This is a genomic window from Aestuariibaculum sediminum (assembly GCF_014596945.1).
In the GTDB taxonomy this organism is placed as follows: domain Bacteria; phylum Bacteroidota; class Bacteroidia; order Flavobacteriales; family Flavobacteriaceae; genus Aestuariibaculum; species Aestuariibaculum sediminum.
This window is the reverse complement of the sequence record NZ_JACVXB010000002.1, coordinates 173,015-230,685: the sequence shown is the minus strand read 5'-3', so window position 1 is coordinate 230,685 and position 57,671 is coordinate 173,015. Positions and strand designations below refer to the sequence as shown.

Below are 57,671 nucleotides of genomic sequence, written 5' to 3'. Positions count from 1 at the left end.
AAGATGCTTTTTTAGGCGCGAGACCATGATTTATATATGCGCTGGCATAATCACCTTGGGTTTCTTTTACTCCTTTTCCTTTAGGATGCATATTTCCAGTATTAACAGAATATTTATTATGATAAGATTGTTGTCTTTCCTTTTTTATGTGTACTAATGCATTTGAAAGAATATGATACCCATTTCCATAAGGATCTATCAACCAATTTTTCGATACATCATCAGGGTTCAAATTTCCACTATAAGGAAATTTTTTAATGCTTTCCACAGCTGTTATAACGGGACTTTTGGTGTCTTTTAAATATGTTTGAAATAAATTAGTTTGGGTTGGGTTTTTTGTATCAATACTAGATATATCGGTCCCTATGCAAATTAATTTATCACCAAACGAAAACACAGACTTTTTGGCTTTTAATTTACCTGGGTATCCTACTTTAGATTCAAGGCCATCAGCGTTAGACCCTTTACCTTCATTTAGAATCATTCCGAATACACCATTATCATTTAAGCGGTTCGCACCTGCAAAGGTTTCATTAGAGCGAAACATGAGTAAAGGCATTTTAGCCTCCAATTCTTCCAAAGGCAAATAAATTATAGTGGCACCTGGAAATCTGTTCCAATCCCAGCCTTCCTGTCGAAAACCACTTCCTGATTCACCATTACTATTTAATAATTGAATTGTTCCATTGGCAGGATACCTTCCATATCTGTTTTCGCTAACATAAATTTCTGAAGCCCATACATACTTACTATACCCTTTAACGATAGCAGCCCAGTCCTGATTTCTATGAATTGCCGTAGCTGCATAAGGTAATGTGTAATACCCATGCAATCGCTCAGGATAAATACCATTAACATCTGTAAAAATGGTTTTATTCATGATATCATCCTTACCCCAAAGTCTTAAATACGCAGCAGCCACTTCTTTATCTATTTTGCTTGTACCTTCGGGGTTACCAGCATTAGCCATTAATAAAAACTGCTCTTGAAGTGATTCTATACCATTATTCTCTAAGGGATGACGCCCTGCATTACCAAAACCCCAGTTATATAACTGACTATAAATTCTTGTCGCTAAAAAGGCTTTTCTAAAGTTTTCATGACCTTCCTTCCCTATACGAAATCGCGTTCCTGCCAAAGTATTGATTATCTTTGGAACTGACTTAAAAGCACCTATACCATAAGCGGGATAATGCCCGTTATGATGCCAGGAAGTACCATCCACTTTAAAGCCCCACTCCTCTTTTTGCTGTGCTAAAATAATTGATATATACTTTGAATATGCTCTTAATAATGCCGCTTGTTTTTCCTGACTATCGAATAAAAATATTAGCATTAAATGATAATAAGACTGCGTATTTAAATAATCGATATTTACATGAAATTCATTTTCATCACCCAAAATCATCCCTAAATTAAACAACCAGTGCAGACTTGCCCCTACATCGTTTAAAAGATTATTGTCATATAAAAACTGCCGCATAATATAAAATGCCTGTGTCAATTCGATAACATTATACCCAATATGATGTCTAGTGCCTCCATTGGAACCTGCCTGCCATCCTTGATCAAGAAAATACTTCGTTCCTGCCAAAAACATAGACTCAATTTCATCTCGTTCTTCAGTAGATGCTCTATCATGAAAATTAGCTAACTTTTTTAAAACTGTTCCTAATTTTTTTATGTCGTTAAAAACCTTATCTCCTTGTTGATTTTCATTAAAATATTCCTGCTGTTCCTTAAAAGTTAAAGGTGGACCTAAAACTGTTTTACCATCATCTTCAAGTTGAAGACTGTTAAAAAGGTCGCGAAGTGTATTTATGTAAACCTTGTATTTCTTGTCTATGGTCAGATCTTGATCTATAGCTAACTCAAACCGTTTTAAATCCATTCGCATAGCCATAGAAACTGGCGCGGGCGCAATAGTCTCTATACGTTTATAGTTTCTTATTAAAGGCATCCAATGATCTTTTGCTAAATCCTGATCAGATTTTATGAATGGAACTAGCATATCCGGATATTGGTGTCTGTCATCCTGATATTGTGAAAAGATGATATCATCAAAAAATAATTTTCCGGATTTAGCCTGAGTTTTCACTTTAAAATAATCATAGTTCACAGATGTTTCCTTTTCTGGTGCCTTACCTTGCATCTCGTAAAAAGGAACCCAAATGCGTCGCCACCCCTTAAAAGATAATTTTATATCGAACCAGACCTGATTCACGCCTTCCTTTTCAAAAAATACAGTAATTTTCTCATTTGTTGGTGTCTCATTGTAAATAGACATAGCTAATGTCGGACTAGCAGGAAAATGATCGCCATACTCTAATGGACTCTCTTCATGAGAAAGAATTTTAAAGTTTGATGTTCCGAAAGTGCTTTCACCATTCCACTCCCATTGAAGTGAAGTTTTACCAAACCGTCTATGCACTTTACTAATAGTAAGGTTTCCATTAGAAATTTCGTAAAACTCGAGGCTTTTTTCAGATTCAAAAGATTCAACAGCTGGCTTCTTTTGAGAGAAGCCCAGTGCTGACCATAATAAAAATATTTTTAATGCTATTAATCTCATCCTAGTAACTATCTTCTTTTTTATCTTTTTATTTTTCTGTATCTGTTAGTTTTAAATATCGCTTAAGCCATGGATCGTTTTTACTTTTTAATTGCGCTAATAATTTTTGATGTAATTCACTTTCTATTTCTAGGTTATTCCCTGCAATATTATTCTTTTGAAACGGGTCCTCAACATTATCAAAAAGTACCTTACGCTCTAAATCTTGATTATCGAAAGTTATAACATAGGTATATCGTTTTGTTCTAATACCACGATGCCCCGACTCTGGCTTTCCTTCTTCTATATAGTAATACAACGCAGAAGTTGGTTCTTCTTCATTCTTCCCCAAAAATAAAGCTGATAAATCCTCTCCGTCTAGATCCTTCGGAAAACCGTCGGTTGCTCTTAATAAATTAAGTAACGTAGGCATAACATCAGTTGCGCTAACAATTAAATCGCTGGTTTGATGCGATTTTATCCTTTCTGGCCATCTAATAATGAATGGTATGTTTATAGATTCTTCATACCAAATATTTTTGGACATCAATCCGTGACTTCCCATCATTTCTCCATGGTCTGAGGTTATAACAACTATAGTATTTTTTTCTAAACCTTCCTCCTTCAAAGTTTGTAACACTCGACCAATTTGTTCGTCAACTCCAGTAATCATGGCAAAATAATCTTTAACATGATCTTTTGCGAGATGTGTTCTATTTCTAGTTGCTCCCTTATGAAATGCTAAATCATCTGCCTGAGTTTGTAAATTCACATTTTCTCGAACCAAAAGTTCTTCCAAAGATCGTTCCTCATAAATTTTAGCATATTCTTCAGGAACATATTGATAAGGAGGATGTGGTGGATTCACAGACCAAAATAATGCGAAGGGCTTATCTTTATTTCTTGTCTTTTCTGATGGATTTTTTAAATAGTTTATTATTACATCTGCTTCATGCTTCGGCGACCACTCATCTACATGAGTAAGTTCATCTTCTTTAGCATCATTTAGCCAATAATGCGGTGTATTATGAACATCGAAAGTTCCATAAGAGTACCAAAAATTAAATCCATGTCGGAATTCTTTAGGTGTATAGGCATCCCAGATAACACTATCCTTACCAGCAATAGGTGCGGGTGAGGTTAAATGCAGTTTGCCGACATAACCTGCATCATAACCGTTTTGCACTAACACATCCGAAAAGCTAACATCTTCCTTTTGCCAAGAATTATTATATTTATAACGCCTTGAATTACTATTACTTAAAACAGAATTATTGTAAGGTAACTTTCCAGTCATTAACATACCCCTATATGGACTACATAATGGATAATTACTTATTGCGTTTGTTATGACCATCCCCTCTTTAGCCAATTTATCAATATTTGGGGTATAAACAGGGTCCTGCTTATTAATTCCAATTGCTGCGTTTCTTAACTGATCAGGAAAAATAAACAATAAGTTGGGTTTTTGTTTACTTATCTTTTTAGAATCTGATTGACAGGCGCATATTCCCCCAAATAAAATAAATACTAACGATAATTTTAAAAAGACTGAGCTTTTCATAATTTATAATTTTCCTTTTTCTCTAATTTTCTTTAATCTATCCAATGCTTCAATATAATAATAATCGGCATAAATCAGGGCTACATTAATTTCATGCCCCAAAGATTTAGCTCCTGTTGAATGCAGTAAAAATGAATCCGTTTTACCAACGCCTGAATATTTATCAGAACCAAGTGATTCTAACATCTTTAAAGCTGCATCGTAATATCGCTCTTGATCCTTTTTATTATCAACAAACTCACTTAAATCTAATAATGCTGAAGCTACAACAGCAGCAGCTGAAGCATCTTTCTCCTCTTTTGGATTGTTAGCAACATCGAAATCCCAACATGGTACATAATCATCAGGTAATAATGATAAATATTTATCGGTTATTTTTTGAGCAAATTCCAGAAACTTTTTGTCCCGAGTTTCTTTATAAACCATGGTATACCCATAAACACCCCAAGCTTGTCCCCGAGACCAGCGGCTATTATCAGCATAACCTTGCTTTGTATGTCTGTTTAAAACAGCCCCAGTTATTGAATCATATTCCAAAACATGCCATGATGTGTAATCTTCTCGGAAATGATTTTTCATTGTTGTTTCAGCATGCTTTACAGCTATGTCATAAAACTTTGTATCTCCTCCATGTTTTGCTGCCCAAAATAGTAACTCAAGGTTAAGCATGTTATCGATAATGGTAATATGTTGTTTCCATCTTGGATGCATTTTGTTAGACCACGACCTAATAGTGCCCACTTGCGGATTAAATCGACTTGCCAGAGACCCGGCTGAGGTTAATAAAATGTCCTTATATTCTTTTTTCCCTCCTAATTCATAACCCTTGCCAAAAGCAGGAAACATCATAAAACCTATATCGTGATGTTCCGTTATAGTTTTAAAACTATCAAATACTTCTGTTCGTTTTATAGCTTCGAGTTTCCACTTTTCATTCTGACTAATATCATACATATACCAAAGTACACCCGGATAAAACCCAGATGTCCAGACCAATCTGTTGTTTGGAACTTCTTTCCATTCCTTTTTTCCCGTTTCTATTAATCTGGGATGTTTAGATAAATCAGTTAGTTTCGGAACTGAAATTTCTAATTGTGTTTCGCAGTCTGCAATTAGTGATTCTAAATTAAAAGTATCCAACTCCTTGGCTGATGCCAATCCAATTTCATTATTCGCTTTTAATTCTTTACAACTAAAGCAAAACAATATTACACCAATCACATATGCACCTAAGAGCTTGCGTTTGTTTTCTTTAATCTTTTTGACTGCTAATTTGGTTTGATTGAATTTCATTTTATTTTGATTTAATCTATACCCAGAAATACTCTTTTATAGATGTTGTGAAACAAAGGTTATTTTAACCAGTAAATAAATAGAGGGGAATCTGGTTCATTTAAGTGGTGTTCTCTGTTCACTCCCATTAAAAACCTCATTTTTAAGGCAAAATTGGAGTTTCTTAAAAATAAAAAAGGCTCAACTCCTTATAGCTTGGATTTAGTTGAACCTTTATGGATTAAATTTAGTTCAGAATAATTTTTTTAGTTAACAAATTGCCTTTTATGTCTTCTAATTTTAAAATATAAATACCTTTTGAAAATCGACTTACATTTATAACTTCATTAAACCCACTTTTGTAAATAGTTTTTCCTGTAATATCGATTAAATGAACATTTTTAATTATAATATTTGGGTTTAAACTTCTAATATTCAATTGATTTTTAACTGGATTTGGATACAGGCTAATACCATCAACCAAAAATGGTTTGTTTACGGATAGTAAAGGTGTTGTAGAACCAGTATAAGTTAAATCTGAAATATTAAAAGTTCCATTTCTATTAGTTCCTGAATCGAAGGCACCTCCCACAGGTCCATTTGCACTAGATTGCCTTCTAATAGCAATAGCGAACTGAGTGCCACAAGTAATTTCCGACAAGTCTACCGTCTGAGTTGTCCATACCCCGTCTGCACCCATTTCGGCTGAATCTGCTACTGGAGTTGTTGTAATTGGGGTCCAAGTAACTGTCGTTGGATCAGTACCTGTAACAAAATCTGTTGCATATAATACCGAAGTATCTGTGTCTAAATTAGCTCCTCCATCCTCACGAAACGTTGTTCTTGTTGAGAATGTGAAAAATTTAGACCCCGAATCATAGGAACTTAAATCTATAGAATTAACTACCACCCAAACGTCGGTATCATAATTCGCACTTCCGTCATTGGCTTGAATTCTTAAGGACCTATTGTCTCTCACATCTCCAGCCGGATAATTATTATCTGGTCTTATATACCCTATTTCTCCTGCAGTCAATCCATCTGCAGGAATTGATGAGTTTCCGCTAGGAGTTAAAGTTGCTTCAGATATTGTCACTTCAAACCCTGAGACTCCTGTAGTATATCTCATATCCTCGTAAAAAATAAGGTCATCTCCAGGTAAACCGGTTCCATTGGTTGTTTGTGCAAATTGTTTAATACTAACTGTAAACAGTATTAAAACTAATAGTTGTTTGGTAATTTTTCTCATGATTAAAGTTTTTAGTTATTCTTCCGAGATAAAATTACTTCACTTCAACACGAATTTAACGTGCCTAGCTATTCTAACAAGAGGGGTTTCCTATTCAATTATAGTTTACAATGCCCATTTCAAACAAATTCATCACAAACTACATTAAAAAAAAACCGGCATTATTATAAACAATACCGGTCTTACCAAATTACAAATAAATGAGTGTTTACTCTATTACTTTAATTGTAAATTGTTCTACTTTTTCCTTATTTCCATAAATTGTAGTATTGTTACCGACCATAGTAACAGTATATACTCCTGGGGTTGCATATGTATACTCGAAATTATTTAACAATGTTGAATATGATTTTAAATTAATCCCCATATCTGGATTTACAGCAGTTAAATTAATTGCATTAGTAATTAACCAATCTTCATTAACTATTCTGTCGCTGTTACCACGCATTCTCCAATGTCCTTTACCTGAATCCCAGTACCACTTCGCAGCATTCCAGGCATCAACAACACCCTGCACATCCACTGGAGTGAATCCAGGTGTAGTCTCATCTGCAACGGTCAAGGGAGCTGGAGCTTCTTCTACATCCATCTGAATACTTAAATCATTGAAATACCATTCAGCTCCACGATCTACTACATTATCAGAAAAATATCTGAAACCAAAATAAATAGTATTGCCATCAGCTAAATCTGTAATATCAACAATACCTGAACTTTGAAAGGTAAAATCGTACCGTGTAGAAATATCAAATCGATCTGTTATTTCTATCCAAGTAGCACTATTCACAGCCTCCGGAGTTCCAGAACCATCATAATCTTTAGAGTACCAAACGGTGAACGTATCTTTAGCATTAGAACCTAATCCCCATTTTTGAGAATTTTCAAACGACATAGTTACAGTACCTTCTGCATTGGTTCTGTCCTTGTATTTATATTGATGTCCAAATTCGCCTGAATAAAACTTCAAAAAATCCGGAGCATTACTTACCGTAAACATTACTGGTTCGCCTGCCTTAACCTCAAGCGAATTAAGTATTACTTTGAATTCAGGGGTAGATACCTCTTCTAAATTATCACAACTTTGAATCAAGGATGTAGCTACTATTAAAAATACTACTATTATATTAAAACTCTTCATTGTCTATTTGTTTAAAATTATCATTTTACTACCAATTTGGATTCTGAATTACCAAATCGTTCGCTCCTAACTCTTGTTCTGGAATAGGTAAAAGTTTATGCTTACTATCATCATAATTCATATAACTATCCAAATAATATCCTTGTAGGGTATTTGTTCTGGTGGCAGGCACACCCGTTCCATATAGTGGCCAATCAGTATTTTCTGTTCCATCGGCCGCCTGTAAAGCCTGTATAGTTTCCTGCACTTTTTCTTGCATAACTCCCCATCGAATTAAATCATACTTACGTAAGCCTTCAAAACATAACTCCAATCGACGTTCTTCCTGAATCAATTCGGTTGTAATTGTGCCTGTTATGGGTGTTGCATGAGCTCTGTTTCTAACTTTATTTACAGCATTTAAAGCTTCAGTCGATCCTGGATTTAATTGATTTTCAGCTTCTGCATACATTAACAAAACATCGGCATATCTTAACACTGGCCAGTGATGCGGTCCATAACTACCTGTTCCTCCAGACTCTAGTAAACGACGATATTTTGATGCCGCATAAGCCAATTGATTAAACGAAGTTGCGAATTCACAATTATTGTTTCTTGGAATGTAATAAGGAGAAACATTCCATAGCCCACGTTCATCATTTGCATCATTTCTATAGGCATCTGTTAATGATATCGTTGCTGAAATTAATCCAAAGCCTCTGTTATTACATGAACCATCATCCACTCTAAACCCAATTGTGGAGCCTAACTTCCCTGATTGTTGCTGATCCTGATTTCCAAAGAAAAAACCTATTTGAAACAACACTTCCTTAGTATCATACTGTTCTTGTGCTAATTTATTGAAGACATCCTCATAACTAGAGTTTAACTCATGGTAACCGTTATCCATAACTTTTTTAGCCCAATCTCTTGCTTTTGTATAGTAGTCCCCATCGTTAGCAAACGGTTCTCCTGCTCGATAAAGACAAACTCTTGCTAATAACCCCTGAGCTGCAGATTTACTTGCCCGACCAGGTGCCACTTCTTGAATGTCTTTTAAGTTAGCTTCGGCATATTCCAAATCTGAAATGATTTGTTTATACACATCTACTCCTTTGGTTCTTGGTAATAATTGTTTTATTGTTGTTTCTGTGGGCAAGGGAATACCCTCTAAACCACCAAAGTTTCTTTGTAAATCGAAATATAAATAAGCCCTAATAAAACGAGCTTCAGCTGTAAATGCTACTTTCTGTGCATCAGTTAAACCTTCAGAGTTATTAACCTCTACAAGCATAACATTCGCTGCATTTACGCCTTCATAAAGCAAAGTCCAAGCATCAAGAACATCTGAATTATTGCTGGAAAAACTATTTTCTAAATAAAAACGATTAACACTTCTATTTTCAAAACCTTCATCGGTTCCAGCTGATGGATACATTGCATTAATAACAGATTCTCTATAAGCTCTCACCACCCTACTATATACCCCCATTAATCCTGCCGTGGCTCCTGCTTCATTTTGATATAGGGTTGCTGACCCTAACCCATCCTGTGGTAAAATATCGAGTTTATCATCACAACTAAAAATGACGAAAAAACAACATATTGTAAATATTATATTCTTTATTTTCATGATTGCGCGTTTAAAAAGTTAAATTAAGACCAAGACTAACTGTTCTTGTAACAGGATAAGACGAATAGTCAACACCTGGCATAATTGGAGACCTATTAACCGATACATCGGGATCAAAGCCGCTATAATTTGTCCAGGTAATTAAATTCTGTGCAGACAAATAAATAGAAGCCGCATTTAAGCTTAGCTTTTCGGCCAGGTCCTTAGAAAAATTATAAGACAGGTTAATTGTTTTTAAACGAATATAACTACCATCTTCAATTACTCGTGATGAAACATCTTCAAAGCCTCTTCCACCAGCTCTAAACAAATCTGTATTTTGATTTGTTGGCGTCCATCTATTAATTACGGTCGCATATTGATTTTGCGCATAATAAGCCATTTCTTCAAAAATAAGTCGGTTGGCATTTAATATATCATTTCCATAGGACCATTGAAAGAACACGCTTAAGTCAAAACCTTTATAAGAAAATGTATTTCCTAAACCGCCAAAATGTTCTGGTAAACCATTGCCTATTACTGTTTTGTCATCTGCTGTTATTTTTCCGTCACCATTTAAATCTTTATATTTTTCGTCTCCTGGCTGGCGAATAGCCGAACCTCCATCATAATCTGGTTGTCCTGCTTTTAAAACATGTGTAGCATCATCTGGATTATAGTTTACGAAGTCTTCAGGTTGATATACGCCATCTGAAATATAACCAAACATATTACCTAAAGGCTGTCCTTCCTGAACAATAAACTGGTTAGAATTATATCTTTGATAATACCTTGGGTTTCCGAATATAGGTTTACCATCTGGCAAAGACATTACTCTATTCTCATTAAAAGAAATATTGAAATCTGTTACCCATTTAAAATTCTTTTTATCAATGTTTATGGTACTTAGAGCTATTTCCAAACCTCTATTTCTAACCGTTCCACTGTTTTTCCATATAGTACTAATTCCCAAAGTTGGAGGCGTATCCGCATTAATTAGCAAATCTTCCGTATTTTTCTCATATACCTCAACGGTTGTTGATATTCTTCCGTCAAAAAAACCTAGATCAACGCCGGCATTATACATTTCTGTTATTTCCCACTGCACATTAGGATTAGCTCCAGAAGAGGTTGGTCTTTGGCCTAACACCTCGGATCCATCAATATAGTAGGATGCTAAATCTGAAGTAAATAAATCGAATCTGGCTTCCCCTGGTATTCTGTCATTACCCGTTTTACCATATCCAGCCTTAAATTTCATCTGAGATATGAATCCTAAACTTTTAATAAACGACTCCTCTTCAGCTTTCCAAGCTAATGCCAAAGAAGGGAAATATCCAATATTGTGACCTGGTGCAAATCTTGAAGAGCCATCACGCCTGATGGATGCCGTTAATAAATATTTATTTGCAAATGAATAATTTGCTCTTGCCATAAGTGACTCTATTCTTGATTTCTCACTTCCATTAATATCATCGGTAGTTGATAGTGTTCCCTCATCCAGTGAATTGATTCCCTGACTTTCGGCATATTGTGGAATTTGAATCGCTCGGGTAAAACTTCTTGTAATCGTTCTTACGTTAAGTGAATGCCCTACCAATACGTTTACATCATGTTTCCCAAAAGTCTTATTAAAAGTTAAAGTATTAATAGCCGACAGCGTTTTATAATTCTGATAATCCATGGTTCCGTTAATTCCATTTATAGGGTTAATTAACCTACCATATACCGTATTACTGTTATTAAAAATACCTGTTCTTCTAAAATCTCCATTATAACTACCTTTTGATTCGAATGTAAGACTTGGTATCACTTTATAGCGCAAAGCAAGATTAGATATAAATTGATTGGTTTCCCTTTTTCTGTATTCATTATTTAATGAGACTATAGGGTGCCAGCTGAAAATATTATTAATATCAAATTCATCTGTATTTATTCCATAAAGCGGATTAGCATCTCCGTAATCTTTAAATTTATTGACTACATTAGGATATGTAATTAGGTTTCTCATGAACGAATAGGCAGTATTACCCTTTGTGTCTAATCCCTGAAGCTGCGTATTGGCATAAATCACATTTAACGTTGCATCTAATTTTTTATTTATTTTATGTCTTAAGTTTAACCTACCATTTATTTTCTTGTATTCAGATTTTAGTAAGGTCCCTTCATCGTTTAACATATTTAATGAAGCATTTAACTTTGTTACATCGGTACCACTTCCTAATTTAAGTGTGTGTGATTTTGAAAATCCTGTTCTAAATGCTTCATCCTGCCAGTTAACCGAAGGTGAATTTCTGTAATCCTCAAGACTTCCAACAACATTATCATTGTCATCTACATAAAAACGAGACGCCGCACCAATCGGGTTAATTTCTTCAGCTAATTTTACTGCTTCATATGCTGGTAACACATTTAATTTATTAGCTACATTCTTTACATCTAATCGCGATTCGTAAGTAACTTTTGTCTTTCCTAATTTAGATTGCTTAGTAGTTATTAAAACCACTCCATTTGCTCCACGTGCTCCATAAATAGCTGTGGCCGAAGCATCTTTTAAAATATCAATACTTTGAATATCCGTTGGGTTTAAAATACCAGGATTAAAATCCTCAATAATAAACCCATCTAGAACATAAAGCGGTGAATTATCCCCATTAACCGTATTTTTTCCTCGGATAGTAATTTCTAATCCTGCACCAGGCTCTCCTGTATCGGCTCCTACTTGTACGCCTGTTACACGACCAGCCAAAGCCTGATCAAAGTTTGCAACAGGAGCTTCCTTTAATTTATCCATATTTACTGATGCCACTGAGCCTGTTAAATCCTTTCTTTTTACCGATCCATACCCAACAACAACAGTGGCTTCTAACTGCTGTAAATCGGGAGCCATGCTTACGCTTATTTTAGACTGTTGCCCTACAGTAATCTCAATGGTTTTGTATCCCATAAAAGTAAAGACCAAAACAGATTCCGGAGTTACTTGTATCGAAAAGTTTCCATCAAAATCTGTACTCACTCCATTTTTTGTCCCCTTCTCAACCAAATTTACTCCAGGAAGTGGCAATCCAATCTCATCTACAACGGTACCAGTAACTGTCTTTACCTGGGCATAAGCAGAAAGGCTACTAATTACCATTATTAACAGAAAAACAATATGCATTGTATTCCTGCTGCTAAATTTTGCTGAAAACAGCTTTAACTGATTTTTCATTTTAGTCATTAAATTAAGTTTTGTTTGTGTTTGATTTATTCATACCCAAACTTATAAATCAATTACGGAGAATAAAGGGGGGTATATGCTTATTTAACCGAGGTTTCCTGTTCAAATTAGTAAAAAAGCTCAATAAAGACGGGCTCTCATGGTAAAATTCCTATTATTTCTGGTTTCGGAATTCAGAAGGTAGCTTATCAAATAATTTCTGAAAAGAAGATCTAAAATTCTTCAAATCATTAAAACCCAAATCAAAAGCAATCTCGGAAATAGTCATTTGGGTTTGCTCAATAAGTTGTGCGGCCCTTTTCAATTTTATGGTTCTAATAAATTCCGAAGTTGACTGATCTGTTAACGCTTTTAGTTTTCTGTAAAGTACAGATCGACTCATACCCATTCCTTCTATAAAATCCTGAATTGTAAACTCAGTATTTGTCATATTTTCCTCAACTAAATCTATTGCCTTTTTTAGAAACAACTCATCGGCAGAGGTTACAGTTATTTCTTTAGGTTGAAGTATGACGTCTTTTTTAAATTTATCAATAAGATTTTTTCTTGAGGCCAATATATTCTCTACTCTCAATTTTAAAATTTCAGCATCAAAAGGTTTAGTTACATAGGCATCTGCACCTGTAGAAAATCCAGCCTTTTGAAATTCTTGTGATGTTTTGGCTGTAAGTAATATTATAGGGATATGGCTAGTATTAATGTTAGTTTTAATAGTTTCACAAAGTTCCATACCATCCATTTCTGGCATCATAATATCACTTATAATCAAATCTATTTCCTGTCTTTTAGCTATGCTAATAGCTTCCTTTCCATTAGGCGCCTCAAAAATATTATAAGATTTTTCAAAAATGGATTTAATAAAACTGCGGACATCATAATTATCTTCAACAATTAATAAAGTTGCCAAAGATTCATCAATTGCCGTGGTCTCTTCCTGATCTAGTTTAAAAGGGACTAGTTCTTTTTCCACATAGACAGATTTTTCGATATTATAAAGCTCCTCGGACTGATCAGTTTGCGATTGCTTTTTGATTTGATCTTTACTTAAATGCTCTTTTCCAAATGGTAATAAAACTTTGAAAGTAGTCCCCTTTCCCTTTTTACTTTTTACTTTAATAACTCCCTTATGCAACTCAACCAAGTTTTTTGATAAAGCCAAACCTATTCCTGTACCAGTGCGTTCCCCTAATTGATAATAACGATCAAAAATAAATTTTACATTCTTTTTAGGTATACCTTTGCCATTATCAATCACCTCTATCTTAAGGTATTGCTTTTCTGAGTCATTTCGATACTTGCTGACAGTGGATAATTTTAATGAAATAGTCCCTTGTTCAGGCGTAAACTTAAAGGCATTCGATAACAAATTAAATACCACTTTTTTAAGTTGTGTCTTATCAAACCAAACATTTATTTCTTCTTCTGTACTGGAAAAACTAAAATTAATATGTTTTACTTCTGCCAATTCATTAAATGCCTGTTTAATATCTTGTAAAAAAGGAACAATATTATCTTTTGAGGCTTTTAAACTTAGCTTACCAGATTCATTTTTTCTAAAATCCAGCAACTGATTTATCAATTCCATAAGAATGCTCGCATTTCTATACATAATTTCATGCTGTTTTCTAATAAAATTATTTCTATCATCAATTTTTAACAATCGTTCCAGTGGACCGATAATTAGAGTAAGCGGTGTTCTAAAATCATGAGAAATATTGGTAAACAGCTGAAGCTTCAATTTATTGACTTCTTCTATCCTTTCCTTTTCTAAACGCTCCTGTTTTAATTCGTTACGTTCTTTTATTCTTATTAAACTATATTTCCTTATTTGCCAAAATATTGCAAATGCCAAGAGTAAATAAAGTAAATAAGCCCACCATGTAAACCAAGGGGCAGGTAACACTTTAATAATTAAAGAATCTCCTTCATCATTCCATAAGCCATCATTGTTAGAGGCTTTTACTTTAAAATTATAGATTCCGGCGTCTATATTTGTGTAAGTCGCCGATGTTTTGTTACCAATGTAATTCCAATTTTCATCAAACCCATCTAACTTATAAGCATACTTATTTTTCAAAGGCTGGGAATAGCTCAATGCTATAAAATCTAGATTAAAAATATTTTGATTGTACTTTAAAGTAACTTCCTTCGTCTCATTAGTAATATTTAGAAAAGGTTTATTGTTAACCTGCATGGAAGTAATTGAAACTGGCGGTAAGTAAATGTTTTGCTTTATATCTTTAGGGTTAAATACATTAAAACCATTCGCTCCACCAAAAAATAATTCTCCCTGTTTATTTTTTAAATAAGCGCCAAAATTAAATTCATTACTCTGCAATCCATCTTGACTATTAAAATTTTTAATTTCTAAGGTTTCTGGATTAATTCGGCTTAACCCGTTATTCGTACTCAGCCAAATATTATTTTGCTCGTCTGGGATAATACCATATATAATGTCGTTAGGTAACCCTTGCTGTGTTCCATATTTTTTTGAAGACTTTGTTTTTCTGTTGTAATGGTAAAGACCATCTCCTTCTGTTCCTATTAAAAGATTCCCCTGTTCATCTTCATAAACACCCAAAACAGCTCTGGTGGCATGGGCTTCAGGATTTCTGCCCATATAATTAATTTTTGTAAGTTTCTTACTCTGAATATCAACCTCACATAAACCTATATTTCCACCAATAAGTAATTTATTCTTGTCAGAAGTTTCGTGTATGGTATAAATAATTTTACCCACCCAACCTTGTGCGTCCTTAATTCTATATATAGAATCAGATTCCCTGTTTAAAACATTAATTCCGCCACCCGAAGTTCCTATCCAAATATTACCGTATGTATCTTCCAGTAAAGATATTACCCTATTATCACTAATACTATTGGTATCCTTTGGACTAGTTTTATAAACCTTAAATTTTAATGGTTTTTTGGTTGATTCTAAATAATTTAATCCGCCCTCATGAGTACCAATCCAAAATCCACCTTCTTGGTCTTGAATGATGGTTTTTACATTATTAGCACTTAAACTATTAGGGGTATTAGGTTCATTCATATAATATCTAAATATACCTTCGGAAGCGTCAAAAAAATTAATACCTCCTCCTTCTGTTCCAACCCATAAATTGCCTTGAGAATCTTGGACTATTGAACTTACTACCCCATAATTTAATTTAGTATTATTAGCCCCCGAAGCGAAATGTTTGAAAACATCAAAGCTCCGATCAAAATAACTAATACCTCCTGCATAAGTACCTAACCAAATATCTCCCTTTTCATCTTTAAAAATATCATAAATAGAATTTTGACTAAGACTGTTGGGGTTATTTTCGTCATGGACATAGTGCGAAACTGAAGATTTAGCTAGATTAATTATATAAAGACCATTATAAGTACCCACCCATAAATTTCCTTTGTTATCTTCTTGAATACTTCTTACATCAGTAAGGTTTGATTGATTGAATTTATCAAGATTCTTAAAAAACCTAAAAGTATCATCTTCTTTATCTAATTGAGCCAATCCATTTTTAAACCCTAGCCAAATATTTTTATTTTTATCTTGGTATAATGTCGAAATATTATTTTTATTCAGCTCTTTTGGAGAGTGTTCAGGGTAATTATAATATTTTACTACTCCTGTTAAAACATCAAAAACACCAATTTGTTCGGTTGTTTTAATCCATAATTTATTGTCAATCCTTAGTAAAGCCCTCACTGGACTTCTAAAAAAGAAATTGTCCTTTTCATCATATTTAAAAGAAATAAACTCTTTGGTTATAAGATCTAACTTTTTTAATCCTCCACTTGTACCTACCCATAAGGAAGACTCATCTGCTTGAGTTATGCTCCAAATTTCATTGTTTTCATAACTATCTATAGTTTCAAAATAAAATCTATCAAAGGAATTGCTATTTTGGTTGTATTTATTTAAACCATCAATCGTACCTATCCACAAGTTTTGATTTGCATCCTCGTATATACATTTAATTAGACTATGACTTAAACTAAGCGAATCTTGAGAGCTATGTCTATAAGTATGAAATTCTCTACCATCATACCGATTTAAACCATCTCGAGTGCCAAACCATAAAAAACCAACTTTATCCTGTTCGATAGCTAAAACAGAATTTTGTGACAGCCCATCATTCAATGAATACTGCCTAAATTTCAATGATTTAAATCCATTTATATCATTCTGCGCTAAACTTATTGATTGAAACGCAAAAAAAATAATGAACAAGCTATGTAGTTTAATTCTCATAATTCGTCAACTCTAATTAAATCATGTAAAATATTATGACAAATATAGGTATTATAATTAATAACCATTTTCAATAATACATTCCAAATATAAGATTATATCAATAAAATGTGCTCGAACACAATAAAATAATGTGTTCGAGCACATTTTGTCAAAAAATCCTTTTTTAAAATAAAAGAATTATCTACATTCGCACTAATTCCAACAAAAGCAAGTTAATTTACTCCCCTAAAACTTGCTGGTTATAATTATTGTACAAACTATTCAAACTATATAATTTTAAAATTATTTATTATGTCAATTAATTTATTTGATTTAACAGGAAAAACAGCGTTAATAACAGGTGGAGTTCATGGTTTAGGTATGGCTATGGCAAAAGGTTTAGGACATGCTGGAGCAACTTTAGTTATTAATAATAACTTACAAGAGCCTTTGGATAAGGCCATCGAGGAATACAAAGCAGAAGGCTTTAATGTTCATGGTTATGTTTTTGATGTAACCAACGATTCTAAAACGGCACAAGCTATAAAACAAATTGAAAAAGAGGTAGGCCCTATAGATATTTTAATTAATAATGCAGGAATCATTAAAAGAACACCTATTATCGAAATGGAAGTGCCAGATTTTGAACTTGTTGTAAAAGTTGATTTGGTTGGCCCCTTTATTGTATCAAAATATGTCGCAAAAAACATGATTACAAGAGGTAGTGGTAAAATTATAAACATTTGTTCTATGATGAGTGAACTTGGAAGAGATTCTGTAAGTGCTTACGCTGCTGCAAAAGGAGGTTTAAAAATGCTTACGAAAAGTATGGCGACAGAATGGGCTAAACATAACATTCAAACCAACGGAATAGGTCCCGGATATTTCGCAACTAGTCAAACAGCTCCTATTAGAATTGATGGTCACCCTTTTAACGATTTTATTATTAGTCGTACTCCAGCAGGCCGCTGGGGAACTCCAGAAGATCTACAAGGTGCTGCTGTTTTCTTAAGTTCAAATGCAAGTAACTTTGTAAACGGACAAATAATATATGTAGATGGCGGTATTTTGGCTACTATTGGAAAACCATCTAACGAAATTTAATATTATGAATCTATATAAAACCATAATATCGTACTTACTTGTTGGATTTGTAATACTCACGTCTTGTACAAAAAAAACAAAAACTTTATCTATTAAAATTCAAAACACTTTAAATGTAGACAGATCGTTTGAGACAATTGAATTAACTAAGGCTTTTTTAGACCTTGAAAGCCTGGATAAAATTAGAATTCGAAATACCAAAACATGTGATTTTGAAACTACGCAAACCATTGATGCTAATGACGATGGAATAAGTGATATTATTCTTTTTCAACCAAAAATATCAGCCAATTCAGAAACTATTTATGAAATTGTATATGATTCTAGTATCATTATTCCTGAAACTGAAGCAATCTGTTATTCCAGATTTGTTCCTGAACGAACTGATGATTATACGTGGGAAAATGATAAAGTAGCCTTTAGAGTTTATGGTCCGGCAGCTCAAAAACTAGCTGTAGAAGGAAATCCAAAAGGAACGCTTTCAAGTGGTATTGATGCCTGGCTAAAACGTGTAAATTATCCCGTGATTAATAAATGGTACAAAAAAACCATTGAAGGCACTGGATCATACCATGAAGATACAGGTGAAGGCCTTGATAATTTTCATGTCGGCGTTAGCCGAGGTGTTGGCGGTTTAGCAGCAAAAGTTGATACGACATTTTACTTTTCAAAAAACTACACTGAATGTAAAACCATTGCAAATGGCCCTATACGCACTAGTTTTTATTTAAAATATGATACTTGGGATGCTGATGGCAAATCTATCTCGGAATCGAAAATTATTAATCTTGATAAAGGTAACAACCTATCAAAGTTTATTATAACAATAAATGGTATTCAGGACGTTTATGCGGGTTTAACGCTTCATGAAAAAGATGGTGAAGTCACAGGGAATAATGATATGGGATGGGTTAGTTATTGGCAACCCCACGATGATTCAGAACTAGGAACAGCAATTATTGCCTCCAAAAACACCTTTTTAGAGTTTGAAAAGTATGATACGGAAATAAAAGATTTAAGTAATGCTTATGTACATTTAGAGGTTAAAAACAATCAGGTAGTCTATTATGCAGGTTTTGGATGGAAAAAGAGCAAGCAGTTTATGGATAAAAAACAATGGGAAAATTATTTAAACTCGTTTTCAAAATGTATTAATACCCCTTTAAAGGTTTACATAGTGAAGTAAACACAACCCTCCTTGTTGAAAAATTTTTCAACAAGGAGGGTTGTGTTTATATTAAGCCATTGTGAAAACCAATGATTACATTTTCACCAACTTAAACGTTCTAACTACTCCTTCTCCTATTAATTTTAAAATGTAAATACCTACGGGGTTGGTTTCATTAACTACAGTTACATCAACCTCATTCATATCTTTTATCTTTTTACTAACAACCTCCCTTCCAATTACATCCGTTATCTTCAGAGTTTTAAAATTTGCGTTCAAATGTCTTAATTTAATTTGTGAAGTGAATGGGTTGGGGTAAATTATAACGTTATCTAAACTCCTATCAGTAGTACTTAAAGATGACCGATCAAAAACTCGAAATTCCAAAATACTTGCCCAAGTACCACTGTATGAATCAGCTCCTGTCACTGTAATTTTTATATATCGGGCTTTAACAGGGACAAATTCATCAGTAATTGGATTGTTTTGAAATCCTCCCTCCGTATTACTGCTTTTATCGACAATTTTGTTATAGGAAGTTTCTAAATCAGACTTAGCTTCAATAGTATAATGATAAGCTCTGTCTTCAAAACACACTAGTTCAGTTTTGTAAATAGTTTTAAGTGCTCCTAAATCGACTTCAAGCCATTGTGGAAAGTCTTCGGCAGACCACCTTGTATCAAAATCACCATCTACAGCTGCAGTACCAGGGTTTTCTATTTGAGGTTCACTGGATACTACTACATTTTTATTTAGAGCCACATTATTGACATTTACATTTGAGGTAGCTACAAAACTACCATCATTGGTAGTTACAGTAATAATAGCAACTCCCGGAGACCATGCGGTAATCCTACCTTCTGAATCTATGGTAGCTACCGTTTCATTATTTGAAACCCAACTTACAGTTTTATCATCAGCTGTTTCTGGCTGCACCGTAGCCTCTAAAATAGCTTGTTCGCCAATAGTTAAATCTAACACTTGCTGAGACATTTCTACTCCACTAACTGAATTAATTCTCGTTACCCAATTAGGTAAATTACCATTTAACCTATAGGCTAATTGTGCCTCATATAAAGACTCTTCATCGACATGAATTCCTGGTGACTCATTTTCTTGAAACTGATTAGGTTCTTCAGACATAGTAAATCCTTTTAAACCTGAAATAATAGGCATTAAAAATTTAGCATACTTAGTTTCTGAATTTGGCCTCCAGGATTTTACCTCAGTACTTTGGTAAGATACACCTTCAAAATTCCATAAAACCAAATTTTTTAAATGGTTTGGTAAAGCTCCTGTAGAGCCCCCCATATTAAAGAAGAACCCGCCTTTACAGACATCAAATAAATTGGCGCGCGGCTGACTGGCGTGAACCTCCATTCCGGAATTACCATTAACCGGATTTTCATTTCTCCAAATTACATTTCCTATTGATACTGCATTTAAACCGCAACCATGCCAAATACCTATTGTACTATCTAAATTTCTACCAATTAAACACCCAGTAGCTGAATTTGTACTAATATAATTGTGTCCAGGGTTTCCAGTATATTCATTATCTAATGCAGAACAATATCCTGAAAACTTAAACTGTGCTACCTGTGACATATTCGAAAATTCAACATTAGTAATCCACCCATTTACAACATGATTGAATTGAATACCACTCCAACCAGACGAACTCAAATAAGCATGAGGTCCGCCTACTGGTTCGCCAGGGTATAATTCCTGAGGAGCTCTATGATGGATATGTTTCCAAACAAACCCTCCGGTATATTTTAAATCCTGAATTCCAACTTCTTCTAAAACAGCAAAATTATTTATTTTCCAATTATAGGCAGCATTAATGGCTCGGTGTATAGGTTCTTTAAAAGTAATAGTATTAGTTGTTTTTCCAACTACTTTATGAATTTCCCGTACCTCTACTCCATTATTTACTAGTTTTAAATTCTGGGGTTCAAAAAGATCTGCGCTGGTATAAGGAGCTAATTCTTCGGCTATAAATGATGACGATGAATTTTTCACATACAATTCTATCCACTGCCCTACTGAAATATTAGAAGTATTAGCGACATTAATGGTATAAGTTTCCCTTTCAGCATTTTCTGTAACATCAGTTATATAATTATTTACCGAATCCTCATTATTAGTAAACTGAATTAAGTAGGGACATACCCAATCTTTGGTTTCCATATCAGGATGCGTGGTATTATCTTTTTGGTACAATTCTGTACCGCCATCACCAGAGCCACTACCTTTAATTACAACGTTACTTTTAGTTACTTTTATTATTTCAGATAGATTATCCACATTTGCATCATTAACTATAAATCGCCCCGGTGGAAAAAATACTACCCCTCCATTTGGATTTTGTTCGGCTTCAGAAATCGCTGCCATAATCGCATCTTTGTCTGAAACATTGTCATTAGCTATAGCTCCGAAATCAGTTACATTAAAATAGGTTTGTGTAAAAACCGATGGTAATCCTCTCTCTCCATTATGATATCCAGCATAACTAAAGTCGGGTAATATAGGTATATAATCATTATTAGGGTCGGTATCCTTTCGATTATCCATCGAAGCTTTCCAATTTTGATATAATGTACTTGGGTTTTGTGCTATACCGATAGCGGGAAATAGAAAAATGATAATTAAGAATTTAAAATAATTTAAAGCCATAATAACGAATAGTTTTGAATCTACATGCAAGTTATTTACTTAAAAGCTTCTACAAAGGGGGGACATGGCTCTATTATAGGGGGAAACTGATCAAAATTTAATTTGTAATTTAAACCAACTTATTCTTTTCTTAATTAATAATGTCTTTAATCAATAACACATAGACTTTTCTGAATAAGTTGTGAATTAATATTTTAGATAATTTTTTTTTATCTATAATAAAAACTAATTTGCATTCAAATAATAAAATTTAACACAAACATGAACACGTTTGTGAACACGATTATAAGAAATTGGGCGCTGTGAACCCCAGTAAATGTGTTTTAGTGAACACGATTGTTGAGTTCATAACCCGGAGGTCGCGGGATCGTGCCCCGCTCTCGCTACAAAATGTAATCAATTCAAAACTAACGGTTTAACCTTTGTTAAACCGTTTTTTTATGTTTACATCTAAACAAATCCTTACATTTGCATACGAAAGTGAATACGAAACTGCATACGATTTGTCCCAAAAAAAGAATTTCACAGCTCCTAAAATTTACACTGCAAAAGGTGATTTAAGTAAACGTTGGTACGTTTATTTTTCATTTCGAAATCCAAAAACAGGAAAATTAAAACGTGTTACACCCTTCTATGGCGATGTTAATAAATACAAAACCAAAGAAGAACGCATGGAAGCCTTAACGATTTACAGAAAGACGTTAATAAAACTTCTAAAACTAGGTTATAACCCTTTTGAAGATAACACGGAATTATACAACAAATTAAATTCTAAAAAAGAGACTTCAGAAACCAAAACGAAAAGCACAAATAATACAAAGGCTGAAGAAAAGAAAACCGAATTGGTAGAAGCTACTAGTATGCCTATTAAAGAAGCTTTCGTGTTTTCTTTAAATATAAAAAGGCAATTACTAAGTAAAACGACAACCAGAGGATACCAAAACCGTGTCGATTCTTTTGTAAAATGGATAAACGACAATGTGCCAGAGGTAAAAAACATAAATCAACTTAACAAAAAGCTCGTTTCCGCATTTTTAAATGACACACTACAGCGAACAAGTGCCCGCAACAGAAATAATTATAGAACTGACCTTAGTAGTTTAATGCAGGTTTTAGAAGATAACGACATTATTGAAGTAAACTTTATCAAAAAAATTCCTGTTTTAAAATCAACCCCTGAAAGAAATAAAACCTATTCGGTAGAAATTCAGCAAGCAATTTTTAAGCATCTACAGGTTAATGACCCTATACTATTATTGTATATAAAGTTTATATCTTACAACTTTTTAAGACCTATTGAAGTTTGCAGAATAAAAGTGAAGGATATCGATTTGGTTAACCGCACCATTCAATTTAGAGCCAAAAACAGTCCATTAAAGACTAAAATCATACCTAAAATTTTATGGAATGATTTGCCTGATTTATCTGCTTTAGATAAAGAAGCAATGCTGTTTACACCTGAAAAGATTGGAGCCGATTGGGACACTGCCATTATTAATAAAAGAAATTACTTTTCGAAACGCTTTAAAAAAGTTGTCAAAGACCATTTTAATTTAGGCACAGATTATGGTTTATATAGCTTTAGGCATACCTATATTACTAAACTCTATAGGGCACTGGTAAAAGAATCCTCTCCTTTCGAGGCTAAAAGTAAATTAATGCTTATCACGGGGCACTCAACCATGGCTGCGCTAGAAAAATACCTACGAGATATTGATGCTGAATTACCTGAGGATTATTCTGAAATGTTAAAATCCAAACATGACTAAAATAAATTTACAAGAGACATATTTTGAGCTACTAAAACATTTGTGGGTTGATTTCATATTTTTCTTTCCAGATTCACCGTTACTTTTAGAAGCTTTTAAAAAAATCGATTTTTTTGCCAATAAACGTCATTTTAATACGGTTTTTGTGCTGGATTACCATAAAGGCCCTATCCTATTAACTGAAGATCGCGACAATTCAAAAACCATTTTTAAAAATGCGACTTTAGAACAGAACATGTTCGAATTGCTAAAGAAAAAGAAAGAATTGGAAGCCATTGAATTTGAATATATATCTGATAGGTATTTAGAGCAAATAGAAACATTAACCTATATAGCCAATTGGTTAACTATAAACCTTAATACTTTTGTAAAATGTGATAGTCAAATTACTGGCCTTTTTAAATTACAGCAAACCAATTACCAATCGCATCTAAATACGTTTATCAAACATTTCAGCTCAAAAACAGATATAAGAATTGACCATAATCCTGAACTTGAAAATTTACTTAAAACCCATTATACCCATTTAAAAAATGTAATTTTTAAGAAACAAAAGGAAGAGTTGAATTGTAGTTTATCAGAAGGTAAATTAACTAGTACAGAATACACCATAAAAACACGTTCTAAAATCAAAAAGCAACCACCTATTAGTGCAGAAAAAGCAGAAATCAGCATCTTAAAAAGTGTTTTTAAAGTTGGCATTTAAATAAAATAAATTATATTTATACGTAAATTTAACGTTTAATTTACGTATAAATATGAAAAAAATTGAAATTTGCCAACATTGTGGGGATGATTATGTTCCTAAACGACGAGGTGCACAAAAATTTTGCAGTGGTTCTTGCAGAAGTAGGCACTGGTATGAAAAACAACCGCAAAATAAAGTCGTAGAGAAAAATAATTTACCGCAAATTTCAGAGGAAAGCTTAACTCCCTCTGAAGTAAAACCAGAATATCATCCCCAAAAAGTAAAAATGAGTTTTGCTGGAGTTGGTAATGCAGCTGCTGGAGCGGCAATAGTAGAAATTGGAAAAAAAATGTTCACATCTACACCAAATATTCCAGCGACCAAAAAAGATATTCAAGAATTAAAAGATCTGCTCACTACGAGATATTTTCCTATTAATAATTTACCATATGATTATATTGGTAGAGCACCTTATTTTGACATAGAAACTGGTAATGTGGAATATTTTATAGAAAACAACAAGTAAGACCAAATCATATATTCCAAAACGCTTTTCGTAGCTAGACAAGAAGAAACGGATTACCTTTTATTCTTCTATACCTAGGTTTTGGGGACTACCATTTGTTTTAATACTAAGTAGCAATGTTATTGTTTTCATCTCTAATTTTTATTATCTAAAATCATACCTATTCTTTTATATTTATTTAGGAAGTCCAGTGCAGATAACTTTTAAAATCATATATTTCAATAAACACAAAAAAGTATTTTTTCTATCTGTGAAATCACAGAAAGGGTTGCAATCAAAAGATTCAACCCATTCTCCCCTATTTATTTTAACAATTTTTTTTAATCTTTTATAAACCTAACTCTGAGTAAGTTCTATTTCTTGCCCCTCTATAGTTTCAATTATTATAATATCATTTTTTATATCATATTCGGCTCCATTTACTTTAAAACTATCATTATTAAATGGATTGTATAGTTTTAATTCTCCTCCTTTTTCTGACTTAATTTTGACAGAAACCACAGTTCCGTTTATTTTTTCTGCTGAAATTAAAAATGCTCCAAAGGTCCTCAGATCATTAAAACTGACGTCTTTCCAACTTTTAGGAATTGCTGGAAATATATTAATGATACCGGTATGACTCTGAATCAGCATTTCTTGAATTCCCGCTGCAAATGCAAAATTACCTTCCAAAGTAAAAGGGCGATATAAGAATTTCGATTTACCAGTTTTAGACTGATCTCCATTGACATGAAATGTATTTTTCAAACAAAATGAACTAGCAAAGTCACGCAAATATCTAGCAGCTCCTTCACCATCTAAAGCTCGCGCTCTAATGTTTCCAAACCAACTATATGAATAACCCGTCCAAAAATCTGGACCTACTTTCTCCAGCTTGTCTATTGTTGCTTTAATAATCTTTTGAGACGCTTCACCATCACTCCAATCTAAGTTCCCAAAAGGATGAATAGCCATAACATTAGAAAAATGACGATGAGAAATATTATATGGGTGTCCTTTGGCAAACGTTAATGCCCCTGTTTCATCCAAATCGTAAGCAGGAAGTTCCTTCCTTAAAGTTTCCCAATGTTTTGCTTCTTCTTTTAAACCTAACTCTTTAGCCATCTCTGAAGCAGCCTTAAACGCAAATGAAACACAACCTAAATCGTAATTAGTTATATCTTTAAACCATGCATTTATACTGTTGTCATAAATCTCAGGACTGGAACTTAGTGGAAGTGTTCTGATTCCATTCTTAACAATGGAAAATTCTTCTAGATGGGTCGCAACATCCTTTAAATAAGGATATGCTTTTTCTTTAAGAAATGTTCGATCCATTGAATATTTCCATTGCATGTAAAAATGATGACCCAACCAGGCAGAAACCGTCGGTGAAAAAGCATACTGAATCCACCCCCCCATTGGTTCTCCTATAAGAGTAGTTACTCCTGGTACATTTAATCCTGAGGTTCCATAGAATTTTTTTGTATAACTTTTATGTATAGCGCGTTGGTTCCATAATGTATTTAAATACCCCATACCCTGCTCTAATCTATTACTTGTATAGGCTGGCCAATAACTTAATTGTGTATTTAAATCATGATGATAATCTCCTTTCCATGGGGGTAATTTCCCATTATCTGCCGTCCATACAGCTTGTAAAGAAATAGGATAGGAATTATATCTTGTAGCTGACCCAAACTTATACATTTCATTATAATACTGCTTCTCAAGTAAGTCGTCAGGTATATTAATCGATGATAGTGACCAATAGTCTTTCCACCATTCGGTATGCTCTGTCTTTGCATTATTTATAGATGATGTTAAAGCGTCATCTACTATGTCTTCTGCCTTTTCTGATTCCATTGAAGATGTTATGGCCCAAACTCCAATCAGTTTTTCGTCCTCACGCTTCCATTTAACTGCAGTCTGGTAATAAAAGTCTCCCCAACCTTTTTGGTCGTAAACAATCTTGTTTTGAGTTTTAGTAACAGGACCTTGCGTATAACCCAATCTTGATAGTGAAAGACCAGCTACGGGGCCATCATCTTTTCCTTCTGATTTCTCATATACTGGGGGAACTAATTCAGGAATAAATGAATCATCTGCTCCTGTTACCACAAACCATCCTACGTTCTCTTTGGCATGTACAAATGTCTCCAAATGGGCTCCATTTTCCCAAATTACATGACAAACTGCATTATTTAATTGCAACCCTATCTGACTAACATTTCCCATCTTGGCTAGATTAAATTCTAAGGCTGCTCCTGGTAGTTTAGATGGGGCTGGGTTTTGATCATATGGAGCATCAAATGCATCTTGTACAGGTTTATAATTCTGTTCCAACACTTTATCATAAACCCAATTAAAACTAAATTTATCACTTTGGATATTTTCCATTGGACGCATATCCCACAAATCGACCCTATCTAGAGACATCCTAAGATTATTATCCTTTTGCCAAATCAAAGCTCCAATAAAGGCATTCCCAAGGGGCATACCTTCATCCCAAACTTTTGGTATACTATCAAAAACCAAATCATGTTTTGAAAATGATAAAACGTCATCTTTTTTTTCACATGATACAATGCTAATAACACCAATTACTAGCGCTATAACGTTTTTTAACTTCATAAATTTCTTCTTTTTAAATTACTTCTTTTATCTGTTTAGTTAGTAAAATAGGGGTTTGAGAAAGGCATGTGTGCATCTACATTTTGACGCCATTCATATAGTAATGTTTTTAACTCTTTAACTTTATCAGGATTCTTGCTTGCTAAATCCTCCTGTTCTTTTGGGTCATCATTAATATTGTATAATTCGCAATGCATATCTTCATAAAACTCTATTAACTTATACGCACCCATTCGCACAGCTCCGGAGGGTCTTCCGCCCAAACCACCACTATAATGTGGGTAATGCCAAAATATGGGACGTTCTTCAAATTCATTATTATTTAACAAAGGTTTTAAACTTAAACCTTCAACTTCATTATTTTGCGGAAATTCAATATTTGCTAAATCCAACAAAGTGGGATAATAATCTATGCCCGAAACAGGCGTGTCGCAGACTTGTCCTTTAAATTTTTGACCATATTTAATAACTAATGGAACGCGAATTCCTCCTTCATATAAATAGCCCTTACCAGCTTTAAGCGGTAAATTACTGGTTGGAATATTATCTGTACGATTACTTGTAGCCATACCTCCATTATCTGAGGTAAATACTACAATGGTTTTATCATCCAATTGAAGTTTTTTTAAGGTCTCTAAAACACGTCCAATATTCTCGTCCATACTTTCAACCATAGCCGCATAATGAGGCATATTTTGCTGTTGTTTTGTCCAAGTCTTTCCATTTTTAACAAAACCATCATCGGCAGTAGTTATGGTTTTTAACTTCTCCTGATATTTTTTAACCTTATCAGGTTTTCCTTGCATGGGTAAATGAACGGTATAAAATGAAAGATATGTAAAAAATGGCTGATTCTTATTTTGCTCTATAAATTGAATAACCTCATCTGTTAGGCGATCTGTTAAATATTCTCCTTCATAACCATCTATTAATTCTGGATTTTTATATGGAGAAAAATACCCGGCTGCAGGGTGTCCTGTTTTGTTCCCCCCTTTATTAATATCGAACCCTTGAAACTGTGGATAATATTTTTCATCTTCAGCCAGGTGCCATTTGCCTGCTATCATCGTTTTATAACCGGCATTATTAAAGCATTCTGCAATGGTATATTCTTTTAAATCCAGATATGGAGGAAAAGCATGAGACGTTAACTTTTGATCTTTATGTGGACCAAAACTTTTATTTCCTGGCAGATAATCTGTAAGATTTAGTTTGGCTGGCGTTTTACCCGTCATAATCGCCGCTCGTGATGGTGAACACACCGGACACGCCGCATAAGCATTTGTAAATACAGCGCCATTAGCTGCTAACTTATCAATATTAGGTGTTTCGTAAAAAGTACTACCGGTATACCCTAAATCTGCCCAGCCCAAATCATCGACTAGTACAAACAAAACATTAGGCTTAGTATTGGAAATGTTTTTGTTGCACCCAAAAATCAAAACCATACCAAAATATAAGATATTTTTAAAAATTTTCATTCTCATTTTCTTATTGATATCTATCATTTCTTTAATTATTTTATACCGTCGTAAACCAATTTTGCAATTGCCCGATATCCTTTTTTATTTGGATGAACTCCATCTTCTTCTGTAAAAAGCTCTGGCTTATGGTCAAGCGGCGTATTCAAATCAATAAACCCTAAGTTTTGTTCGATTACAATTTTTTTGACATAACCAATCAATTCCTGAAGTCTTGGTTTACGAATCGTTAGGCCATTAATACGCTCTTCCTTTAGTCCTGGAGTTTCTAACACCATTGGCGATGGCGCACAAATATAAATTTTCGGTTTTGATGGTAAAGTTCTTAGTTCTGCAATAAGATCTCTGTAATCTTGTTCATATTCAGATTTGTATTCCCAACACATTCTATTACCACATGTCCCCATACCACAAGTATCGTTTGTTCCCAAACTAATAACAATAATATCCGGGTTTAATGCTTTAATTTTATCCAATTGTCCCCATACCGTGGGCACTCCGTTTCTAATAAGGGTACAACTACCAACACCAAAATTCGATACCTCATAGTGGACTCCAAGCAATTCCTGTAATAGTGCCGGATAGGATTCTTTATCTCTATCATCCAAACGAGCTCCATAAGTTATGCTGTCGCCAACACATGCAACTTTTATTGTTTTAGGGTTGGCATTACAAGCCTCTAGGATATACTGCGCTAACAATACACCTATAAGCATACAAAGAATGGCATAAAAAAACTTTTTCTTTATCATTTTTAACTATTTTACTTATCCTGTTCTACATTAAAAATTTCCATTGATTGAATCTGAGCTTCGCCCTTGGATTCCAAAATACTTAGTTTTACTCGTGAATATTCAATATCATCGAAGGAATGAATAAATTTATGTCCGATACATGAACCTTCGAAAATGGGTTCCCACCCCGATTTTGTTTTACCTTCTAATTTAAACTTCCTTACACGTTCTCCTTTAGAAATATCTTCCTGTAAAACAATTTGGTTTATTTTTTGGGCTTTGCTTAGTCTAATATTAATTGCCTTCCCAGTCCCCGAAGTTGAAGCAATTGGCGTAGAAAATCTTCTTTTTATTTCGTTTCCCCATTCTTTCAACCTAAGAACATCGGGCTCAGGAAGCAGACCATCGGCGTTTGGGGTCAATCCAATAATTAAAGAGGTATTATGCCCCACACTGTTACAATACATATGCATTAGTTTATTTAAAGGATAAATACCTGCTTCATCTTCGGGTTCCCAAAACCATTCGTGCCTACCATTATAACCACGTAAGGGAGCATCGCTCATGGCTGGCATATAGTATTTTCCATTAGGGTCTCCCTCTTTTAATAAATGAAAATTATTTTTAAAAATCACCTCCTGATTCGTAGAATGAGAGTATGGAAACGTAAACGTTCCCCAACTCGGATAAGGTACTGTACCTGATTCACTACCTCCCCAACGAATATCTGCTCGTTGAGTATTATGATAGAAAATAATATCCTTTTGGTACTTCGTTACAATAGGCAATATATCCGCTCCACCCTTTTCTGGACCGTGAGCTCCTCCATCAAACCAAACTATTGCCAAATCACCATAACGAGACATAAGTTCTTCAACCATACCCTCGCAAACACGATTATAATGTTCTTGGCGATTCATTTCAAAATCATTGTCTCCATTTACCTTAAAGTCATATACTCCATAAAATGAATTCCAACGAATACCCACATAAATTCCGGGTTTAATGCCATATTTTTTACATGAATTTACAAAATCACGTACAAGATCGCCTTTACCGTCACGCCAATTAAGTGCCTTTAGGCAATAAGGATTTACATCACTTTGGTAAAGCGCAAATCCCGTTTCGTGAGTAGCTGTTAAAATAGCCATTTTAAAACCTGCATCTTTAATAGACTTTATCCATTGATCGGTATCCAAATGTTTTGGATTAAACATATTATAATCTTCTATAGGGGTTATTCGATTTTTAGCCTGATTGTATTTCAAACCGTCAAAAACATGAAGGTCGTAATGAAAGACGGCTACCAGTTCGGCATTTTGCCAATCTAACTGAGCTTTTGTGGGAATAGGTACAACTTCTTTAATCTGTGCCTTTAATATTGTAGTTGACAACAAAAAGAGACTCAATGCAAAAACATATAATTTTCTCATAATAATTAATCTTTTTTAAATTTTAACACATAGCTTACAGTACAGTCACCACCATAAACATTATGGCCCGACCCCACATACAAATACCATGGTTCGCCATTTTTTAGCAGAATCTGTGGGCGTTCAAACTTTGAATACTTTGGGTTACTTGGGCCATAATGAATGGTTACTTTATCTGCATCTATATTGGTGTAATGATTTATACGATGAAACCCTTTTTCGTAGGAATCAAAATTAATTCCATCATCAGAAGTCCAAAGTATTCCTCCTCCAGATTCTATCATTCCATGATTATCGGTTGTTAACAAGGCAAATTTCCCATTATACATAAATGCATAGCCATCCTCAATGTTTCGATCATTAACGGTTACTGGAAAAGGCATTTGAACATAAGGTCCTTCCAAATTCTCTGCAACAGCTAATCCCATTCGTGCCTTTTCCGATTTGAAATACAGGAAATAGCCTCCTTTTGGATGTTGAAGAAAAGCAGGATTATTAACCCCATTGCTTGCCTTATAATTCCAATAATGTTCATTTTTTGGAGTTTTTAATATTTTTCCATCTTTACCAGCCTTTTTCCAAGGACCACTCAAACTTTTTGAAGTTACCATACATATATATTGATTGGAGGGATGATCTTCAATACCATCATTAACGATATAAAATAAAACATATCCCCCTTTAACCTTATGAATAGCAGGGTTATGTGGTGCATATACTTTATGAATTGCAGGATTGCAGGGCGCTATATTATCTATATCTCCTTTTAAAACAATATCCGAAAAAACAAAAGGGCCTTCTGGCGTGTCTCCGATATAATGTGCAATTTCACTATGTGTTCTCCATCCCGGATCTACGTTTAATTCACATGGCCAGCGCGCCACAAAAAGATGAATCTTTCCGTCCTCACCTATAATGGGTGATGTTCCCCATATCGTATAACCCGGTTCATCGACTGCTGTCCCGACAAATTCTAATTGATCAGCAAAGGATTTTTTCACTTGTGAAAATCCATTTATTACCATAAAAAAAGTAATTAACCCTAATAAATAAGTCTTCATTTATAATTCATTTTTATTATTCAAACTGCACTAATACTGGATAATGATCAGACAAATACCAATTTTCCACCCCGTTACAAACTTTAGCATCAACCGTTTTTACGGCTAATTCAGGAGAAACAAGAATATAATCAATTCGTTCCAGGCGAGACAACAATTGTGCCTCCGTTTCGTTATTAATTACTCCTAAAACCCGTCCAGGAAAACTTCCTCGTTCATCTAAATCTTGGGTATAATTTTTTACTACATCATACATAGGTATCGAAAGGAAAGATGATAACACTGAATAGTCTAAATCACCATTTATATCTATATTTCCATTTAACCCCTTATTTATATTATTTTGTTTTAAGCGATTTAGGAGGTCTCCCTCAGGTTCATAAAAAATGGCATCGAAAGGCGAATGCGCATTAAAATCACCAAGTACAATATATTTTTCATTATTCGATTTAATACGTTCTATTTTATCCAATAAAACTTTAGATTCTTCCCTTCTCTTATTAATGCTTCCTGGGTGAAGATGTACCACTATAAAATCGATATCAAGAATACTACAATGTAACGCTCCATGGTGCATCCCTTCCAGAATTTTTTCTTTCAAGCGAATTGGATACCTGGATGTTAACCCAACAGAATAACCTGTAGTTTTTAGTAAGACAGAGTATGCATGCCCCCAACTTTTAGCATCTTCCTTTAACTTTTCTGGAGTATAATTACACAATAATTCTTGTAAAGCCACTACTTCTGGCTGTTTTAAATTTACCCAGTGCTGTAGTTTCGCTCTCCGGATATTGTCTTTACTCCAATCAAAACCGTTCCAAATATTATAGGTCAATACTTTCAATTTCCCGGCATGATGTGGTGTTTCTTGCTTTCCTAAACTCAAAAGTTGATAAGCATTGAATAATCGATGACCATGCTCTATTAATCCCTTAGTGGTTAGATGAGTTGCATCGGCTTTAGGCAGTGCATACATACTTGAAAAAGTAATATTCTCATCGGATTCTGCTATGGATTTTTGAGCCTCAACCACCTGGGGTCTTTCTACCATAAAACCGTGTTGTTCATCAACGCCAAGAATAACTTTCAATTTTGGATTTTTAACTACTTCACTTCTTAGGTCTTCAATTAGCCGCCTCAAATTAGCCTTATATGCATTGGCATTATCATTACTGTCTCCATCAGATTCCCCCTGTATCCAAATGAATCCTCTAATAGTTATAGAATTCCCTTTATCTTTCAGATCCTTAATAGCCTTTTTTAAATCGGTAACCATATGATCATAAATACCTCCTTGCCCAGGAGACTTCCAGTCTCTGGCCAAACCTGTCGCTCCTCTAGTATATTTAAAGATGGCTGGATTATAACCGGCCTTTTTTAAATCACGGCTAAAACTGACCTCCGGTCCAAAGTGTCCCTTCGGATATCTTCCTTTTTGAGGTTGCATCTTCACCCATTTTCCATTAGAGCTTTCCTCTTCAAAAAAAGTCCAGTTTAATAAAATTGATGAATCCAAAGCCAGACTGTCGATAGGATATTCATTTGCATTACCTGTCCAACCTTGGGCATTGGACTGACCAGCCCATATAAAAAGATCTATTTTTTCCTGAGCACCAACAACAAAAATGGGTACTAATAGATAGAAAATAAAATATATAATTAATTTCATTTATTTTAATTTATCACCTTTATTATTAACATAGAAATATCTGATTCGACAAATATTACCTTTACTTTGCGGATTTTTTTCCTTTAACATTCTTATTTTTAAACTATGTTTCCCAAATTCCAATTCTGAACCTAAAGTAAAGTACCAGGGTATATGTAATCCGCTACTCCATTTTGTAAATAGATCTTGTTTTTTCCATTTACCATTATCAATGCAATATTCTATTATACCTGCGTCCGGTCCTGCAGCAATGGCTATTCCAACCGCATCCCCTTTAAATTTGTACTTATATTCTATTCCAAAGCTTTCGCTAACAAGCATGGGGACATTGGTGTAATTTGCTCTTGTTGCTTTTCCATCTTTAGGGTTCCAATTCGGCATAAAGTACCATCCCCTTTGTTGATTCAGCTTATATATAGGAATTAATTCTCCATATTGATAGTTTCCTCCGTGCAATGCTTTAGGCAAATTATAATCCAAAAGTTTACCTGAATTTGATATCTGTCCTGACCAAGCCTCTTCTAAAAATGCCTTTATTGAAGAAAAATAAATGCCCTGACCAAATGGGGAGGGGTGTAAATCTTTAAAATCGTCTTCCCAATTAAACTCTCCAGAATTAATTCTTTGGGTTACCTCTTTGGCAATATTAATAGATGAAATATTATAATGTATTGCTACACTTTCGTGATTTTTTATTACGCCTGGTTCCTTCCCTCGATTATAGGTATTTATCTTTGAAGTATCGGCAAAATGCAGTAGAACGATATCACATTTAGAATTATGACGACGCACATGTCTTACAATGCCCTCCATAGCTAACAGTTGTTCCTTGTCGGTTCTGAAATTAAGTGCATCATTAACTGCTGCCTCTTCAAAAATTAAATCTACTGGTCCATACTTAAAAACATCACGATCTAATCGAAAGGCAGCAGGTGTAGATCCCATCGAACTAATACCGGCTGAAATAAAATCGAAGGTGGTTTCTGGAAATCGATTTCTTAAATAGTTACATATAGAATCACGCCAACCACTATTATAAGTAATCGATCCCCCAACAAAAGCAACCCTTCCCTTACCTTCCTGTTTAAACTTTAAATAGGAATTACGAATACCTCCTCTTAAATAATGAAAATAAGTCCCATTACTTTGAATTTCGATTAATTTTAACCTCTCACCCAAAAGGTTTTGTTTAATTAAATTAACGCTTTTAGGATTTGAAAAACCAAACATTTTAGTTGTTAAAACAAAAAACATATTAAAAATTAAATATTTTAGTACAGGCATAAATATGATTTCTTAAACTGTTTTTAATTTATGTATAATTGAAAACCAAACATCAATAAAATAGAATCATACATTAGATGCTTATTCATTATTTTGTTCAATTTGAATATCCCAATCATCTGTCCGAAAACAGGATGCTGGCAATCCTGCCTTGTTATAAAGATTAGGTTCAGCCTTATTGTTCCATGCAAAACGGACCGCTAATGGATTTTTTATCTTATTATGCCAAACCATAACAATATCCCCTTTTATTTTAGCTCTAGCTTTTATGAAGATTTTATCGGCTCCACAAATTTCAAATTCAGTTAACTCATCTCCATTTTTCATTAGCCCATCCTCTGCATAATCAAAATAAATAACCATTTTTTGTCCTTCTTTTTTTACTTCACGATATATGGGCCCAGAGAAGGCCTTGCCTTTATCATTATAGTTTTTTGTTAAGGCCCATTGGGCAAGACGCTTGCCTACATCCTGTTTATTTTTTGGATGAATATTGTTAATATTTCCAATGTCACTCACAACAACCATCCCTGTATTATAAACATCTTTAAATGTTTTCAATTGCGCTTCCCTAATTAACACACCCGCATGTTTTTCCTTGTAATTAAAAGGGGCTATTTGAACAAAATAAAAAGGAAAATTGTAACCCCACTCTGCTCTCCAATTTTCAATGAGAGCTGACAACACATCTTTATAAATATGAGGAGACACCCTATTAGCTTCTCCTTGATACCAAATGGCTCCTGCAATTTTAAAGGGAATTAAAGGTGCAACCATGGCATTGAACATATATCCTGGTTCTGCAGTGTGCCATTTATTCTCTGTAAAATGTGTTTTCGACTCTACCAAGTGCGGCTTACTTTTTAAATAATTAGCATTAAACCAAACCTCAGCGCGAGTACCTCCCCAACTTGAATTAATCAAACCAATAGGTATATTAAGCTCTTTATGAAGTTCTCTTCCAAAAAAATAAGCTACAGCACTAAAGTCCTTCATGGTATTCGGAGAACATTCTGTCCAATTTCCTTTAGTGTCATTCTGACGACTAGCCGATTGATGCTTGGGCACATTGAACAGACGAATATTTGGGTAAACGGCATTATTAATCTCTTCCTTCGCATTTGTAATCCCATTTGATGCCGTCCACTCCATATTGGATTGCCCGGAAGCAATCCAAACTTCACCAATTAACACATTTGATAATATAATGGCTTCATGACCTTTAATGGTAACGGTATATGGTCCCCCTGCGTCAGGTGTAGGTAGCTGAACAGACCATTTCCCTTGATACGCATTTTGGGTTACCGGCACATTATCCCAACTACCAATTACTGTAATCGGTTCGATAGTTTCGCTAGTCCATCCCCAGATAGTCACAGATGTATTCCTCTGTAAAACCATACCATCAGAAATCACTGAAGACGTCCAAATCTTAGCAAAACTTGTATGCCCCCATACCAGCAAAAGCCCTAATAGAAATCGTTTCATTCCTAAATATTATTTATGTTAAAAACTTCAAACGAATTAATTTGAGGTGTCCCTTTAGATTCCTTGACCTTAAGGCGAACAGCTTTTAGTTCCATATCCTCAAACAAATGAATAAATTTATGTCCAATACAAGATCCTTCAAAAATGGACTCCCAGCCATTTTGGGTTTTTCCTTCCAATATAAATTGTCTTACGCGTTCCCCTTGAGTAATATCCTCCTTTAATACAATTTGATTTATGATTTGATTTTTTGGAAATTTAAGCGTTAACTCCTTATTCGTTCCTGACATAGTTGAAATTGGTCTAGAAAACCTTCGTTTAATCTCATTACCAAATTCCTTTAAGCGTTTCACATCCGGAGCCGGCATTAAACCCTCTGGGTTTGGGGTTACCCCTAAAATGAGTGTTGTATTGTGCCCCACAGAATTGTAATACTTGCTCACCAAATTATCCAATGAAAATAGAGTTTGTTCACGGTTTGGTTCCCAAAACCAATCATGTCCGCCATTACCTCGTAAAGGAGCATCACTCATGGCCGGCATATAATACATCCCATCTGGATCTCCAGTTTTTAACATCTCAAAATTATTAGCATAAATCTCTTGTTTAGCTGATTCTCCTGCTCCGGTTGAAGGATAGGGAAATGTTCCCCAACAAGGATAAGGAACCGTGCCAGATTCACTGCCACCCCAGCGCATATCGGCACGTTGCAAGTTATGGTAAAACAAACAATTCGGTTGGTACTTTTCAAAAACAGATAACACATCAGGCCCGCCTTGTTCCGGACCGTGGGCTCCTCCATCAAACCAAACCATAGCCCAATCGCCATAGTTCATAAAGATTTCTTTTACAATCTTTTCAATCATAGTATTGTAGTGTTTTTGTCTATTTTTAGCAAATTGATTATCTCCTTGTACTTTAAAATCATGAATACCATAATACGCATTCCACCGGGTCCCAATGTAAACACCTGGAAGTATACCGTACTTGTCGCAAGAAGCCTTAAAGTCTCTTAAAATGTCCCCCTTACCATCCTGCCATTTTAAGGCTTTCATACAATAAGGGGTCGCTTCACTTTGATGGAAAAAAAATCCAGTTTCATGACTCACTGTAAAAATGGCCATTTTAAATCCTCCATCTTTTAAAGATTTAATCCACTGGTCCATATCGTATTGCTCCGGATTAAAACTATTATAATCCTCAACAGGTGTAATCCGCGCTTTAGATTGTACATAGAATTTTCCATCAAAAACATGCATATCCCAACACACCAAGGCTGCTAATTCCGCATTTTGCCAGTCTAATTGAGCTTGGGTAGGAATAGGTATCTGATCATTATTGTGATGTTGGGCATACCCGACAATGGTAAATATTAATAACAGGAATTGTTGTAGTTGCGTTTTAAAATTCATTTGTATACTAATTATTGTATTTTTTTATTTTTAAACAAAAAGAAAAGAAGGCCCTTACCTAGATGTTAATTCATAACGAATTAAATAGCATTCATGTTTGTTTGGAACCATAGCTATTCCCCATTTTAATCCATCCCCGAAAACAACAGGATTAGTTAAATCAGGACGAAATGCTCCTGGTGCCACAGCACGTTCTTTTACCTTTACATTTAATTTATCAGACATAAAATCCACTCCATCCGGGGCATATTCGAAGGTTTCAGATAATGATGCAAAAGCAGCAACACCAGTACCTTCAGGCCAAATTAATACCTCATGACTTCTGTCTAGAATCGGATATCCCAATTTGGTAAATGGACCTTGTGGATCTTTTGAAAACGCAACCCCCATACAAGTATGAGAAGGGCCTCCATGCCCACTAACTAAAGAGCGGCCTTTATAATAAAGCCAGTAAAGTCCATTTCGTCGTATTAAAGAGGCGTCATCAACCCTGTAACTATCAAACATTTCTGGCTCAACACTTACTTTTAATACAGGGTCCTCTGAAATTCTCTTGAATGGTCCGGTTGGTGTATCAGACACAACAACACCTATAGCTGTAATATCGGATAAATTATTATTTTCAAATTCTTTGTTGATGTTTCCTGGTGTTGGCTTTACACCTGTATAATACAAATAGTATTTACCATTCGCATAAAGTATGTTTGGAGTAAAAACGGCATGTGAATCCCACTGCCCTTGTTTATCTACTTTTAACACCTCACCTACCTCAATCCATGAATATCCGGCATCTTGAGAAATTGCACACCAAATACTCGCACCCCAATATCCGGCTCCCCAATATTTGGGTTGAGCATCTGGAATTTTTGTATAATAAACAAAATACGAATCACCCACCTTTATAACATCACTAGGATCGCGACGTGTACATCCTTCTTCGTAACCTATTCCAGAAATTTCTTCGAAATCAAATTCAATTTTTGAAAATTTTTTTTTTAACGTATTCACGTCCTGTGCTATTAAAAAACACGATACCAAACACGATAAAATCGTAATTATAGTTTCTGTTATTCCTTTTACTTTCATCATTTAATTACTAAGGCTGTATTTATAATTTCTTCATAATTTTAATTTTACACATAATTAGTCTCACCTATTAATAAGTTGCTACTACCCCTTAAATGCAATGATGTTTAAACAATTGACATATTCTTATATTTTTAAAATTAAAGCAACTTACCCTTTTAATTTAGGCACATAATAATCCGTCAAAATTTATTTTCTAAAATTTCGATATAAAAATGAAAAATAATTATACGGATTCTATTACTAGAATAAATAGATATAATTGAAATTTAATCCAAATTTCGAATAAATTATTATCAACCAAACATTATTTTGAAGTAACCATACAGTAAGACGTATAGCTTACTGTATGGTATTCAACAACTCAATTAACTAAACTAACCTAAACTTTATATTTTTTTTAATCCCAACCTGGATTTTGTGTTAGGACATCTTCGGATTTTACAATTTCATTGGGCGGAATTGGAGCCCAGTAGGCCTTATTATTCCACTTTCTTGGTCCCCATTGTGGCTGAATGTCAACTGCAAAATGCTCATATGTTACTGTTATAGCATCACCAGTATTTCCGCCATCAGTTCTTATTATTTTTGTACCTTTAGGTTGCTTTTCAAACAATTCTTTACCCATCATCCATCTTCTTCCATCTTGCCATCTATGTCCCTCAAAGACAAGTTCGATTCGTCTTTCGTAATGGTAGGCTCTCCATAATTCGGCTCCTGTAACTGTATCGGAAATGGGAGGCATTTCAATTCCTGGTCTATTTCTAACTCTATTTAAAGCAGCTCTAGCTTCATCTTCATCTCCCAGTTGCAATTGTGCCTCGGCATAATTTAGCTCAAACTCCGCTAATCTGAAGTAGACCCATGGTGTAGTACTTTGCGTAGGGGCTCTACCATCGGCATATTTTCTAAAATTATAACCACCTTGAGAATTACAACCACCTCCAATAACACCGGCAATTGAGACATCAGCACCTATAGCTGATTGATCTTCTAACTGCCAATACTGTTGTACATGATCTGGTGTAGTTACCGATGAGAATGTAGAACCTTGAAAGAGTATACTTTTATAAAACCTTGGGTCTCGGTTAACATATGGATTTTGTTCATCATATCCCGAATTTGGGTTTACAGTAACTAAATCTTCCTCATAAGGATATTGCCCATCATTCATCTGATACGCATTTACTAAATCTTGAGTAGGTTGGACCATGGTATAACCTCCATGCGTACAACCTAAAATATGTCTTCCAGCACGTTCTCCAGGTTGTGGTAAAGCATCACTATAAGTTTTAGCAAAAATAGTAGAACTTGTATTTTGTGTTCCTTGTAAAAAGATATTTTCATAAGGGGTATTTAAATCATAATGATTTAAATCTAAAATAGCTTTGTTCGCATCACGTGCAGCTTCCCATTGCTGTTGGGAGCCGTTGCTACCATTATTATAAAGCGGACTTGCTAGGTATAACGTAAGTCTTCCTTTTAAGGCCATTGCTACATCCTTATTAATTCGTCCAACAATAGCTTCTGAACCCTTTTCTGGTAATTCGGTGATTGCCTTGTCTAATTCTCCTAATATAAATGCACCAACTTCTTGAATGGAACTTCTGGGAGGTATTTCACTTGCTGTTTCTAAATTATATGTCTCTGTAACAATAGGAACTCCTCCGTAAGTTCTTAATAAATCAAAATAAACCCACGATCTTATATATCGCATTTGACCGCTAAGGTCTAACAAAGTCGATTCGTCTAACGAATTTGGATTACCTTCTGTTTTTTCAAAAAACAAGTTGACATTTCTAATTGTGGAAAATGATGTACTCCATAAATTAGCAGTAAACCCTTCTCCTCTTGAAGAATTAAAATTATCTCCAACAAAATCGGTGTATATAGCATCACGCCCCTGACCATTATCGGTTATACCTTCGTCAGCTGGGTTTCTATGAAACTTGTCTCTAAAAGCTCTTCCGTAATTATTGTTTACGAAATTGGTAAGCAATGCTTCATCAGTAAAAACATCAAGTTCTGACAAAGATGTACTTGGTTTTAAATTTAAAAAGTCATCAGAGCAAGAAATAGTAATAATGCTTAATGTTATTATACTAAATAACTTATATATATATTTCATAATTATCTGTATTAATGTTATGGTTAAAATCCTAAGTTAAGACCAATAGTTATAGTTTTAAATGAAGGCTGATAGTGGAAGCTTCCACTAACAAATGCCTCTGGATCTCCTAGTTGGTAGTCATTGAATTTCGAAAATGTAAACAAATTATAGCCATTAGCATAAATTCTAGCATTATCTAAACCAATTTTATTCATGTATTTATTAGGAATAGTATAACCTAATTCTAAGGTTTTAATACGGACAAAAGAGGCATCTTTTTGAGTAACCGAGTTCATATCTCTACCTCTATTTAAGGCAGGAATGGTTCCTGGTTCAGCTTCATTATAATAAAGATTTTTAAAATAATATTCGGCTGTATTATTAATCTCACCTGCAATATAGAAATGTGTGAATTTCTTAACTTTTGCGTTCGCATGCGTATTAACTGTTAAATCAAAACCTTTATAACTAGCACTAATGTTAAGTCCCATTATAATTTGAGGTATCTCATTATAATCAGAAATTACTCGATCGTCAACATTTATTATACCATCATTATTAATATCTCTATAAATCCAGTCTCCTAATTGTACATTTCCCAAACCTAGTTTGTTGGGGTCATCTATATCGGCTTGTGATAAAAACCTACCTTCCACTACATACATTAGTGGTGTTCCCCAAGGTCTACCTTCTCTAGATTGATGAATCCGTGATTCTCCAAAATCTGGTTCATCAATAAATATAGTCTCATTTTTAGTTCTACTAAAGTTTGCTGAAATGTTATAATTAAAATCTCCTATATTATTTCTGTAAGTTGTTTGAATTTCAAAACCCTTGTTTTCAAATTCACCAAGATTTTCATTAGGAAGTTGACTGCCTATACCTGAAACATCTGTAACCGTAGCGTTTCTTGATATCAATATATCAGAAGTAATATATTTAAAGAAATCAAGTTCAAGGAATAGTTTTCTATCAAACATTCCAAACTCAAAACCAAGATTTCTTGTTTCCTTTTTCTCCCAAGTTGTATTTGGAGCAGCAAGTAAACCTTCTCTATTACCTCCGACTACAAGACTTCCATCAAAAACATATCCAGGAGCAAATTCATATAATGAAAGGTAGTTAAAACGTCCTATAGCGTCATTACCGAGAATACCCCAAGAACTACGTAACTTTAAATGCTCTATAAAAGAAACATTAAAAAATTCTTCTTTTGAAATTAACCAACCAGCAGATATACCTGGAAAATACCCTACACGTTCATTTTCTGAGAAACGTTCTGAAGCGTCACGTCTTAGATGAAATTGAAATAAATATTTCCCATCGTAATCATACGATATTTGTCCAAAATAATTTTGACGGGCGCTCTCGTTAGAGCTTCCATTATTTCGAATTAAATTTGGATCTGTTGTTCCTGCGAATAATTCAGGAACCGCCGTAGAATCAAAATCAAGACGTTGCGCTTGAATAAAATTTGATTTTAATTTATATTGTTCATAAGCAATAAACGCATCAATGTTATGTAAACCAAAGTTCTTGCTATAATTAAACCTTGCATTATACGTTAAACTGGTTGATCGATCGAAGCGCTCTGTTAATTGTGGTCTATTAACGGGTCTTCCTATTGCCTCATATTCAATCAAGTTTCCGTTAGCATCTTCATCGTAATAAATAAAAGGAACAAGCCAATCTTTACCATACTGTTGATTCGTTACAATATTTCCAAACATTTTAAATGTTAAACCATCAATTTTTGGTATATCATAATCAAGTCTTATCGTAGTTCCCAGAACATCAACAATATCTTTTCTATTTCCTTCAGATTTAGCAACAATTAATGCACTTTGATTAACACGTCCACCTGTTGGCATACCTTGAACATAGGCAGGCTGAAGTGGCGTTGTTAATCCCGTATTTCGAATATTGTCTTGTAATGACCGTGCCAGTAAAACTCTATCTTGTCTTCTTCCTGAAACATCAAAACTCAATTTTAATCTATCTGAAAGTTTCGCGTCAATATTACTTCTGAAATTATACTGCTTGTTACCTGATTGATTATCTCCAGTAACTTGACCTTCTTGAGAGACATATCCTAATGAAGCAAAATAATTTACAGTTTCTGATCCTCCAGAAGCTGTTAAACTATGTCTTTGTTGTCCACTTGTATTTTTAAGAACTTCATCTAACCAATCAGTACCTTTATTAGTTCCATCCAACCATGGTTCAATAACCTCTTCTGAAAACCCAAGCCCCTTTAACTGTAATGCAGCATTAGAATACTTAGGAACACTTATTGGAGAAACGAAGCCGTAACCCGTTGAAAAATTAAATTTTGGCTTCCCAATTTCACCTCTTTTAGTTGTGATTAATATTACACCACCTGCTGATTGTGCACCATAAATTGCTGCTGATGCATCTTTTAAAACTGTTACAGATTCAATGTCGTTTGGATCCAACCTATTAATCCCATCAGCATTTGCAACACCATCAATAACAATTAATGGGGCGTTAGCTCCTGTGATTGTAGAAAGACCTCGAACCAAAATGGTTGGTGTATCATTTCCTGGCTCAGAAATAGGTGTTGTTACCAATAATCCCGGAACTTGTCCTGTTAAACTAGTACCTAGTGTAGGTGTAGCTACTTTAACCAGATTATCTCCTTTTATTTGTGAAATTGCAGTAGTAACATTAGTCCTTTTTTGAGAGCCATATCCTGTAATAACGACTTCTTCCAATTTAGCAGTATCTTCTTCTAAAGAAATTGATAAATTCATTTGGCCATTAATTTCCACCTCTTGAGTTTTAAATCCAACAAATGAAACAACTAAAATTATATCACTACTTGAAACCTTTAAATTAAATTTACCATCAAAATCTGTTTGGACTCCGTTTTGAGTTCCCTTCTCCAAAATAGTTGCCCCAGGTAGAGGAATTCCATTATTATCTAGAACAATACCACTAACATTAAATGATTGATTGATTTTATTTTGCATTACTTGTCTTTGAGTAAGCAATATCTGTCTATCAAGTAAATCATATTTCACATTTGAGTCTCGAAATAATTCCTCTAAAACGAAATCAATCTTTTTATTTTTAATTTCAAGACTTACATTTTTTTTAACATCAATAGCGTCTGTTTCATATAAAAAACGAAATTCAGAAATAGATTCAATCTTATTAAAAACTTGTTCAATTGTTACATTATCAAGCTTCAAACTCAATTTTTTATTTTGAGAATAAGAGTCTGCATGAACTTTTAACAAAGAAATTATCAATAATAGTGTTGTCAATTTCATTTTCAAGTCAAATTTTAGGCATAGACTAGGAGGCCATACCATAGTAAAGCTTTTTTTCATAATTTTGTGTTGGTTTAAATAATTGTTACTTAGGTTATTTAATTCATTCTTACAGACCGAAAAATGCTGGAACCATTTTTCGGTTTTTTTCGTAAAATGAATCTTTGGTTTTTAGTTTTAATAGTTGTTTTTTAATTCATAATAATTTAAAATATTAGTTAATTTCTACTTGGTCTTCTCTTATATTAAATTTAAAAGGATGTATTTTACTCATCGCAGTTAAAATATCGTATATTGATTCATGATCTACATTAAAGCTTGCATTAAAATGTTTTTCCAAAATTTCAGAATTTTTAACTTTAAATGAAACATTATAGCGACGCTCTAATTTCTTTATCATATTACCGAAGGCTGAATTTCTAAAAACAATCTCTCCATTTATCCAAGCTGTAAAAACATTAACGTCGACCGGATGAACTGTTTTACTTTTATTTTCCTTATTCCAAGCACCTTTAAATCCGGGTTTTAACAAAATACTTTCAGCTTTTTCAGTATCGAAAGACATCTGAACAGATCCTTCAACCAATACCGTAGAAATTTCTTCATCTTCTTCAAAAGAAGAAAAGTTAAATTCTGTCCCTAAAACCTCAACCGATACATTTTCGGAAGTTACAATAAATGGATGATGGGTATCTTTTGCCACCTTAAAATAGGCCTCTCCTTTACTAATAAATACTTGTCGAGTATTGTCCTTTATAAATTTAACCGGGTATTTAATTCTTGTCCCTGCATTTAAATAAACCTCTGTTCCATCAGATAATTCCAAAGTAAAAACTCTGTTTCCAAAAGGAACCTCCAATTCATTATATATTAAATCATCTAAATCAAGAGTGCTCGTATAACTAATTTTGTTACCAGACTGAATACCAACCGATATGCCATTAGCTATAACAACTTCTTCAGTGTTGTTTGCATCTATTAATTTCTCCTGTGAATCTGTTATTAATTTTATGCCATTATTGCTTTGAAAATCATGGTTTGTTATTGAATCTTTACTTTGGCTTTTTTCAAGTGATATTTGATTATTTACGAAATAAAAAATTGCTAAAAACCCAACAAATAATGCAGCATATTTATACACCTTTTTCCATAAAGGATATTTTGATATATCATTTCCCAAAATTTCTTTCTGTAGATGCCCCCATTCTTTATCTGTATCTATTGATTCAAGAAAAATTATGGTCCTTTCAACAAAATTATCATTTATAATTTTTTCAATAAGCTCCTTATCTAAATCAGATAATTCATTGATTGCATTTTGATCAATTTTTTTTGAATTGGAATAGCTTAATAATATTTGTTTTATCTTTTTTATTGACGACATAACGATGTGCTCTTTTACTATATGTTAAATATTTTATAAAAAAGGGTGACAATAATTATTATTTTTTTTGTGACGATTAAAAAAAATCAATACTTTGCATCCAATCAATAGGAAATCTTTAATATATAATTTTATATTTTCGCATAAAGATTAAAGTAAAATGAAACAATCGGAGAAAAAATTATCATCTATTTTTGAGGATAGATTTCGGGAATTTCATTCGTTATTATGTCTTGTATCCTTCAGTATCACCAAAGATTCCGATATTGCCAAAGATATTGTTCAGGATTTTTTCATTTCGTATTGGCAAAAAAAAGAAAGTCTTTTAATTAAATCATCGTTCGAATACTATGCACGAAAAGCAGTGAAAAACTTAAGTCTGCAATTTGTGCAAAAAAATGAAAAGACAAAAAAACGTATTGATGAAATTGCTCCTAGAGAATTATACGTTTTGCCTGAACAAAATGAAAAGGATGACACTTTAGAAAAACAACTTAATGAATTAATAAAACAATTACCTGAAAGTCGAAGAAATGTATTTATATCTGCCATTGTTCATGGTAAAAGTTATGCTTCAATTGCGGAAGAAAACAATATTTCTGTTAATACAGTAAAAACACAAATAAAAAGAGCTTATGCGTTTCTTCGTGAAGAACTACCCAAAGAAAAAGCCTTTATCTTGTTCATTGTTTTTTCATTAATTAAAAATTAATTAAATGAAATTCATTTTTATTGTATTTTTTGTATTACTAAATTCTACTTTAAGTTTTGCTTCTCATATAGATACTCTATTAATTGAAAGTCCTTCAATGAATAAAACAATATCCAACATTGTAATTTTACCTAATAAATACACAACACAAAAAAAATTTCCGGTTTTATATCTTCTTCACGGAGCTACGGACGATTACAAATCATGGTTAACTAATTTTCCTCAATTAGAAAAATTTGCAGATAAATATAGTATGATTATTGTGTGTCCAGACGGCGGTTACACAAGTTGGTATTTTGACAGTCCGATACAAGAGGATATAAAATATGAAACTTATGTCACCTATGAATTAATAAGCTTTATTGATAAAAAATATAAAACTATACCCAACAGAACAGGCAGAGCAATAACTGGGTTAAGTATGGGTGGTCATGGGGCATTTTACCTTTCATTTAAGCACCAAGACATATGGGGGGCTGCAGGAAGTATGAGTGGAGGTTTAGATATAAGACCTTTTCCTAATAACTGGGATATAAGCCTTCGCTTAGGAAAATATTCTCTAAACACTGAATTATGGGAAGAAAATACGGTAATCAATATGCTACACCTATTGGATAACAATAATTTAAAACTCATATTTGACTGTGGTACAGATGATTTTTTCTATGATGCTAATGAAAGGTTTCATCAAAAACTTGTAGATAATGAAATCCCGCATGATTATATAGTACGACCAGGAAAACACAATTGGGAATATTGGTCTAATTCAATACAATATCAATTTATTTTTTTTAATAATTTCTTCAAAAAAAAATATAAGTAACTGCAAGATAAAAATTAAACTAAAAAATACAATTATTAAATACATTCGTAAATCGAATAATTGTATTCTTTAGCATTAATTGTAGTTTATTTAAATAATTGTTTAATGATTCCTGCTACGAAATTTTAAAAAATTTCTATGCAACGGAATCTTTTTTTATTAAATTGCCTTAAATTATTTATTTAACCCAGAGGTTAAATCTGCATACGGTTTTGCATACGATTTTATAAAAATATAGCTTGGGAACCCCAGTAAATGTGTTTTGCTGAACACGACTGTTGAGTTCATAACCCGGAGGTCGCGGGATCGTGTCCTGCTGTCGACACAAAATTTAATCGCTTCAAAAGCAACAATTTAACTAAATGAATCGGATAAACTGATCATATTGTTAATACCAAAAAAATTAGAAATTATGAACTGTATGGTTTTAGTGCTTTCTTATTTTACTAAATAAATTTTTATAACTTAACAAATCCTTTTACAATTTAATTGCGTACACCAATCTTACATTAGCATATGTTCCATTACTAAAATTAGAGTTTTTATTTAATTGAGTTCTATCATCTCCAATTGTTACAAGTGGTAATGCTAGATCAATTTTATCATCTTGACTATACTGATTGTAGCTTCTTCCTAAAGAATACCCATATCTACCTTCTAAATGAATTCCATCCACAATTTTATACCTAAAAAACAAACCTAACTCAATGCTTTTTCTTTCTATATAATCTTTCTGATAAGCTTCTTTTCCTAAACGATAGGAAGTTACCAATCCGAAATGTTGTATTCCCAAATTTATTTTTTCGTTTACTTTGTATTTAACTTTAGAGTAAATAGGAAGTAATCCTGACATAGACCATCTTTCAGAAATTTTCCATTCAAGGTTCAATAAAGGAGTAACATTAGGACCAAATACTTCCTGGTTATACAATACTCCATAACCGATTTTTAATCTTTGGTGATACATTTTTTCATAAATAAATGTCCCTCCAAATTGGAAGTGTTTATTATCTATATTTTTGAAATCAGTCATTAGCCTGGGAATAAAAACTACCTGAATAGAATTGCCATTTGAAAGTTTCTGAATCAATCCTGTTCTTAAAATAAGTCCATAAACATTAATTGGGTTAGCAATATGATCAGCCATCTCAATATCATTATTGACATTCCAATGCATATAGTTGGCACTATTATACCAAATTTGTTTTTCGTTCAATGCGATTGGAACAACTAAATTAACCATGGTTCCTCTTTCTGTTGTTTTTCCGGTATAAGTAGATTCGGATTCAAAAGGTTGTGGTGTACCAAAATGTCGAGATATTGTTAAAATATCAAATGTCTCTTGAGCATTAGCCAATGACACCGACCCAATAACCAATAATATAACTAAAATTCTTTTCATATTAACTTTTTTGAATTTGTCAGATTACTTGTTTTTTGACTTTAAAAAATTAATTTTTCAATATTATATAGATTTGCAGCATTAAACCCGAAGGCATGTATATGATTTATTATTTGTACCAACAATTAACTTTCTAAAAATGTAACGAACAAAAGGAATTTCCGTAGAATTTTCCACGTAAGTAAGATTCCGGCAATCATTTTTAGACGTTATAAGTAAATGTATTTATTTCTGTTTTTCGATTACAAATAAAAATTCTGTGTTATAATAATAATCAACAGGAATACCGTTTCTTTTGGCAGGTATTATTTTATAATTAATTGATTTAATAATCCTGTCAATTTCCATTTTTATAATTTTATTAGGAGCTAGAGAATTTATTTTAAATACACTTCCGTTCGTATCAATTGAGAATCTTGGGTAAACTCTTATTTCACCTCTCTTTTTTTGTTTTTCAATAGTACTAAGAGCAATATTATTTAGGATAAAGTCTTTTAAACATTTGTAATTACAGCTCGAACGTTTGGTATGACGCTCTTCAGGTGAGCAACCTTTAAATATCGGAAGTTCATCACATACAATGTTTGTGCTAGCCATTATTATAGCCTGTTTGTTCTTTCGGGTAAATAATTGAACGCTATTTATTCCTGTGCGGTTTTTATTAGTAATCTTTAATTTATCTAACGGATAATGAATAAAAATATCTTTTATTTTTTTATTAAGTTCCAAATTTCCTGTATTTACAGATACATTACGATATTTATCTTTTTCATTAATCTGGAAGGTTAACCTTATTGTATAATCAAAGAAATTTGATTTAAATGGATCTGTATTTAATTTATAAGAAGCTTTTATTTTATTAAAGTCAATTTTATTTAAATCCTTTTGGGTTATATGTTGGGCTAAGTATTGCGACAAATCACTTTTTTCATCAGGTTTAGATAGGTTTTGAAATAATTGTTTTTCTTTATAAGAAATTAGCGAGTATTCTTGTTTAGTGAAATAGCTGCTTTTTTTCTCCATGTATATCCGATCAGAAATTGCTTCCGAAGCCCTATTTTGTAAATCAGTTTTATTCCTAATTTGGGAGTAGTTATTGATAGAATATGCTAACAAAGCAATAAACAATATTTTCCTTTTCATTTTTTAACTGACTTTACATTTTAAAAATTTGCCAAAAGTTTGACTGTAGTTTTGGTGTGAAATCGTCCGCAGGACTATTCCGAATAGAAATCAGTTTAAATATAGTTTTTACTTTCGGTTTTTTCAACATCGCCAAGCTCAATTATAGCTATTATTGTGAGTAGGCTTTTTATTTATATTGTTTAGCGAATGACATCTAACGATTATGTTTGGTAAATTCCGTATCCTAAAATACAAAATATTGGTTTATTAATCGAATCCTAAAACGGGTTGCTAAAATAGGTTATATTGCATTAACAAAAACACATAACAACCTATTCTAGAACTCATTATATTAAATTATTTGGAATAATTAAAAGTTTATTATTCTTTAAATTATTGCACAAATAAATTGGTTTCGGTTAAAAATCTTATTACTTATTAAATGATTTTTTAATATCTTGTATTTCCCGCTTCTAGAAATGATGTTTAAATTGGGGTAAGCAAGAAAAAAGCATAACCTTAAGTAACCTTTTGTATTAATATTAATCTAAAATATTCAACACAGATGAAAATATTATCGCTATGCTTTTTGAAGGTTTTACTATCTTTTGTTGGTTATGCTCAGCAGGCAGAAATCGTTGTTTTTAGGCACGACTTGCGATGGGTAGATGAAACCAAGTTTCCAAACTTTTTCCTATATGATGAAGTACGAGACACTATTTTTAATGCTACAAAGCATGAGCTATCCCATTACCTTGGGTTAACGGAAATTAAACTTCCCGAAAATGTTTCCTATAAAATAATTAACGGGTTTGGAAATCAAAAAGTTAAACTACCTAAGACAAATCCGAAAAATGACTATGAAGTGGGGATATATTCTTTTATTACCAGAGGGACTGTGGGATATTCAATTTTATGGAAGTTCAACATAGTTATTAAAAAGGCAGGGAAAGAAATACTAGCAAAGGAAGTTGTACACGAACTTGAATATTTCAATGCGTCAGGTTACCTCACTACAAGAAAATGGCTTGAACCAGATCAATTTCGAGATATTTTTATTCGAATGCTACAAGAATCTTTGGGCGTTTTACCATCTTCCAATGAAGTCATTGTTATCGGCTCTTTAGATGAACAAGAAAGAAAAGCACAAGCACTTTTTAGGGAATCCACCCGACATATACTCAAGATAGATGGAAGATGGCGTGTTGCTGGCAATTTTGCGGCTCAATTAGAATCACCTGTTGATACAGTTATAGCATTACGATTTAATGAAAAGTTGAGTTGGGAATTTCCCAAACCGTCATTTTCAGGGGTTCTTGCCGGATTATTTTCTCAAACAACAGGTATTGAAGTAGTTACTGAAAATATGATCGATTATGAGAAGACAGGGAGGCTCATTTTTTCTGACGGAGATGAACTAGGTATATTGCTCAAATGGATTGAGATTGAAAGTAGTTCGACTTTTAGCGATGAAGACTTTTCACAAAGAATTTTAGACCCTTTAATAGCTGAGATATATAGTAAAGACAAACAAATAGGGTATTTTGTTTATACACAGGAAGAAATAGTATATTCCACCGAAAAGACGAAAAAAGCTTTTAATAGTTTTAACGGTTTTCAAATTAAAAACTCTTTAGGTATTGAACAAAAACACCGAATAGTGGGAGAATTATTTGAAAGCCCCATATTTGCCGAATATAATGAAAGCCTCGGGATTATTGAGGTTATAAGTGGAGAAGACTTATTAGGGGCCATGGTCGTCGATAACTTAAATCCCGATAATCGATCCATATCTGACGAGACCTTGTCTAAAAATAAAAAAATTGTTAGTGGTGTTAAATTAAGTAAGTCTTCGTTGGAAAAAACGAAAACAGTAGAATGGTATCCGATTTATTTGCCAAATGATTATTCTGCTGAGTCTGAAAAAATGTGTATTGAAACCTTAATTTTTTTGTTTTTTGGAATTGGGAATATGTAATCAAAAAAAGTTTAAAGTTTTTATGATGGCTGAAATTTTATGTGATGAAGAAAACATAATCTTGGATTTTCTTTTGCCATTTTATAATACGAAAAACGAGATAAGCAATTTACTTTATTTGCATTTTATGAGTAATCGAATAGATTAATTGAATGGTTTTTATTGCGTTTTTTAGTAGTAAATTCGCATAAAATTTTTAATTTAAACACATCGCTTTAGCGTCTAATTACATTGATATTTTTCACATAATTATTAAAATTATACTGCCTTATTTTCGGACGAGTCAGAATGTTTTAATATGTTTAATAGGTGAAATGTATCGGTTTGTTATCCGTTAATATTTCGAGAAGCAATGTGCTAAATTATAAGCAATAGCGGTTTAGCTTTGTACCTAAACCGCTATTTTTTTATACATTTTTGGTTGCCTTATTCTTTTAATTATGCTTGTGTTTAGGTTCCCATATCAATCTTACAAAAGAGCTAAATCTTTCGTTTTCTCTGCAAACAGGAATTCCTGCCACAATTCCAATTAATAAGTTCTCAGCTACACCTAAACGCATTTGTGGCCGTAATGTCATATCAAAGTCGGCATTATTAAAGGTCTTATTAAATTCGACACCAATAAAGTTCCTTGTCCCTGTAACCATGTAATGAAAACTTGTGTTTATGTCGAAAGTAGTGTGGAATTTATTTGTGTTAAAGTTTTGCTCAATCATTGGGCCTGTATAGATCAACGAATGAAAGTTGTTTCCCCAACGTTTTGCAACAACTAAAAACGGGTTATAAATATTCCCTTTAATAAAAGGATTTCCAAAGCTTCTGAAATCCGATAATTCAAACTCGTTAATATATCCAATTGCCATCGATGTTGCCATTGGCTCGCTAACAAAGAATGACCATTGAGTGGCTATTTTAATACTATTTAAACTATTTGAAGGAGTAGATTCTCGACTTATACCACTTTGAGGGGAATAAAAAGTGAATGGTAGCTCGATTTCAAATCCTAATCTGTTAATAGGTGCCCATTCATATTCAATTAGAGCTTCATACGCATCAAATTTTAAGTTGTCTGTTAATCCCAGACCAATGTTCCACTCTTTTTCCCCCTTTCTCGCTCCTAAATCACGTATTAGGTCAATATAAAGTGGTTCTGCATGTAATACTTTGTCAGGCTCTTTATGGTCTTCTACTTGTTGTATATAAATACTGTCTTTTTTGGCCTTTGTAATTTGGGCAATGGCATATGATGAAGATACTAATAGTAGTATCAACATCAATAATTTTTTTAAATTCATTTTGATTTATTTTTTTGCATTAGGAAATACTCCCACTATTATTGAATAGGTGAGAATTAGTCAAGTTGTAAAACAAATCAAATCCTAGGTGGTGGAATATCGAGCTTTTGAAAGCCGTTTGTCAAATTGGATGAATAATCGGGAAAATTGTGTTTTGATGTTTCAATCAATGATTGACTTAGGTTATTATCAACTATGAAAAAAGTTGTTAAATCAATTTTAACATTTGTTTTTCGATCATGGTCTTCTGCATCGTGGTCATCATATTCTCTAACAGCATCTTCAAAACCTAATACTTTTTCAAGAACAATTTCAATAATGCTTTCTTGGTCATTAAAAGATAAATCTTCAGGAATATGTTCCGGGTTTGGGTCTGCGGCGTCAACACTTATGTTAAGCAGATATTATCCCATTAGTGTCCATAGGAATTTTGTAAAAACGCTATTTCTTATTTTACTAAACACGGTTCAAAGTTAACGTTCTTTTATCGTTTTTCCTAAATGTCTATCAACCCTTTTTTTTAATAAAAAGTTGCTGAATTACTGGTATTTTCCAAAAGAATATCAACAACTGTAAAACAAAGCAACTAACATTGGGGTAACTAAAACTAGCATTGTTTTAAATTCATTGTTACCCTCCATATTTATCATCTAGGATTTTTATTTAATAAAATAACCATGTCGTAATAAAATCTAATAGTTATGATTTCGTTTTGAAATTATCCACAGGACTAATCCACTGTAAACCGAGTATAATTAATTTATGAGGATCTCCCGTGAGGACGTTAGAAACAATATATCTATAACATTTTAGTATAATAGATTATTATACTCACCTTCGTTGCTCGTTAATTTTAGCATATTAACTTATGGGAACTTGAAAATAAATTTTGGCTTTATATTTTTAACAATGATAACTTTCATGTAGTACTTAAAAATTTAAACTATATTTGAGTGATATTCAATAAACACAACAGCTATAATTTATTCTTCGCTAAAGGATTTGCCTGAAATCATTAACTATAGCTACAAAATCTTATATGCATTAAATAAAAATGATTAAATGAAAATAAATTCAAATATGGCTGTCTTGATTGACGGAGACAATATACCTTCGGCTCACGTCAAAGAAATGATGGAAGAAATTGCCAAATATGGAAATCCAACAATAAAAAGAATATATGGAGATTGGACAAGGCCTGGTTTAACCAAATGGAAAAATCTGCTTTTAGAAAACGCGATTACTCCAATTCAACAATACGGATATACAACTGGTAAAAATGCAACTGATTCTGCCATGATTATAGATGCCATGGACATCCTTTACAGTGGAAAAGTGGATGGATTTTGCCTAGTTTCCAGCGATAGCGACTTTACGCGTTTAGCGACAAGACTTCGGGAAGCAGGAATGCAAGTAATAGGTATTGGGGAAATCAAGACTCCTAATCCATTTATTGTTGCGTGCGATAAATTTATTTATATCGAAATTTTAGAGAAACAGTCGGAAGAAAAAGCCGAAGATAAAGAATCGAATCTGCCAGCAATAGATAAAATAACAAAAAAAGAAATTAATTTAATGTCAGCTACAATCAAAGATTTGTCTGATGATGATGGCTGGGCGTTTCTTGGAGACGTTGGAAGTTTACTACAAAAGAAACGCCCCAACTTTGACTCAAGAAATTATGGATTTGAAAAACTCACCCCCTTAATAAAATCAATTGACAAATTTGAAATTGAACAACGTGAAACTCCGAAAAGCAGACACAAATTAATATTCGTAAGAATTAAAGACAAACACATAACAAAAGTTAAAAAATCATAAGTAAGCATAGACGAATTATAGAATCTATAATTTATTCTTTTAACTATACTTGTTTTTTATTTTTTAAACGTACCGAATTAAATATAAACCAATTACTCATCTTTTATTCATTATCCCGTAAGTTGCTTCGAACCCTTTTTGGAATGAACGAGCTTAACTTGTTATCAATATCTGAATAGTTATAACTTGTGAAACGTCCGTCTTAATTTCTTAAACTTTAGAAATACCATGAAGAATAAGAATTTAATCAGAGCTTTAAACTTGATTTCAAAAACTAGATCTTTATATAGCATGTTCATTAATGAGTGATTTTAGTTTTTTTACAAGTCCAGGATGTTTTTCAGCAACATTGTTTAGCTCACTTATATCATTTTCTAAATTATATAAAGCTAATTCAAAGTCCCCTAGCTTGATTTGGTCCCAACCCATGGATTTTTTTATATGAAGTTTCCATTTACCATAACGAACAGCTTCTAGCCCACCATTTCTGGCGTAGTAAAAAAAAGGTCGTGCTTTTAGTTTTTCGGTCTTAGGATTTAACCATAACGCCCCCACATCTTTTCCATCTAATATAAGGTTATCTGGAATATGCGCACCTGCAAATCTTGCTAAAGTTGGAAAAAGATCCAAAGTACTTAATGGTTCTTTACATTCTTCATTTTTTGGTATCTTTTTAGGCCATACCACAATTCCTGGCACACGCTGTCCTCCTTCCCATGTTTGCGCCTTTTTGCCTCTTAAAGGTCCCGCCGATCCTAAATCGGGGCCATTATCTGAAGTTAATATAAATATAGTGTTGTCGTAAATTCCTTCTGCCTTTAAAGTATTAACAATTTCACCGATACTCCAGTCTAGCTCCATAATCACATCACCGTACAAACCTAAAGTACTCTTACCTTTAAACTTTGGTGAAACATGTAATGGTACATGAGGCATATTATGCGCCAGATACAATAAGAAAGGCTTATTGGGGTCTCTGTTTTTAATTTTATGAATAGACTCTTCGGTATACCGCGTCGTTAAAAATTCTTGATTAGGGCCATGTTCTACTAAAACTTTATTTCTATATAAAGGCAATGGCGGTGCTTGAAAATCGCTCCGCGCATAATAATAGTTATCCATATCATTAGAATAAGGAACACCAAAAAAGTCATCAAAACCCTGATTATTGGGCATAAACTCTTCTTTATGCCCTAAATGCCATTTCCCTACACACCAAGTTTCGTATCCTGCATCCTTTAACAGTTCTGCCATTGTATACTCTTGGAGTGGCAATCCATTTTCAGAAAAAGGAAATAATACAGCTTCATGGAGGCCACTTCTTTTCGGATAGCGACCTGTTAAAATTCCTGCCCTTGAAGGCGTGCAAACCGTGGCGGGAACATAAAAATTGGTAAATCTTATGCCTTCCGATGCTAAATTATCTGCATTTGGAGTTTCAAATCCCTTGGCCCCATAACACCCTAAATCTCCAAAACCCTGATCATCAGTAAAAAAAATAATAATATTTGGTTGCTGAGACTGAGCTTTAATACTGGTTATACCAATAAAAATTGCCACTAATAAATACTTAAAACTATTTAAAATCATAATGAAATTCATATGCAACAATTTACAAAATACATATACCATTACATATTCATTCATCATAATTTAAAATTGAAAATTTGTTTATCATCAATAACGAATTATATACGTCATCAAGAACATAAATTATGGTGAATTCAGATAATGAAATCATTAACTTAGGGTGTAACCAAATTGACATATTTGGCTGTAGTTGTCTAAAAATAATGATGCTGTCTAACCAAATTCTGAAAACCCTACAGGGTTTTATATTCGGATTTTATTTACTAAATTAAGTACTTAAATACGCAACTATATGTGAGACAATGTTGTTGTGACGCATAATACTTAATACTTAAATAACATGAAAAATCTCGTTGTCATTTTCAGTTTACTTCTTTTAATATCAAACGCTGTTAATGCACAATGGACAAACAGATATCCAAAAGTAGATGGGTACGGTCATCATGTGTATTTAGAAGGGTATGAATTACCGGTATTAAATACTGGTCCCACTGACCCTGCCCCATCTCCTACGAAAAATCAAGTTGCTTTTTCAGCAAAGGGTTGGTTGTGGTTGTTGAATTTAGAAACTGGACATGCTAAAAGGATAACGACTTCCTCTGGTATGGATTTCAAACCAAATTGGTCGCCTGATGGTACTAAAATCGTTTTTGTGAGAGATGACTCATCCGACACAAATCTGGTTCTTCTCGACCTTAATTCAATGACAGAGACTCCCCTTGTGAACACCAATGCCTTAGACTTAGATCCTATATTCTCAGCAGATGGAAACTTCATATATTACGCCTCAGCAAAAAACGGCTCTTTTGACCTATGGAAAATAAATATTCAAACCAAGGAAAGTGCCTTGCTAACGACAGAAAACAGTCTTGAACGCCTCCCAATTCCTACACATAAAGGTAATCAAATAGTGTATCTTCATAAAACAGGTTTTTCCTATGATTCGGTAAAGTTATTGGATATTGAAACAAACTCCAGTACGACGTTGGTTCAGGAAAATTTTATGTCCCAAATTGCGTTTTCGTTATCCAAAGACAACACAACTTTAGCATATACCTGGCCTCATGGTGATGGTTATGAGCTTCGACTTTTAAATATCAATATACCAGAAAGCA

The 57,671-nt window shown here is 33.4% G+C and carries 37 protein-coding genes (2 of these 37 running past the window's edge); 11 read left to right on the top strand and 26 right to left on the bottom strand.

Annotation, left to right across the window (positions count from 1 at the left end; all coding sequences use genetic code 11):
- The 8 genes from ICJ83_RS05805 to ICJ83_RS05770 form a co-directional block, all read right to left on the bottom strand.
- Positions 1–2,572 carry the 5' portion of a chondroitinase family polysaccharide lyase gene (locus ICJ83_RS05805; protein ID WP_188229435.1) on the bottom strand. It extends 467 nt beyond the left edge of the window, so the window shows 2,572 of its 3,039 coding nt (coding positions 1–2,572); it begins with the start codon at positions 2,570–2,572; the stop codon falls past the left edge of the window.
- 28 nt (positions 2,573–2,600) lie between these two features.
- A complete protein-coding gene (locus ICJ83_RS05800) occupies positions 2,601–4,115 on the bottom strand; it encodes a sulfatase family protein (protein WP_188229434.1) in 1,515 nt (504 codons plus the stop codon).
- A 3-nt stretch (positions 4,116–4,118) separates the two neighbouring features.
- The gene (locus ICJ83_RS05795) at positions 4,119–5,408 is read right to left on the bottom strand and encodes a glycoside hydrolase family protein (protein WP_188229433.1); all 1,290 of its coding nucleotides are present in this window, start codon (positions 5,406–5,408) and stop codon (positions 4,119–4,121) included.
- A 226-nt stretch (positions 5,409–5,634) separates the two neighbouring features.
- On the bottom strand, positions 5,635–6,636 hold the full coding sequence (locus ICJ83_RS05790) for a T9SS-dependent choice-of-anchor J family protein (protein ID WP_188229432.1): 1,002 nt from the start codon (positions 6,634–6,636) through the stop codon (positions 5,635–5,637).
- 208 nt (positions 6,637–6,844) lie between these two features.
- Positions 6,845–7,774 (bottom strand): DUF5017 domain-containing protein, encoded by a 930-nt coding sequence (locus tag ICJ83_RS05785; protein ID WP_188229431.1) that lies wholly within the window; start codon positions 7,772–7,774, stop codon positions 6,845–6,847.
- A gap of 28 nt (positions 7,775–7,802) precedes the next feature.
- A complete protein-coding gene (locus tag ICJ83_RS05780; protein ID WP_188229430.1) occupies positions 7,803–9,386 on the bottom strand; it encodes a RagB/SusD family nutrient uptake outer membrane protein in 1,584 nt (527 codons plus the stop codon).
- Between the two features lie 10 nt (positions 9,387–9,396).
- Complete coding sequence (locus tag ICJ83_RS05775) at positions 9,397–12,585, bottom strand: SusC/RagA family TonB-linked outer membrane protein (RefSeq protein WP_188229429.1); 3,189 nt, start codon at positions 12,583–12,585, stop codon at positions 9,397–9,399.
- Between the two features lie 154 nt (positions 12,586–12,739).
- On the bottom strand, positions 12,740–16,843 hold the full coding sequence (locus ICJ83_RS05770) for a hybrid sensor histidine kinase/response regulator transcription factor (RefSeq protein ID WP_188229428.1): 4,104 nt from the start codon (positions 16,841–16,843) through the stop codon (positions 12,740–12,742).
- A gap of 294 nt (positions 16,844–17,137) precedes the next feature.
- Between ICJ83_RS05770 and ICJ83_RS05765 the strand changes: the two genes are divergently transcribed.
- The gene (locus ICJ83_RS05765) at positions 17,138–17,929 is read left to right on the top strand and encodes a gluconate 5-dehydrogenase (RefSeq protein ID WP_188229427.1); all 792 of its coding nucleotides are present in this window, start codon (positions 17,138–17,140) and stop codon (positions 17,927–17,929) included.
- A 4-nt stretch (positions 17,930–17,933) separates the two neighbouring features.
- On the top strand, positions 17,934–19,115 hold the full coding sequence (locus tag ICJ83_RS05760) for a DUF4861 family protein (protein WP_188229426.1): 1,182 nt from the start codon (positions 17,934–17,936) through the stop codon (positions 19,113–19,115).
- Positions 19,116–19,190: 75 nt separating this feature from the next.
- Here the strand turns inward: ICJ83_RS05760 and ICJ83_RS05755 are convergent, their stop codons facing one another.
- Positions 19,191–21,776 carry a DUF4955 domain-containing protein gene (locus ICJ83_RS05755; RefSeq protein ID WP_188229425.1) on the bottom strand — a complete coding sequence of 862 codons (2,586 nt, stop codon included), beginning with the start codon at positions 21,774–21,776 and terminating at the stop codon, positions 19,191–19,193.
- A gap of 440 nt (positions 21,777–22,216) precedes the next feature.
- On the opposite strand from ICJ83_RS05755, the gene ICJ83_RS05750 reads away from it, so the two are divergent.
- From ICJ83_RS05750 to ICJ83_RS05740, 3 genes are read left to right on the top strand one after another with little or no spacing between them, the layout of a single operon-like run.
- Positions 22,217–23,545, top strand: a complete 1,329-nt coding sequence (locus tag ICJ83_RS05750) for a tyrosine-type recombinase/integrase (RefSeq protein WP_188229424.1) — start codon at positions 22,217–22,219, stop codon at positions 23,543–23,545.
- Positions 23,538–24,251 (top strand): hypothetical protein, encoded by a 714-nt coding sequence (locus ICJ83_RS05745; RefSeq protein ID WP_188229423.1) that lies wholly within the window; start codon positions 23,538–23,540, stop codon positions 24,249–24,251. Before ICJ83_RS05750 ends, ICJ83_RS05745 begins: the two co-directional genes overlap by 8 nt.
- Positions 24,252–24,303: 52 nt before the next feature.
- The gene (locus ICJ83_RS05740) at positions 24,304–24,759 is read left to right on the top strand and encodes a hypothetical protein (RefSeq protein WP_188229422.1); all 456 of its coding nucleotides are present in this window, start codon (positions 24,304–24,306) and stop codon (positions 24,757–24,759) included.
- 336 nt (positions 24,760–25,095) lie between these two features.
- Here ICJ83_RS05740 and ICJ83_RS05735 read toward each other — a convergent pair whose 3' ends face one another.
- From ICJ83_RS05735 to ICJ83_RS05675, 13 genes are all read right to left on the bottom strand, one after another.
- Entirely contained in the window at positions 25,096–27,372 is a 2,277-nt protein-coding gene (locus tag ICJ83_RS05735; RefSeq protein WP_188229421.1) for a glycosyl hydrolase family 95 catalytic domain-containing protein, read from the bottom strand.
- A 35-nt stretch (positions 27,373–27,407) separates the two neighbouring features.
- Positions 27,408–28,853, bottom strand: a complete 1,446-nt coding sequence (locus tag ICJ83_RS05730; RefSeq protein WP_188229420.1) for a sulfatase — start codon at positions 28,851–28,853, stop codon at positions 27,408–27,410.
- A 35-nt stretch (positions 28,854–28,888) separates the two neighbouring features.
- Positions 28,889–29,605, bottom strand: a complete 717-nt coding sequence (locus ICJ83_RS05725; RefSeq protein WP_188229419.1) for a DUF459 domain-containing protein — start codon at positions 29,603–29,605, stop codon at positions 28,889–28,891.
- An 11-nt stretch (positions 29,606–29,616) separates the two neighbouring features.
- A complete protein-coding gene (locus ICJ83_RS05720) occupies positions 29,617–31,020 on the bottom strand; it encodes an alpha-L-fucosidase (protein ID WP_188229418.1) in 1,404 nt (467 codons plus the stop codon).
- Between the two features lie 5 nt (positions 31,021–31,025).
- Positions 31,026–32,081: a glycoside hydrolase family protein gene (locus ICJ83_RS05715; RefSeq protein WP_188229417.1), complete on the bottom strand. Its 1,056-nt coding sequence runs from the start codon at positions 32,079–32,081 to the stop codon at positions 31,026–31,028.
- A gap of 16 nt (positions 32,082–32,097) precedes the next feature.
- Positions 32,098–33,750, bottom strand: a complete 1,653-nt coding sequence (locus tag ICJ83_RS05710) for a sialate O-acetylesterase (protein WP_188229416.1) — start codon at positions 33,748–33,750, stop codon at positions 32,098–32,100.
- Positions 33,751–35,034 carry an SGNH/GDSL hydrolase family protein gene (locus ICJ83_RS05705; RefSeq protein ID WP_188229415.1) on the bottom strand — a complete coding sequence of 428 codons (1,284 nt, stop codon included), beginning with the start codon at positions 35,032–35,034 and terminating at the stop codon, positions 33,751–33,753.
- Positions 35,035–35,115: 81 nt separating this feature from the next.
- Positions 35,116–36,522 carry a sialate O-acetylesterase gene (locus ICJ83_RS05700; protein ID WP_188229414.1) on the bottom strand — a complete coding sequence of 469 codons (1,407 nt, stop codon included), beginning with the start codon at positions 36,520–36,522 and terminating at the stop codon, positions 35,116–35,118.
- A gap of 2 nt (positions 36,523–36,524) precedes the next feature.
- The gene (locus tag ICJ83_RS05695; protein ID WP_188229413.1) at positions 36,525–37,934 is read right to left on the bottom strand and encodes an alpha-L-fucosidase; all 1,410 of its coding nucleotides are present in this window, start codon (positions 37,932–37,934) and stop codon (positions 36,525–36,527) included.
- Positions 37,935–37,988: 54 nt separating this feature from the next.
- Positions 37,989–39,023: a family 43 glycosylhydrolase gene (locus ICJ83_RS05690; RefSeq protein WP_188229412.1), complete on the bottom strand. Its 1,035-nt coding sequence runs from the start codon at positions 39,021–39,023 to the stop codon at positions 37,989–37,991.
- A 397-nt stretch (positions 39,024–39,420) separates the two neighbouring features.
- Entirely contained in the window at positions 39,421–41,148 is a 1,728-nt protein-coding gene (locus tag ICJ83_RS05685; RefSeq protein WP_188229411.1) for a RagB/SusD family nutrient uptake outer membrane protein, read from the bottom strand.
- Positions 41,149–41,171: 23 nt separating this feature from the next.
- On the bottom strand, positions 41,172–44,345 hold the full coding sequence (locus ICJ83_RS05680; RefSeq protein WP_188229410.1) for a TonB-dependent receptor: 3,174 nt from the start codon (positions 44,343–44,345) through the stop codon (positions 41,172–41,174).
- A gap of 295 nt (positions 44,346–44,640) precedes the next feature.
- The gene (locus tag ICJ83_RS05675) at positions 44,641–45,810 is read right to left on the bottom strand and encodes a FecR family protein (RefSeq protein WP_188229409.1); all 1,170 of its coding nucleotides are present in this window, start codon (positions 45,808–45,810) and stop codon (positions 44,641–44,643) included.
- A gap of 160 nt (positions 45,811–45,970) precedes the next feature.
- Between ICJ83_RS05675 and ICJ83_RS05670 the strand changes: the two genes are divergently transcribed.
- Both ICJ83_RS05670 and ICJ83_RS05665 read left to right on the top strand, forming a co-directional pair.
- Entirely contained in the window at positions 45,971–46,522 is a 552-nt protein-coding gene (locus ICJ83_RS05670; protein ID WP_188229408.1) for an RNA polymerase sigma-70 factor, read from the top strand.
- A gap of 4 nt (positions 46,523–46,526) precedes the next feature.
- Positions 46,527–47,345 (top strand): alpha/beta hydrolase, encoded by an 819-nt coding sequence (locus tag ICJ83_RS05665; protein WP_188229407.1) that lies wholly within the window; start codon positions 46,527–46,529, stop codon positions 47,343–47,345.
- A 478-nt stretch (positions 47,346–47,823) separates the two neighbouring features.
- Here the strand turns inward: ICJ83_RS05665 and ICJ83_RS05660 are convergent, their stop codons facing one another.
- Together ICJ83_RS05660 and ICJ83_RS05655 are read right to left on the bottom strand one after the other, a co-directional pair.
- The gene (locus tag ICJ83_RS05660; RefSeq protein ID WP_188229406.1) at positions 47,824–48,747 is read right to left on the bottom strand and encodes a DUF6268 family outer membrane beta-barrel protein; all 924 of its coding nucleotides are present in this window, start codon (positions 48,745–48,747) and stop codon (positions 47,824–47,826) included.
- Positions 48,748–48,972: 225 nt separating this feature from the next.
- Positions 48,973–49,890, bottom strand: a complete 918-nt coding sequence (locus ICJ83_RS05655) for a hypothetical protein (protein WP_188229405.1) — start codon at positions 49,888–49,890, stop codon at positions 48,973–48,975.
- Between the two features lie 547 nt (positions 49,891–50,437).
- Between ICJ83_RS05655 and ICJ83_RS05650 the strand changes: the two genes are divergently transcribed.
- A complete protein-coding gene (locus ICJ83_RS05650) occupies positions 50,438–51,850 on the top strand; it encodes a hypothetical protein (RefSeq protein WP_188229404.1) in 1,413 nt (470 codons plus the stop codon).
- 434 nt (positions 51,851–52,284) lie between these two features.
- Here the strand turns inward: ICJ83_RS05650 and ICJ83_RS05645 are convergent, their stop codons facing one another.
- Positions 52,285–53,145, bottom strand: a complete 861-nt coding sequence (locus ICJ83_RS05645) for an HAEPLYID family protein (protein WP_188229403.1) — start codon at positions 53,143–53,145, stop codon at positions 52,285–52,287.
- 195 nt (positions 53,146–53,340) lie between these two features.
- Between ICJ83_RS05645 and ICJ83_RS05640 the strand changes: the two genes are divergently transcribed.
- Entirely contained in the window at positions 53,341–53,622 is a 282-nt protein-coding gene (locus ICJ83_RS05640) for a hypothetical protein (RefSeq protein WP_188229402.1), read from the top strand.
- A 585-nt stretch (positions 53,623–54,207) separates the two neighbouring features.
- Entirely contained in the window at positions 54,208–54,966 is a 759-nt protein-coding gene (locus tag ICJ83_RS05635; protein WP_223154613.1) for an NYN domain-containing protein, read from the top strand.
- Between the two features lie 282 nt (positions 54,967–55,248).
- Here the strand turns inward: ICJ83_RS05635 and ICJ83_RS05630 are convergent, their stop codons facing one another.
- Positions 55,249–56,568 carry a sulfatase family protein gene (locus ICJ83_RS05630; protein ID WP_223154612.1) on the bottom strand — a complete coding sequence of 440 codons (1,320 nt, stop codon included), beginning with the start codon at positions 56,566–56,568 and terminating at the stop codon, positions 55,249–55,251.
- A gap of 328 nt (positions 56,569–56,896) precedes the next feature.
- On the opposite strand from ICJ83_RS05630, the gene ICJ83_RS05625 reads away from it, so the two are divergent.
- A protein-coding gene (locus tag ICJ83_RS05625; RefSeq protein WP_188229401.1) for a CehA/McbA family metallohydrolase crosses the window boundary here: on the top strand, positions 56,897–57,671 show its 5' portion. 1,658 nt of this gene lie beyond the right edge of the window; only the first 775 of its 2,433 coding nucleotides appear in the window; its start codon is at positions 56,897–56,899; the stop codon falls past the right edge of the window.

What these genes read in the sequence shown, in the direction of transcription:
- ICJ83_RS05665 (WP_188229407.1), top strand. Translation starts at nt 46,527, where the DNA reads ATGAAATTCATTTTTATTGTATTTTTTGTATTACTAAATTCTACTTTA.
- ICJ83_RS05785 (WP_188229431.1), bottom strand. Translation starts at nt 7,774, where the DNA reads ATGAAGAGTTTTAATATAATAGTAGTATTTTTAATAGTAGCTACATCC.
- ICJ83_RS05640 (WP_188229402.1), top strand. Translation starts at nt 53,341, where the DNA reads ATGAAAAAAGTTGTTAAATCAATTTTAACATTTGTTTTTCGATCATGG.
- ICJ83_RS05700 (WP_188229414.1), bottom strand. Translation starts at nt 36,522, where the DNA reads ATGAAACGATTTCTATTAGGGCTTTTGCTGGTATGGGGGCATACAAGT.
- ICJ83_RS05635 (WP_223154613.1), top strand. Translation starts at nt 54,208, where the DNA reads ATGAAAATAAATTCAAATATGGCTGTCTTGATTGACGGAGACAATATA.
- ICJ83_RS05760 (WP_188229426.1), top strand. Translation starts at nt 17,934, where the DNA reads ATGAATCTATATAAAACCATAATATCGTACTTACTTGTTGGATTTGTA.
- ICJ83_RS05770 (WP_188229428.1), bottom strand. Translation starts at nt 16,843, where the DNA reads ATGAGAATTAAACTACATAGCTTGTTCATTATTTTTTTTGCGTTTCAA.
- ICJ83_RS05670 (WP_188229408.1), top strand. Translation starts at nt 45,971, where the DNA reads ATGAAACAATCGGAGAAAAAATTATCATCTATTTTTGAGGATAGATTT.
- ICJ83_RS05790 (WP_188229432.1), bottom strand. Translation starts at nt 6,636, where the DNA reads ATGAGAAAAATTACCAAACAACTATTAGTTTTAATACTGTTTACAGTT.
- ICJ83_RS05775 (WP_188229429.1), bottom strand. Translation starts at nt 12,585, where the DNA reads ATGACTAAAATGAAAAATCAGTTAAAGCTGTTTTCAGCAAAATTTAGC.
- ICJ83_RS05730 (WP_188229420.1), bottom strand. Translation starts at nt 28,853, where the DNA reads ATGAAAATTTTTAAAAATATCTTATATTTTGGTATGGTTTTGATTTTT.
- ICJ83_RS05735 (WP_188229421.1), bottom strand. Translation starts at nt 27,372, where the DNA reads ATGAAGTTAAAAAACGTTATAGCGCTAGTAATTGGTGTTATTAGCATT.
- ICJ83_RS05725 (WP_188229419.1), bottom strand. Translation starts at nt 29,605, where the DNA reads ATGATAAAGAAAAAGTTTTTTTATGCCATTCTTTGTATGCTTATAGGT.
- ICJ83_RS05710 (WP_188229416.1), bottom strand. Translation starts at nt 33,750, where the DNA reads ATGAAATTAATTATATATTTTATTTTCTATCTATTAGTACCCATTTTT.
- ICJ83_RS05755 (WP_188229425.1), bottom strand. Translation starts at nt 21,776, where the DNA reads ATGGCTTTAAATTATTTTAAATTCTTAATTATCATTTTTCTATTTCCC.
- ICJ83_RS05780 (WP_188229430.1), bottom strand. Translation starts at nt 9,386, where the DNA reads ATGAAAATAAAGAATATAATATTTACAATATGTTGTTTTTTCGTCATT.
- ICJ83_RS05765 (WP_188229427.1), top strand. Translation starts at nt 17,138, where the DNA reads ATGTCAATTAATTTATTTGATTTAACAGGAAAAACAGCGTTAATAACA.
- ICJ83_RS05630 (WP_223154612.1), bottom strand. Translation starts at nt 56,568, where the DNA reads ATGAATTTCATTATGATTTTAAATAGTTTTAAGTATTTATTAGTGGCA.
- ICJ83_RS05740 (WP_188229422.1), top strand. Translation starts at nt 24,304, where the DNA reads ATGAAAAAAATTGAAATTTGCCAACATTGTGGGGATGATTATGTTCCT.
- ICJ83_RS05655 (WP_188229405.1), bottom strand. Translation starts at nt 49,890, where the DNA reads ATGAAAAGGAAAATATTGTTTATTGCTTTGTTAGCATATTCTATCAAT.
- ICJ83_RS05685 (WP_188229411.1), bottom strand. Translation starts at nt 41,148, where the DNA reads ATGAAATATATATATAAGTTATTTAGTATAATAACATTAAGCATTATT.
- ICJ83_RS05795 (WP_188229433.1), bottom strand. Translation starts at nt 5,408, where the DNA reads ATGAAATTCAATCAAACCAAATTAGCAGTCAAAAAGATTAAAGAAAAC.
- ICJ83_RS05650 (WP_188229404.1), top strand. Translation starts at nt 50,438, where the DNA reads ATGAAAATATTATCGCTATGCTTTTTGAAGGTTTTACTATCTTTTGTT.
- ICJ83_RS05705 (WP_188229415.1), bottom strand. Translation starts at nt 35,034, where the DNA reads ATGCCTGTACTAAAATATTTAATTTTTAATATGTTTTTTGTTTTAACA.
- ICJ83_RS05745 (WP_188229423.1), top strand. Translation starts at nt 23,538, where the DNA reads ATGACTAAAATAAATTTACAAGAGACATATTTTGAGCTACTAAAACAT.
- ICJ83_RS05660 (WP_188229406.1), bottom strand. Translation starts at nt 48,747, where the DNA reads ATGAAAAGAATTTTAGTTATATTATTGGTTATTGGGTCGGTGTCATTG.
- ICJ83_RS05645 (WP_188229403.1), bottom strand. Translation starts at nt 53,145, where the DNA reads ATGAATTTAAAAAAATTATTGATGTTGATACTACTATTAGTATCTTCA.
- ICJ83_RS05750 (WP_188229424.1), top strand. Translation starts at nt 22,217, where the DNA reads ATGTTTACATCTAAACAAATCCTTACATTTGCATACGAAAGTGAATAC.
- ICJ83_RS05695 (WP_188229413.1), bottom strand. Translation starts at nt 37,934, where the DNA reads ATGAATTTTAAAACGCAACTACAACAATTCCTGTTATTAATATTTACC.
- ICJ83_RS05690 (WP_188229412.1), bottom strand. Translation starts at nt 39,023, where the DNA reads ATGATGAAAGTAAAAGGAATAACAGAAACTATAATTACGATTTTATCG.
- ICJ83_RS05720 (WP_188229418.1), bottom strand. Translation starts at nt 31,020, where the DNA reads ATGAGAAAATTATATGTTTTTGCATTGAGTCTCTTTTTGTTGTCAACT.
- ICJ83_RS05715 (WP_188229417.1), bottom strand. Translation starts at nt 32,081, where the DNA reads ATGAAGACTTATTTATTAGGGTTAATTACTTTTTTTATGGTAATAAAT.
- ICJ83_RS05675 (WP_188229409.1), bottom strand. Translation starts at nt 45,810, where the DNA reads ATGTCGTCAATAAAAAAGATAAAACAAATATTATTAAGCTATTCCAAT.
- ICJ83_RS05800 (WP_188229434.1), bottom strand. Translation starts at nt 4,115, where the DNA reads ATGAAAAGCTCAGTCTTTTTAAAATTATCGTTAGTATTTATTTTATTT.